Origin of the sequence: Kitasatospora sp. NPDC051164, assembly GCF_044455625.1 — a bacterium.
Classification (GTDB): domain Bacteria; phylum Actinomycetota; class Actinomycetes; order Streptomycetales; family Streptomycetaceae; genus Kitasatospora.
Window position 1 is genome coordinate 27,405 of sequence record NZ_JBITFB010000019.1, and the last position, 57,671, is coordinate 85,075.

The 57,671-nt window shown below is 73.0% G+C and carries 36 protein-coding genes and 2 pseudogenes; 23 read left to right on the forward strand and 15 right to left on the reverse strand.

What is annotated here, in order from left to right:
• Positions 1 to 126: 126 nt before the first annotated feature.
• The 4 genes from ACIBEC_RS27030 to ACIBEC_RS27045 form a co-directional block, all read right to left on the reverse strand.
• Positions 127 to 1,944, reverse strand: coding sequence for a glycoside hydrolase family 6 protein (locus tag ACIBEC_RS27030; RefSeq protein WP_360508129.1), 1,818 nt, complete (start codon positions 1,942 to 1,944; stop codon positions 127 to 129).
• 14 nt (positions 1,945 to 1,958) lie between these two features.
• Positions 1,959 to 3,500 carry a cellulase family glycosylhydrolase gene (locus tag ACIBEC_RS27035; RefSeq protein ID WP_360508132.1) on the reverse strand — a complete coding sequence of 514 codons (1,542 nt, stop codon included), beginning with the start codon at positions 3,498 to 3,500 and terminating at the stop codon, positions 1,959 to 1,961.
• A 358-nt stretch (positions 3,501 to 3,858) separates the two neighbouring features.
• Positions 3,859 to 5,517 carry a phosphoenolpyruvate--protein phosphotransferase gene (gene ptsP, locus ACIBEC_RS27040; protein WP_360508135.1) on the reverse strand — a complete coding sequence of 553 codons (1,659 nt, stop codon included), beginning with the start codon at positions 5,515 to 5,517 and terminating at the stop codon, positions 3,859 to 3,861.
• Positions 5,514 to 5,786: an HPr family phosphocarrier protein gene (locus ACIBEC_RS27045; protein WP_360508138.1), complete on the reverse strand. Its 273-nt coding sequence runs from the start codon at positions 5,784 to 5,786 to the stop codon at positions 5,514 to 5,516. Before ACIBEC_RS27045 ends, ptsP begins: the two co-directional genes overlap by 4 nt.
• Before the next feature lie 338 nt (positions 5,787 to 6,124).
• On the opposite strand from ACIBEC_RS27045, the gene ACIBEC_RS27050 reads away from it, so the two are divergent.
• The 3 genes from ACIBEC_RS27050 to ACIBEC_RS27060 all read left to right on the forward strand — a co-directional run bounded on the left by ACIBEC_RS27050 (position 6,125) and on the right by ACIBEC_RS27060 (position 10,060).
• Positions 6,125 to 6,886, forward strand: coding sequence for a DeoR/GlpR family DNA-binding transcription regulator (locus ACIBEC_RS27050; protein WP_360508141.1), 762 nt, complete (start codon positions 6,125 to 6,127; stop codon positions 6,884 to 6,886).
• Positions 6,883 to 7,842 carry a 1-phosphofructokinase gene (pfkB, locus tag ACIBEC_RS27055; RefSeq protein WP_360508144.1) on the forward strand — a complete coding sequence of 320 codons (960 nt, stop codon included), beginning with the start codon at positions 6,883 to 6,885 and terminating at the stop codon, positions 7,840 to 7,842. The genes ACIBEC_RS27050 and pfkB overlap by 4 nt, the downstream gene beginning before the upstream one ends.
• 211 nt (positions 7,843 to 8,053) lie before the next feature.
• On the forward strand, positions 8,054 to 10,060 hold the full coding sequence (locus ACIBEC_RS27060) for a fructose-specific PTS transporter subunit EIIC (RefSeq protein ID WP_360508147.1): 2,007 nt from the start codon (positions 8,054 to 8,056) through the stop codon (positions 10,058 to 10,060).
• Positions 10,061 to 10,364: 304 nt separating this feature from the next.
• Here ACIBEC_RS27060 and ACIBEC_RS27065 read toward each other — a convergent pair whose 3' ends face one another.
• From ACIBEC_RS27065 to ACIBEC_RS27080, 4 genes are all read right to left on the reverse strand, one after another.
• Positions 10,365 to 11,162, reverse strand: coding sequence for a hypothetical protein (locus ACIBEC_RS27065; protein ID WP_360508150.1), 798 nt, complete (start codon positions 11,160 to 11,162; stop codon positions 10,365 to 10,367).
• The gene (locus tag ACIBEC_RS27070; protein WP_360508153.1) at positions 11,159 to 11,689 is read right to left on the reverse strand and encodes a SigE family RNA polymerase sigma factor; all 531 of its coding nucleotides are present in this window, start codon (positions 11,687 to 11,689) and stop codon (positions 11,159 to 11,161) included. The genes ACIBEC_RS27065 and ACIBEC_RS27070 overlap by 4 nt, the downstream gene beginning before the upstream one ends.
• Positions 11,690 to 11,820: 131 nt before the next feature.
• Positions 11,821 to 12,840 carry an expansin EXLX1 family cellulose-binding protein gene (locus ACIBEC_RS27075; RefSeq protein ID WP_396289053.1) on the reverse strand — a complete coding sequence of 340 codons (1,020 nt, stop codon included), beginning with the start codon at positions 12,838 to 12,840 and terminating at the stop codon, positions 11,821 to 11,823.
• A 134-nt stretch (positions 12,841 to 12,974) separates the two neighbouring features.
• On the reverse strand, positions 12,975 to 15,623 hold the full coding sequence (locus ACIBEC_RS27080) for an RICIN domain-containing protein (RefSeq protein ID WP_360508158.1): 2,649 nt from the start codon (positions 15,621 to 15,623) through the stop codon (positions 12,975 to 12,977).
• Positions 15,624 to 16,133: 510 nt separating this feature from the next.
• Between ACIBEC_RS27080 and ACIBEC_RS27085 the strand changes: the two genes are divergently transcribed.
• The 4 genes from ACIBEC_RS27085 to ACIBEC_RS27100 all read left to right on the forward strand — a co-directional run bounded on the left by ACIBEC_RS27085 (position 16,134) and on the right by ACIBEC_RS27100 (position 21,293).
• Entirely contained in the window at positions 16,134 to 16,736 is a 603-nt protein-coding gene (locus tag ACIBEC_RS27085; protein WP_360508161.1) for a carbonic anhydrase, read from the forward strand.
• 148 nt (positions 16,737 to 16,884) lie between these two features.
• On the forward strand, positions 16,885 to 18,372 hold the full coding sequence (locus ACIBEC_RS27090) for a SulP family inorganic anion transporter (RefSeq protein ID WP_360508164.1): 1,488 nt from the start codon (positions 16,885 to 16,887) through the stop codon (positions 18,370 to 18,372).
• 420 nt (positions 18,373 to 18,792) lie between these two features.
• Positions 18,793 to 19,824, forward strand: coding sequence for a LacI family DNA-binding transcriptional regulator (locus ACIBEC_RS27095; protein WP_360508166.1), 1,032 nt, complete (start codon positions 18,793 to 18,795; stop codon positions 19,822 to 19,824).
• A gap of 380 nt (positions 19,825 to 20,204) precedes the next feature.
• Positions 20,205 to 21,293 carry an aldose epimerase family protein gene (locus ACIBEC_RS27100; protein WP_360508169.1) on the forward strand — a complete coding sequence of 363 codons (1,089 nt, stop codon included), beginning with the start codon at positions 20,205 to 20,207 and terminating at the stop codon, positions 21,291 to 21,293.
• Positions 21,294 to 21,364: 71 nt separating this feature from the next.
• Here ACIBEC_RS27100 and ACIBEC_RS27105 read toward each other — a convergent pair whose 3' ends face one another.
• The 3 genes from ACIBEC_RS27105 to ACIBEC_RS27115 form a co-directional block, all read right to left on the reverse strand.
• Positions 21,365 to 23,482 (reverse strand): beta-galactosidase, encoded by a 2,118-nt coding sequence (locus tag ACIBEC_RS27105; RefSeq protein ID WP_360508171.1) that lies wholly within the window; start codon positions 23,480 to 23,482, stop codon positions 21,365 to 21,367.
• 259 nt (positions 23,483 to 23,741) lie between these two features.
• A complete protein-coding gene (locus ACIBEC_RS27110; protein WP_360508174.1) occupies positions 23,742 to 25,727 on the reverse strand; it encodes a beta-galactosidase in 1,986 nt (661 codons plus the stop codon).
• A gap of 27 nt (positions 25,728 to 25,754) precedes the next feature.
• Positions 25,755 to 26,783 (reverse strand): LacI family DNA-binding transcriptional regulator, encoded by a 1,029-nt coding sequence (locus tag ACIBEC_RS27115; RefSeq protein WP_360508177.1) that lies wholly within the window; start codon positions 26,781 to 26,783, stop codon positions 25,755 to 25,757.
• Positions 26,784 to 27,235: 452 nt separating this feature from the next.
• On the opposite strand from ACIBEC_RS27115, the gene ACIBEC_RS27120 reads away from it, so the two are divergent.
• The 4 genes from ACIBEC_RS27120 (at position 27,236) to yicI (ending at position 34,976) form a co-directional block, all read left to right on the forward strand.
• Positions 27,236 to 30,091 carry a glycoside hydrolase family 3 C-terminal domain-containing protein gene (locus ACIBEC_RS27120; protein WP_396289106.1) on the forward strand — a complete coding sequence of 952 codons (2,856 nt, stop codon included), beginning with the start codon at positions 27,236 to 27,238 and terminating at the stop codon, positions 30,089 to 30,091.
• Between the two features lie 181 nt (positions 30,092 to 30,272).
• A complete protein-coding gene (locus tag ACIBEC_RS27125) occupies positions 30,273 to 31,262 on the forward strand; it encodes an acetylxylan esterase (RefSeq protein ID WP_360508184.1) in 990 nt (329 codons plus the stop codon).
• A 34-nt stretch (positions 31,263 to 31,296) separates the two neighbouring features.
• Entirely contained in the window at positions 31,297 to 32,697 is a 1,401-nt protein-coding gene (locus ACIBEC_RS27130) for a GH1 family beta-glucosidase (protein WP_360508187.1), read from the forward strand.
• Complete coding sequence (gene yicI / locus ACIBEC_RS27135) at positions 32,694 to 34,976, forward strand: alpha-xylosidase (RefSeq protein ID WP_360508190.1); 2,283 nt, start codon at positions 32,694 to 32,696, stop codon at positions 34,974 to 34,976. Before ACIBEC_RS27130 ends, yicI begins: the two co-directional genes overlap by 4 nt.
• 130 nt (positions 34,977 to 35,106) lie before the next feature.
• Here the strand turns inward: yicI and xylA are convergent, their stop codons facing one another.
• Together xylA and ACIBEC_RS27145 are read right to left on the reverse strand one after the other, a co-directional pair.
• Complete coding sequence (gene xylA / locus ACIBEC_RS27140) at positions 35,107 to 36,279, reverse strand: xylose isomerase (RefSeq protein WP_360508193.1); 1,173 nt, start codon at positions 36,277 to 36,279, stop codon at positions 35,107 to 35,109.
• An 86-nt stretch (positions 36,280 to 36,365) separates the two neighbouring features.
• Positions 36,366 to 37,612 (reverse strand): annotated as a pseudogene (locus ACIBEC_RS27145) (transposase).
• A gap of 144 nt (positions 37,613 to 37,756) precedes the next feature.
• Between ACIBEC_RS27145 and xylB the strand changes: the two are divergent.
• Both xylB and ACIBEC_RS27155 read left to right on the forward strand, forming a co-directional pair.
• Entirely contained in the window at positions 37,757 to 39,187 is a 1,431-nt protein-coding gene (xylB, locus tag ACIBEC_RS27150) for a xylulokinase (protein WP_360508196.1), read from the forward strand.
• Between the two features lie 72 nt (positions 39,188 to 39,259).
• On the forward strand, positions 39,260 to 40,480 hold the full coding sequence (locus tag ACIBEC_RS27155) for an ROK family protein (RefSeq protein ID WP_396289060.1): 1,221 nt from the start codon (positions 39,260 to 39,262) through the stop codon (positions 40,478 to 40,480).
• Positions 40,481 to 40,501: 21 nt separating this feature from the next.
• Here the strand turns inward: ACIBEC_RS27155 and ACIBEC_RS27160 are convergent, their stop codons facing one another.
• The gene (locus ACIBEC_RS27160) at positions 40,502 to 42,505 is read right to left on the reverse strand and encodes an alpha-amylase family protein (RefSeq protein WP_360500114.1); all 2,004 of its coding nucleotides are present in this window, start codon (positions 42,503 to 42,505) and stop codon (positions 40,502 to 40,504) included.
• A 239-nt stretch (positions 42,506 to 42,744) separates the two neighbouring features.
• Here ACIBEC_RS27160 and ACIBEC_RS27165 point away from each other — a divergent pair.
• Positions 42,745 to 43,155: pseudogene (locus tag ACIBEC_RS27165) on the forward strand (SDR family oxidoreductase); the annotation flags it as partial.
• On the forward strand, positions 43,152 to 44,150 hold the full coding sequence (locus ACIBEC_RS27170) for an aldo/keto reductase (protein WP_360500116.1): 999 nt from the start codon (positions 43,152 to 43,154) through the stop codon (positions 44,148 to 44,150). The pseudogene ACIBEC_RS27165 and the gene ACIBEC_RS27170, both read left to right, overlap by 4 nt.
• Positions 44,151 to 44,445: 295 nt before the next feature.
• Here ACIBEC_RS27170 and ACIBEC_RS27175 read toward each other — a convergent pair whose 3' ends face one another.
• Entirely contained in the window at positions 44,446 to 46,848 is a 2,403-nt protein-coding gene (locus ACIBEC_RS27175; RefSeq protein WP_360500118.1) for a SpoIIE family protein phosphatase, read from the reverse strand.
• Positions 46,849 to 47,231: 383 nt separating this feature from the next.
• On the opposite strand from ACIBEC_RS27175, the gene ACIBEC_RS27180 reads away from it, so the two are divergent.
• The 8 genes from ACIBEC_RS27180 (at position 47,232) to aspA (ending at position 57,472) form a co-directional block, all read left to right on the forward strand.
• Positions 47,232 to 47,966 (forward strand): FadR/GntR family transcriptional regulator, encoded by a 735-nt coding sequence (locus tag ACIBEC_RS27180; RefSeq protein ID WP_360500121.1) that lies wholly within the window; start codon positions 47,232 to 47,234, stop codon positions 47,964 to 47,966.
• A 35-nt stretch (positions 47,967 to 48,001) separates the two neighbouring features.
• Positions 48,002 to 48,253 (forward strand): hypothetical protein, encoded by a 252-nt coding sequence (locus tag ACIBEC_RS27185; RefSeq protein WP_360500124.1) that lies wholly within the window; start codon positions 48,002 to 48,004, stop codon positions 48,251 to 48,253.
• 62 nt (positions 48,254 to 48,315) lie between these two features.
• Positions 48,316 to 50,733: a glycoside hydrolase family 95 protein gene (locus tag ACIBEC_RS27190; RefSeq protein WP_360500127.1), complete on the forward strand. Its 2,418-nt coding sequence runs from the start codon at positions 48,316 to 48,318 to the stop codon at positions 50,731 to 50,733.
• 458 nt (positions 50,734 to 51,191) lie between these two features.
• A complete protein-coding gene (locus ACIBEC_RS27195) occupies positions 51,192 to 52,451 on the forward strand; it encodes a hypothetical protein (RefSeq protein WP_360500130.1) in 1,260 nt (419 codons plus the stop codon).
• A 278-nt stretch (positions 52,452 to 52,729) separates the two neighbouring features.
• Positions 52,730 to 53,461 carry a FadR/GntR family transcriptional regulator gene (locus ACIBEC_RS27200; protein WP_360500133.1) on the forward strand — a complete coding sequence of 244 codons (732 nt, stop codon included), beginning with the start codon at positions 52,730 to 52,732 and terminating at the stop codon, positions 53,459 to 53,461.
• A complete protein-coding gene (locus ACIBEC_RS27205; RefSeq protein WP_360500136.1) occupies positions 53,458 to 54,897 on the forward strand; it encodes an amino acid permease in 1,440 nt (479 codons plus the stop codon). Before ACIBEC_RS27200 ends, ACIBEC_RS27205 begins: the two co-directional genes overlap by 4 nt.
• A 102-nt stretch (positions 54,898 to 54,999) precedes the next feature.
• Entirely contained in the window at positions 55,000 to 56,016 is a 1,017-nt protein-coding gene (locus ACIBEC_RS27210) for an asparaginase (RefSeq protein ID WP_360500138.1), read from the forward strand.
• 46 nt (positions 56,017 to 56,062) lie between these two features.
• Positions 56,063 to 57,472 carry an aspartate ammonia-lyase gene (aspA, locus tag ACIBEC_RS27215; protein WP_360500140.1) on the forward strand — a complete coding sequence of 470 codons (1,410 nt, stop codon included), beginning with the start codon at positions 56,063 to 56,065 and terminating at the stop codon, positions 57,470 to 57,472.
• Positions 57,473 to 57,671 lie beyond the last annotated feature (199 nt).

Here is a 57,671-nt window from a genome sequence, read left to right on the forward strand (position 1 = left end):
GGCGCCCCCGCCGGGGGGGCGGGGGGGGGGGGGGGGGGGGGGGGGGGGGGGGGGGCCCCCCCCGGCCGGGGGGGGGGGGGGGGCCGCGGGCGCCCCCCCCCCCGCCCGGGGGTGCTCAACGCCGTGTCACAGCGCCGGGTACGCGTTCTTCATCAGCTCCTGGAACTGGGCGGAGAACCACTCGCCGGACAGCGGCGCGTCCGGCAGCGCACCCGACATGTGGTTGTTGTTCCTCGGGTTGCCGGTGTACGTCGGGTCGCACATCCCGTCGAAGCCCTTGCCGTCGTTGTTCGGGATCTGCTTGCTGGCCCCGTCCGACTCGCCCGGAGGCTTCATCCAGACGTACGCGTCGATGCCCGGCGCCGGGGCAGCCTGCGGCCGTTCGCCGAGGCCCGCGCCCGCCTGGTTGCACCAGTTGCCGGTGTTCAGCCGCCGGTCGTAGCGCCCACCGTCGACATAGGCGTCGACGCTGGTGCGTGGCCCGGGACCGGCCGGCCGGGCGGCGCCGCCCCAGCCGTTGCGCGAGGTGTCGATCAGCATGCCGAGGTTGGGGTCGAAGCCCAGCGAGACCAGCTTGGTGCGCAGCCCCTGCGCGTAGGAGAGCTCGTCGACGTACCGGTTCCAGTCCACCCACTTGGACTGGCGGACGGAGGTGCCGTTGACGGTGTCGTCGATGGTGAAGTTGTCCTCCTTGAGCGCGCTGTAGTTCGCGGTGTTGACGATGAAGCCGTGGACGTTGGCGACGGTGGAGCCCTCGGCGGTCGCCGCCTGCTTGAACAGCTCGGCGGACGCGCCGAGGTTGTCGTCCCAGCCGAGCCAGCCGTGGTGGCCGGCGTCGGCGTAGTTGTACACGTTGGGGATGGCGCCGAGCTTCTTGAGGGCGTAGCCGATGCCCTTGATGTAGTTGCCGTTGGCCTTCATCACGTCGCAGGTGGGAGTGGCGGTGGCACGCGGCGTGGTGTTGGTGACCAGGTTCGGCAGCGAGTCGAGCTCGACGGTGGTGACGATCCGCAGGCCGGCGTACTTGGGGTCGGCGAGGATGGCCGCGATCGGGTCGATGAACTCCGTCCTGTACCGGTCGATCTCGGTCGGACCGAGTTCGCCGTTGGAGGAGAGGGCGGCGCAGTCCCGGCCGGGCAGGTCGTAGACCACCAGCTGGACGACGAGCTCGCCGCTGCCCTTCTGGCGCAGCGCCTCGTCGAGGTGGGCGCGCAGCCCCATCCTGCCGTTGGCGCCGGCGATGGCGGCGATCCGGTCCAGCCAGATGCCGGTGGGCTGGCCGGCGACCTTGGCGCCGCCGGGCTCGGCGGCGGCGTGCGCGGACCACTCGGGGTTCACGTAGACCTTCGCGCCGGCGTACGGGTTGTCGACGCGAGTGCCGGGCTGGGTGGTGGGTGTGCCCGTCGGGGTGCCCGTGGGCGTGGCCGTGGGAGTGCTCGTCGGCGTGCCGGTGGGAGTGGGGGTCGGCGTCGTGGTGGCGCCGTTGCAGAGCACGCCGTTGAGCTTGAAGGCGGTGGGCACCGGGTTCGTGCCGCTGTAGGAGCCGTTGAAGCCGAAGGAGGTGGAACCGCCGGTCGCCAGGCTGCCGTTGTACGAGACGTTACGGGCGGTGGCGGCGGCCCCGGACTGGCTGATGGTCGCGTTCCAGCCCTGGGTGACCTGCTGGTTGCCGGCGAAGGTCCACTCCAGCGTCCACGAGCTCAGCGGGTCACCGGTGTTGGTGACGACGACGTTGGCGCCGAAGCCGGTGTCCCACTGGTTGGAGACCTGGTAGTCGACCCGGCAGCCGGCCGCGGCGGCGCCGGCCGAGGTGGACAGCACGGTGGCGGTGGCGCCGGTCGCGGTGAGCAGGCCGAGGGCGGCGAGCAGGGCGGTCCGGCTGCTGCGCAACCGGTTGACGGTGGTGTGCGTGTGTGTGGTGCGGGTGGGGGTGGTGCGGCTCATGGTGGGGGTCCCTTTCAGTGTCCGTCGAGGGCGCGCAGGTGGTCGCGCAGTCCGAGGCCGAAGGCGGTGGGAGTGCCGTCGTAGCGGCTGATCAGGGCGGGGCCCGAGGAGCAGTCCCAGGTGTTCCAGGTCCAGCCCAGGTAGGAGAGCCCGCGGTCGTCGGACCACTTCATGACGCGGTCGACGAACGCGTGTCCGCAGGTGTTCTCGCCGATCTCGCCCGCCACGAGCGGGACCCGGGCGGCGACCGGGGCCAGGGCGGAGGTCCAGCAGGCTTCGTCGGCGCAGGAGTTGAAGTTGTAGATGTGCCAGGCGGCGGCCAGATCGCCGGTCGGGTCAGAGGGGGCGTGGGCGAGCCAGCCGCTCAGGTCGTTCGCGTAGGCGATGCCGGGGACGAGCACGACGTTGCGCGAGCCGGTGGCGCGGACGGCGTCGAGGAGGTCCTGCATGCCGGCCACCTCGTAGCCGATGCCCGGGCAGGTGCCGCCGTCGCGCCAGCAGGCCCAGGCCTGCTCGGTGGTGGCGGTGGCCCGGTCCGGGTAGGGCTCGTTGAACAGGTCGAAGACCACCCGGCGGTCGTCCTTGAAGGTGTTCGCCACCGAGGTCCAGAACGCCGGGGCGTAGCGGGCGTCCGGCATCGGCTTCTGGCAGGAGGCGTGCACGTCCGGGCAGCCCGCCGAGTTGCCGGTGTACTGGCCGTACGTCCAGTGGAGTTCGACCACGGGGGTCATCCCGTGCGCGAGGACGCGGGTCACCAGTTCCTTGACGGCGTCGACGTAGGCGGCGCCCCGGTACTCGGGCCGGATGTTGTCCAGGCCGAGCCAGCACTCCTCGTTGAGCGTGATCCGGACGGTGTTGGCCTTCCAGTCCGCGATGGCCTGGACGGCGGCGTCGTCCACCGGGCCGTCGAAGATGCCGTGGCCCTGGACGCACATGAACTCACCGCCGGAGCGGTTGACGCCGAGCAGGCGGCGGGTGGCGCCGCTCGGGTCGGTCAACCGGTTGCCGCTGACGCTCAGTTCGGGCGCGCCGACGGTCGGGGCGGGGGTGGTGGTCGGGGATCCGGTCGGGGTCGCGGTGCTGGTCGGGGTCGGGGTGCTGGTCGGGGTGTCGGTCGGGCCGGGGGATGATCCCGAACCGGTCGAGCAGGCAAGGCCGTTGAGAGTGAACCCGGTCGGGTCGGGGTTGGCGCCGGACCAGGAGGCGATGATGCCGAGGGTGACGCTCGTGCCGGTCCCGAGCGCGCCGTTCCAGCTCTCGTTCGTGGCCGTGACGTCGGTGCCGGACTGGGACCAGGTGGCGCCCCAGCCCTGGGTGAGGTGCTGGCCACCGGTGAAGTGGAAGCCGAGGCTCCAATCACTGCTCGGTGCACCGTTGTTGGTGATGACAATGGAGGCCTGGAAGCCGCCGGCCCACTGGTTGACCGTGGAGTAGTCCACGGAGCAGCCGAGCGGAGCCGCAGTGCCCGGGCCCGCACCCGCCGCGGCGGACACGGCACTCACCAGGGTGAGGACCGCGCCGCCGAACAGCGCTGTGAGGGGTGGGGGGTGTCGCATGAGCGACTCCTTGCAGCGAGGACGCGCCGCTCCCGGCACGTCGACTGACGGAATCGCTCCCACTGGTGGGCACTGACCGTAGCGCCAACTGCCGCAAAGGAAAAGAGGAGTTGCCGGGATTGGTGAGCGGACGTGTTCGACTCTTCAAGCCTCTTGACCGGCTCACGGGGATCCCGCACAGTGGGAGCGCTCCCACTGGTCAAGCACTGTCGTAAGAACGCCGTGCTGCCGTCCACGGCGCGACCGCATCCGGTCGTGGGCGGGGGCACGGCGCCCGCGGATCCTGTCAACCCCGTGGGAATGTCGGGCCGACCGCGCGAGGGAGGACGAGACGACCGCCCGATGTCCGAGGCGCGGATCAGTGTCCCGTCATGCGCGACCGGACCGTGCTGCGCGCGGTGGCGGCGTCGTCGGCGAGCAGGGCCGTTTCGGCGAGTTCGCGGCACTGCGCGAGGGTGTGGGCGGCCAGCGCCGCCCGCACCTCGGGTAGCGAGGCGGGTGCGGCGGACAGGCTGGTGATCCCGAGGCCGACCAGGACGAGGGCGAGCGCCGGGTCGGCGGCGGCCTCGCCGCAGACGCCGATCGGACGGCCGTGCTCGGCCGCGGCCGCGGCGGCGGTGGCGACCAGTCCGAGCAGGGCGGGCTGCCAGGGATCGAGCAGCTCGGCGAGCGTGCCGAGCGTCCGGTCGGCCGCGAAGGCGTACTGGGCCAGGTCGTTGGTGCCGACGCTGAAGAAATCGCAGAACTCGGCCAGCCGGTCGGTCCGCAGGGCGGCTGCCGGGACCTCGATCATCGCACCGGCCTGCGGCAGTCCGTGTGCGCGGACCAGGGCGGCGAACTCCGCGGCCTCACGCGGGATCGAGACCATCGGGGCCATCACCCAGACCTGCGCGGTGCTGTCCTCGGCGGCCTCGGCGATCGCGGCGAGCTGGGTCTCCAGGAGCTGCGGGTCGCGGACGGCCGTCCGCAGACCGCGGACGCCCAGCGCCGGGTTCTCCTCGTCGGTGGAGCTCGCGAAGGGCAGCGGCTTGTCCGCGCCCGCGTCGAGTGTGCGGACGATGACCCGGCGGCCGGCGAAGGCCGCGAAGACCTTCCGGTAGGCGGCGGCCTGTTCGGCGAGGTCCGGTGCCTCGATGCGGTCCAGGAAGAGGAACTCGGTGCGGAACAGGCCCACGCCCTCGGCATCGGCGGCGGCCGCGCCGGCCAGTTCGTGGGGCGCGCCGAGGTTGACCAGCAGCGTGACCGGGTGGCCGTCCGCGGTCCGGCCCGGTCCCCGGAATCCGGCCAGTCGCTCGCGGCGACGGCGCTCGTGCTCGCCGGCCCGGTCGACCGCCTCCGGACTCGGATCGGGCTCGACCACGCCGTCCGCGCCGTGCACTAGGACCTGCCGGCCGTCCTGGAGCGCCGCGGCGCCGGCGCAGCCGACCACGGCGGGCAGGCCGAGCGCCTTGGCGAGGATGGCGGTGTGGCTGGTCGGCCCGCCGCGGACGGTGACGAGGGCCAGAACCCGTTCGGGGTCGAGCAGGGCGGTGTCGGCGGGTGCCAGGTCGTCGGCGACCAGGACGTAGGGGTGACCGGGGTCGGGCAGGCCGGGCATGGGCAGACCGAGCAGGTGGGCCACGGCGCGGTCGCGCAGGTCGTCCAGGTCGGCGGTGCGTTCCGCGAAGTATCCGCCGGCGGCGGCCAGCGCGGTGCGGAAGCCGTCGAAGGCGGCGGCTAGCGCGTGGGCGCCGTCGGTTCCCTGTTCGGCGAGGGCGGCCGCCCGGTCGGCGAGGGCCGGGTCGGCGGCCATCATGGCCTGGGCGGCGAGCACCTCGGAGCCGGGGCCGCTCGTGCGGGCGGCGCGCTCGTCCAGGTCGGCGACGACCGCGCCGAGGGCGGCGCGGACGGCCTCGGCCTCGGCCGCCGGGTCGGTGACAGGCCTCGGTGCGGGCAGCGTCGGTGCGGATGCCATCCGGGCGACGGGGCCTGCGGCACTGCCGCGGCCGACGCCGATCCCGCGCATCGGGCGGCTCATGCCGTTGCGTCGAGGTCGGAGGCGAGCAGGTCGGCGAGCGCCTTGAGTGCGTCCTGGGCTCCGTCGCCGGAGGCGGTGAGCTCCAGGGTCTCGCCGCGGCCGGCGGCCAGGGCGAGGACGGAGAGCAGGCTGCGGGCGTCGACCGGGGTCTGGCCCGGGCGGCCGACGGTGACCTTGGCCGGCTGCAGGGCGGCAGCCCGGACGAACTGGGACGCCGGGCGGGCGTGCAGGCCGCTCTCGGTGCCGACGGTGACCTGGATCGAGTGCATCGGGATTCCTCGGGGGACGATCGCCGGTCCGGGTGGGAGCCGGATCGGCGGGAAGTTGGGCACGGTGGCCCGCGCGGAGGGTGAAGCGCGGGCCACCGTGTTCGTGCCCGGGTCTTCGCGGTACGGGGGCAGTGGCGGAGACCGGGCAGTTCGTGGTTTCACGCCCGTTGGCGTGTTGTTTCGATTGGTTCTACGCCCGGTTACCGAGGGATGTCAACACATTCGGGCAGTCCGTCGCTGGCGAACCGGAGGCTGAACAAGCTCTTGCTTTTTCGGTCCGAGCGCGTATGGTCGGGCCTCGTCAGGCGTGAACGGACATGAAACGGACGCAAACCCACATGTATGCACCCGAGCGGCAGCAACAGATCCTCCGCCTCGTCCAGGAACTGGGCAGGGTGGACGTGCCGACGCTCGCCGAGGACTTCGGCGTCACGCAGGAGACCATCCGGCGTGACCTGAGCGCTCTGGACCGGGCCGGTCTGCTGCACCGGGTGCACGGCGGCGCGCTGCCCGCCGGCGCCCTGCACCTGGAGCCCGGCCTGGCCGAACGGGACTCCACCGCCGCGGCCGAGAAGGAGCGCATCGCCAAGGCGGCCCTGGCCCTGCTGCCCAGCGAGGGCAGCGTGATCCTGGACGCCGGGACGACCGTCTCCCGGCTGGCCGGCCTGCTGCCCGCCGACTGCGCCCTCACGGTCGTCACCAATGCTCTCCCGGTCGCAGCCCGGCTGGCCGACCATCCGGAGCTCGCCCTCCACCTGGTCGGCGGGCGGCTGCGCCACCGCACGCAGGCCGCCGTCGACGCCTGGGCACTGCGCGACCTGGCCGACATCCACGCCGACGTCGCGGTGGTCGCCACCAACGGCTTCTCCCCGGAGGGGGGCCTCTCGACGCCGGACCTCGCCGAGGCGGCCGTCAAACGGGCCATGCTCGCCGGTGCCCGGCGGGTGGTCCTGGTGGCCGACTCCTCCAAGTACGGCGCCCGCCACTTCGCGCGGTTCGGCTCGCTGGACCAGGTGGACGTACTGGTCACGGACACCGGACTGACCGACGAGCAGGCCGCCGAGATCGAGAACCACGGACCGGAAGTCATCCGCGCATGATCGTCACCATCACCCCGAACCCCAGCCTCGACCGCACCTACGAGCTGGGAACGCTCGCCCTGGGCGAGGTCAACCGAGCCGGGCACGACCGGCTCGACCCGGGCGGCAAGGGCGTCAACGTCTCCCGCGCGCTCACGGCCGCCGGACACCGCACCAGCGCCGTCCTCCCCCTGGGCGGCGCATCCGGGCAGGTGCTCGCCGACCTCCTGCGCCGCCAGGGCATCGACGTCGCGGCGGTCGCGATCTCGGGCGACACCCGGATCAACGTCTCGATCGCCGAGGACGGCGGCAGCCTCACGAAGATCAACGCGGTGGGCCCCGAGCTCAGTGCCGCCGAGTCGGCCGCGCTGCTGGCCCGCGTCCGCGACGCCCAGCACACCGGACAGGGCACCGGGACCGGCGTGGACTGGCTGGCCTGCTGCGGCAGCCTGCCGCGCGGACTGGCGCCCGAGTGGTACGCCGAGCTGGTCGCGCAGGTGCACTCGGGCGGTGCCCGGATCGCGCTGGACACCTCCGGTCCCGCGCTGGTCGCCGCGCTCTCGGCCCGCCCCGACGTGGTCAAGCCCAACCGGGAGGAACTCGCGGAGGCCGTGGGCCGCCGGGTCGCCACCGTCGGCGACGCCGTGGACGCGGCCGGGGAGCTGCGCAGGCGCGGCGCCCAACAGGTCCTCGCCAGCCTCGGCCCGGACGGGATGCTGTTGATCGCCGAGGAGGGCAGCTGGTACGGCAGCGCACCGGTCGCCGCCGTACGCAGCGACGTGGGCGCGGGCGACGCCTCACTCGCGGGCTTCCTCGGAGCCGGTGGCACCGGCCCCGGGGCACTCGCGGCGGCCTTGGCGCACGGCGCCGCCGCCGTACAACTGCCGGGGAGCGTCATGCCGACCCCGGCGGACCTGGACCCGGCCGCCGTGGTCGTGACAGCGGACATTCCGCTCGAACGACCGCTTCGCGGTTGAGAACGGCCCTCCCGGTGGGAGGGCACCGACGGACGGACGTCGAACGCGGCGCCGGCGCGGCCACTGCGACCCGGCAGGCCGAGCGGGCACCGCGCAGGCGAACGTCCGGCGCCTCCTGCCGGAGGCACCACGCCCGACCGTGTGGGACGGAAGGGCGACCATTCCCGGGGGCAAGGGAACACTCTCAGGCACCAGTCGAAGGACCGACACGATGAGCGACACCAGCGGACTGATCACACCCGCACTCGTTGATCTCCACCTCGCCCCCCAGGACAAGAGCGAAGCGCTTCGCGCCCTCGCCCAGCGGCTGGTCGCCGAGGGCCGGGTCACCGACCTCGACGCCTTCCTCGCCGACGTCGCCGCCCGCGAGGACCAGGCCCCGACCGGGATGGGCGACGGCATCGGCATCCCGCACTGCAGATCAGCCCATGTCACGCGACCGAGCCTGGCTTTCGGCCGCAGCGCCAGGGGCGTGGACTTCGACGCCCCGGACGGACGGCCCGCCGACCTGGTCTTCATGATCGCGGCACCGGCCGGCGCGGACGACACCCACCTGCAGATCCTCGCCGCGTTGGCCCGCAGGCTGATGGACCCCGCTTTCACCGGTGCCCTGCGCGACGCCGAGAGCCCGGGCGCGGTCGCGGCCCTGATCAACGGCGAGGAGGCACCGGCGGCTACCCCGCAGCCGGTCACCGCTCAGGAGCCGGTCACCGCTCAGGAGCCGGTCACCGAGGGCGGGCTGCGGCTGGTCGCGGTGACCTCCTGCCCGACCGGCATCGCCCACACCTACATGGCCGCCAAGGCCCTGGAACTGGCTGCCGCCCGGGTCGGCGCGCGGATCCAGGTCGAGACCCAGGGCTCGGCCGGGACGACGCTGCTGGCCCCCGAGGTGATCGCGGCCGCGGACGCGGTGATCTTCGCCCATGACGTCGAGGTCCGGGACCGCGCCCGCTTCGCCGGCAAGCCGACCGTGGACGTGGGCGTGAAGGCTGCCGTCAACCGCGCCGACGACCTCATCGCGCAGGCCGCCGGGCTGGTCGCCGGGGTCGGCAGTGGCGCACGTACCGCCGCAGACCGGGTCGCCGCACCGAAGGCACCGGCGGGCGAGCACTGGGCCCAGCGACTGCGCACCTACCTGATGACGGGCGTCAGTTACATGATTCCCTTCGTCGCGGCCGGTGGACTATTGATCGCCCTCGCCTTCGCGATCGGCGGCTACCAGATCGCCTCCGCGCCGTCCGTGCTGGGCCACTTCGACTGGACCTCCTCGCACAGCTGGGCAGCGATGCTGTTCCAGACCGGCAAGATCTCCTTCGGCTTCCTGGTCCCGATCCTCTCCGGATACATCGCCTGGGCGATCGCGGACCGGGCAGCACTGGCGGCCGGCATCGCCGGCGGTGCCGTCTCGGTGGCAGTCGGCGCGGGCTTCCTCGGCGGCATGGTGTCAGGCCTGGTCGCGGGCTTCCTGGTGCTGTGGATGATCCGCTGGAACGTGCCGCGGGCGGTCAGGGGCATCATGCCGGTCGTGGTGATCCCGCTGTTGTCGGTGGCGGTGGTCGGCTTCCTGATGTTCGTGGTGGTCGGCTCGCCGATCGCCTCGGCGATGAACGGCCTGACCGACTGGCTGAACGGCCTCTCCGGCTCCAACGCGATCCTGCTCGGTCTGCTGCTCGGCGCGATGATGGCCTTCGACATGGGCGGCCCGCTCAACAAGGTCGCCTACACCTTCGCGGCCGGTGCGCTCACCGCCGCGGGTACCACCCCCGACGCCGGCAGCCTCAAGGTGATGGCTGCCGTGATGGCCGCCGGCATGACCCCGCCGCTGGGCATGGCCCTGGCGACCGTCGTCCGGCGCAAGCTGTTCAGCCCCGAGGAGCGGGAGAACGGCAAGGCTGCCTGGGTGCTCGGCGCGTCGTTCATCACCGAGGGTGCGATCCCGTTCGCGGCGGCCGATCCGCTGCGGGTCATCCCGGCGAACATGGTCGGCAGCATGACCGCCGGTGGCCTGGTGATGGCCTTCGGCTCGACCCTGCGTGCACCGCACGGCGGAATCTGGGTGCTTCCGCTGATCGGCAGCCCGTTCCTGTACCTGATCGCGGTCGCTGCGGGCACGGTGGTCACCACCGCGGTGGTCGTCCTGCTCAAGGGGATGCGCAGGCCCGCCACCTCGGCGGCTCCGGACTCCCTGGCCACCGAGAAGGAGCTGGTCGGCGCCTGACCGACGGCCCGCGAGGTGCCTTCGCAAGGTGCCTCCGTGGGGTGCCTTCGTGAGGTGCGTCCGGCAGTGATCCGGCGGGCCGGAGTCCGGGCCGGTTCGGGGCGCCCGCTCAGTCGAGCGGGCGCCCCGTTCGCGTCCGCGAAGGGGAGCACGCACAGCCTCCGGCGGCGATCCTCTTGGATCCGGCGGCAGGAACGCGGAGCCCATGCGCGAACCGGCAGGCTGCCGTGGGAGCGTGCACCCGGGGCGGAAGCGGCCCGTGTGAGCGGGCACACGGGCCGCTTCCGGAGAAACCGTCCAGCCGTCACCGGCCCGGGGGGAAGCCTCCCCAGACGGACGCGGAGCCACCCGCGGACTGGGCGTCGATGCGGTAGCCGTCGTTCGCGGAGGTGCGCATGCCGGTGGCGTGGTTGTACTGGCCGGCGAACTCGTGCTGCCCGGCCGGGACGGAACGGCCCGGCTTGAGCACCCAGCGGTAGACCAGCGCGCCGCCGGTCTCCTGGACGGTGACGGTGAAGTCGTCGTCGGGCAGGGTCCGCCAGTTGCCGGTGTCGCGCACGTCGCCGGTCTGCGCGACGCGCAGTTCGACCGTGAGCGAGGTGAGCGGCTGGGTGGTCCTGAGGGTGAGGTTGCTCTGGGCCCAGTAGACGCTGCTGTGCGGGTCGACCGACCCCTCCGACCACAGCGGGCCGTTCTGGGCCCGGCTGCTCGCCGACGGGGTCGGGCGAGGGCCGACCGGGGTGCCGGTTGGCGGCGTGGTGGTCGCCGGGGCCGGTGCCGGTGCCGGGGCGGCGGTCGGGGGAGCGGACCGCGTCGGCGTCGACGTGATTGTCGGCGAGGGGGCGGCCGGTGCGGTGGTGGCGGTGTCCGACGGCGGCGGGGTCCGGACGATGGCGGCCACGGCGAGTCCGCCGGTGGCCAGGACGCCGGCGGTGGCGAGGCCCGCGAGCGCGACCCTGGGCCATGACCGCAGGCCCGACCGCGCACGGTGACGGACGGCGGGACCGGCCGCGCCGCGCTGCACGCGGGCCAGCATCCGTGCGGGGTCGGGGTGGTGGGCCTCGGCGGCCTCGCGCAGCTGCCGGGCGATGTGCTCGTTCACCGGTTCCTCCTTCCTGTCGTCAGTTCGCCGACCGCTCGTGCGCCGAGTGCTCTCTCCAGCTCGGCCATCCCCTTTGAGGTCTGGCTCTTCACCGTACCGACCGATATGCCCAGCGCCGCGGCGGTGTCCTTCTCCGAGAGGTCGAAGGCGTGCCGCAGCACCACGCACGCCCGCTTGCGGAACGGTAGCCGGGCGAGCGCCGCACGGACGTCCAGCACGGCGGCCACGTCCGGTCCGTCGGTCTTCTCGGGGCTCCGGGTCCAGAACAGCAGGATGCGACGCCGTTCGCGGACCGCGCTGCGGATCCGGGCCCGGGCCATGTTGGCGACCACTCCGCGGGCGTAGGCGAGCGGGTGGTCGGCCGCACGGAGCCGGTCCCAGCGTTGCCACAGGGCGAGCAGGGCGTCCGCGGCGAGATCGTCCGCCGCGTCCGTCTCGCCGGTCAGGAGGTGGGCGAGACGGGCGAGTTCGGCGTAGTGGCGTTCGAAGAAGTCGTGGAATTCCGCGGACGTGTCATCGAGGAGCATTTCCCCCGGTCGCCCTCTCCCTGCAATGTGAACGTTAACAGTCGGCATGAGACTAGCAGTGCCCGTTCCCGGGGCGGGGCGGTCCCCGCCCCGGAGGGTCACGCCCGCAGGCCGACAGGCGGGCGGCGCGGTCAATGCCGGGCGAACTGCACGCGGGTCGGTTGGACGACGTCCGGCTTCACGGCGAGCCCATCGACGGTCTGCTGCTCGCCGTAGATGTCGGTGACCCTGATCGATCCGCCGCATCCGCTGCCGTCGGGGGAGAGGAAGTAGTTGTAGTCGGTGCGGGACAGCTGCCGCCAGCCGCCGCCGGTCCGCACCTCCAGCGTGGCCACCGGGTTCCGGTGGCCGATCACCTGGATCCCGCACCACCACTGGCTGGACCCGGTCTTGTACCGGATCGACATGGTGTCCGGCGCCGTGACGGGGCTCAGCAGCGTCCAGGTGATCGGGAGCCGGCCCACCGACAGCTCCGCGAGCTTGCCGAAGGCCTCGTGGCTCAGGTCGAGCTGCCCGGGCGCGCAGGGCAGCGGGCACTCGTTGACGATCCGCACCGTGATGCTCGCCCCGTTGGCGGCGCGGACGAGCACGTACGCCCCGCAGGCACTGGACGACTCGTAGTCGGTGTGGTTCATCGCCGCGATCATGAGGTCGCCGGACGGGCCGAACGAGCAGGCGCCGTTTCCGTCGGCCGCGTCGTAGGACGTGGCGACGCCCGGGTAGCTCGACCCCGGCTTGATCCGCCCGGCCGGGGACGTCGTGACCGGTGCCGTGCGGGTACCGCCGGCGGCGGCCGAGGGTGACGCCGTGGCCGTGGCCGTGGCGGTCGACGGTCGCGGCGTGGGGGTGGGCGTGGCCGACGGCGACGGGGTGACGGTGGCCGAGGGCGGGGGGCTGGTGGCCGGCGACGGCGACGCCGAGGGCGTGGCTTCGACCGGGACACCGGTACCGGGCGGAGCGCTCGGCTCGGTGACCGCGACGGAGGCGGCCGCCGGTTGCGCGGCGTCGGGGCCGGGACCGCCCCCGTTCCCCGTGAGGAGCGCGAGGGCCAGGCACACCAGCACGCCGACGGCCGCCACTGCCAACGGAATGCCCACGATCAAGCCTTGCCTTCGCCGCGCCCGCGGGTCGGCGTGCTTCGTTGCCCTCATGCCCATCCAATTCCGGTAGATCGAGTCGACGTTGCACCACTCAGTGGCCGCCGAAGGCGGAAAGGTTGCCGGTCCGGTCCGGCACCGATGGCCCGGCTTCTTTCCGTGGCCGGCCCGCGGGCCGGCCGGCGAGGTCAGGACTGGTCGCCGTACACCACGCCGCGGCCGTAGCCGCCGAGGTAGACCCGGCCGTAGACGTCGGGGTCGCCGGTGATGACGTTGATGTTGCTGCCGCCGAACTGGTGCTGGTCGTCGTTGATCCGGACCCAGGTCGAGCCGCCGTCGGTGGAGCGGAACAGTGCGATGACGCCCTTCACCTTCCCGCTGAGGTAGAGGGCCTGGTAGCCGGCGCCCGGCGCGGCCTTGCCGAAACCGATGGCGCTCGCCCCCTCCACGCCGTCGAGCTTGCGGAAGCTCGCCCCGCCGTCGGCGGAGTGCCGCAGGCCGTTGCCCCCGCCGGCGATCCACAGGTCTCCGGCGACGCCCGGGACCGCCTTGAGCTGCCCGTCGCCCAGACCGGTTCCGCGGGCGGTGAAGTGCCTCCCGCCGTCGGTGCTCGCGTACAGGGTGCCGCCGCTGAGGGCGTAGAAGGTGTTCGCCGCCGAGCGGTCGGCCACCACGGTCGCGTCCTTGGGCAGGCCGGAGGCCGCCGCCCAGGACGCGCCACGGTTGGTGGAGACGAACGGGACCTGGCCCGCCGGAGCCCACACCACGGTGGTGCCGTCCGCCGAGACGGCCGTGGACCCGCCGCCCGCGTCGGCCACCGGAGCGCTCGGGAACGGGGCCCAACCCGCGCCGCCGTCGGTCGAGTAGGCGCCGTGCTGCTGGCCGCCGAGGCCGACCCGCACCATGAACTCCGGTTTCGCCTGGGCGAAGTCGATACCGGTGGTGTTGGAGAACAGCGGCCCGCTCAGTGCCTTCGCGGGGACCTTGGTCAGGTCGTCGTGCCGGAATCCGCTGACGTCGCCGAGCGCGCTGATCAGCGGGAGGCCCGGCGGCTTGGCCAGCCCGAGCGTGGCGGTCTCCTCCAGGCCCTTGGCCGGGACGGTCCAGTGCGTCGGGCGTCCGCTGTCCGCCGCCGTCACGTCGTTGCTCCCCCACATGCCCGACCCGGTGCCGTAGAGCACGTGCCCGGAGTCGAAGGGGTCGATGGCCAGCGCGCCCATCCAGTGCCCGATGCCGGTACCCACGTACGGCGCCGCGGAGTTGTCCCGCTCCGAGGTCGCGCCGAGCGCCTTCCAGGTGGCGCCGCCGTCGGTCGAGCGGTAGAGCTCGTCGGAGGGCCACCAGCGGTCCAGCGTGGTGACCATCACCGTCGACGGGTGCTGCGGGTCGACCGCCAGCCCGGCGAAGCCGTAACTGCCGCTGGACGGCGAGACGTTCTTCCAGGCTCCGGTGGACGGCGTGTACTTCCACACCGATCCGGCCGTCACCCCGTTCGGGCCGGGCGCGTTGGTGTACGTCAGGTAGAACGAGCCGTCGCCGGACAGCACGCCGTGCTGCGGCAGCTGCCCCGTGGGCTGGCCGGTGACGGCCTGCCAGGTGGTGCCGCCGTCGGTGGAGCGGTACAGCGAGGTGGACTTGTCGGCCACGCCGACGTAGATCGTCCGGCTGCCGGACGGGCCGAAGGTCACGAAGGACAGGCCGACCCCGCTGCTCGCACCGTCCTTGACGGGGAAGCCGCCGACCTGGCTCCAGGTCGCGCCGTAGTCGGTGCTGCGCCACAGGCCGTTCTTGCGGGTGCCGAGGTAGAGCGTGCCGTGGTTGTCGGGGTCCACCACCAGCCGCTCGCCCATGGACCTGCCGTCCTCGTTGCCGCCGAGCTTGAACGGCAGGTCGGTGCGCTGGAACGTCCGGCCCTGGTCGGTGGAGCGCAGGATCGCGCCGTTGCCCGCCCAGTCGTTGGTGTAGGTGCCGCTCGCGAGGTACAGGCGGTTCGGGTCGACCGGGTCGGTGGCCAGGCTCTCGATCCCCAGCAGGTTCCAGTCCGCCCCGCCGATCCAGTCGGTCAGTGAGGTCCACCGTCCGGCGGCCGCGTCCCAGCGGTACGCGCCGGCGATGTCGGTCCGGGCGTACAGCAGGTCCTTGCGGGCGGGGTTGAAGACCAGCCCGGTGACGAACCCGCCGCCGACGATCTGCGCGTTGTGCCAGGTGTACCCGCCCGTACCGGATACCTTCACCAGCTTCCACTGCTGGTTGGTGGCGCCCCGGTCCGCGTACTGGATGAGCGGGACGCCCTCGTCCCTGCCACCGCCCCACACGTCCAGCACCATGCCACTGGCGCGGGAGACGAACTTCACCGCGCCGTCCCCCGCGTCCGCCATCCGCCACTGCTGCGCGGCGGAGGCGTGGTCGCTCTGCTGCTCCACGGCGGCGGTGGACTGCGCGGAGTCACCGCGCACCCCGAGGACCTTGCGGCTGCTGCGGTTCTCCAGTTCGTAGTAGCCGTCCGCCGCCAGCCGCAGCCGCCACTGCTGGCTCACTGCCCCGGCCACGCGGTTCATCTGCCGGGCCCAGGCGCCGTCGGCCGCGTCCGCACCGGGCACGTCCAGGGCCTTGTCGCTGCGGACGGACACCAGCGTGTAGTAGGCGTCGGGGTCCACCGAGGCGGCCTTCGAGTCGGCCTGCACGAACAGCAGGTACGGGCCGAGCACCCCGGGCACGCCCAGCGCCAGGCCCAGCGTGGTCCAGCGCCGACGGTGGCGCCCACGGGGACGCCGCACGCCACCGGCCGCGCGGGTGCGCCGGCCACGGCCGTCCGCGGTGGGATCCGTCTCGTTCATGGGTGCTACTCCTTGCTTCGGCCCCGCTGACGCACACCCGTCTGGTCGGGGTGCGCGCCGGCGGTCGGCGGTGGGATCGGACGATCCGTGGGTGTGACGCCCTCGGTGTCGCCTGTCAGTTGCCGCCGTCGCGGGGGAGGTTGCCGCCCGTTCGGAAATTTTTCGGCCGAGCCGTGAGCAGGAGGCACGGGAGCACCTCCCGAGGGCGCGCGTCCGGGTGGCGGCTTTCCAGAGCGGAAGGCTCCCTGCCGTTCGAGGCAACAGGATGTTAACGAGATCGGCACAACTTGCGCCCGGAACGCGTCTTTACTCTTCTCATGGCCGTGCTTTACTCGCTCTTGACGCGCCATCAGGCCGCCGGAGCGGCACCGATGGCGACGCGGCCCAGCGGCGTGCCGCGCCCGTCGTGCTGACGCACCCTTCCGCCTGGAACGCACGTTTCCGAGGCACCGCCCCGTCCATCGCTCCTCCGGCCGAAACCGCAGGGGTCACGAAGGAGGCACAAACCCCATGGATCCGCTCATCGACCGGGCCCGGGCCTTCCCGCAGCGCGCCGGCGACACCGGCCGGGAACTCACCGGCCTCGCCGCCGGCCAGGCACCCCAGGCCCTCTTCATCACCTGCTCGGACTCGCGCGTGGTGCCCGCGCTGATCACCAACGCCGACCCCGGCGACCTCTTCGAGCTCCGCACCGCCGGCAACATCGTCCCCGCCTACCGGGACGAGCTCGCCTCGGGCGAGGCCGCCACCATCGAGTACGCCGTCGAGGTGCTCGGCGTCCGCGACATCGTGGTCTGCGGCCACTCGCACTGCGGTGCCGTCGGCGCCGTGGTCCGCGGCGAGGACCTCAGCGTCGTTCCCGCCGTCCGTGCCTGGTTGGGCCAGGCCGACCGGGCCGAACTGGGCGCGGACGGCGCGGACGTGTTCGATCCCACGGTCGCCGGGCCCGTGCAGCGCCACGTCCTCACCCAGCTGGACCGGCTGCGCGGCTACCCGGCCGTCGCGCGGCGGCTGCGCGAGGGCGGGATCCGGCTGCACGGCTGGTTCTACGAGATCCACACCGGGCTGGTGCTCGCCCACCGGCCCGACAGCAACCTCTTCCTGCCGCTGTGAGTTCGCGTGAGTCCGCTGTGAAGCCGCTGCGAATCGGGGTGCCCCGTCGGTGATCCACGGCCCCCAGCCCAGCAAAGCCCGCGCCCCGCGGCGCCACCACCACCCTCCGGACCGACACCGTCCGCACCGCTACTCTCCCGAGGACCCGATGACCCGTCGTCCCGCCCTTCGGCTGAGCACTCTGCGCTCTGACCTCCCCGCTTCCATCGTCGTCTTCCTGGTCGCGCTCCCGCTCTGCGTGGGCGTCGCCGTCGCCTCCGGTGCACCGGCCGAACTCGGCCTGATCACCGGCATCGTGGGTGGCCTGGTGACCGGGCTGATGCCCGGCAGCAGCCTCCAGGTGTCCGGCCCCGCCGCCGGCCTGACCGTGCTGGTCTTCGCCGCCGTCCAGGAACACGGCCTCGCCACCCTCGGCGTCATCACCGCCGTGGCCGGCCTGCTCCAACTCGCCATGGGCGCGGCCCGACTCGGCCGACTGTTCCGGGCGATATCCGTCTCCGTCGTCCACGGCATGCTCGCCGGGATCGGTCTCGTCCTGATCGCCGGTCAGCTCTACGCCTTGGCCGACGCCAAGGGACCGGCCGACGGCCTCGCCAAACTGGCCGGCCTCCCGGGCCTGGCCGCCGATGTCGCCAGGAGCCCGCAGGCCCTCGCCGCCGCCGCGATCGGCGCCGCGACGGTGGCGGTCCTGCTGCTCTGGACGCGTCTGCCCGCCCGGGTCCGGAGGGTGCCCGCACCGCTCGCCGCCGTCGCCGCCGCGACGGCCGTCACCGCGCTGTTCGACCTGCCCGTCGCCCGGGTCCGGGTGGCCGGTCTCGCGGGGGTGGTCCACCTGCCCGGCGGCTCCGAACTCGCGGCGCTCGGCAGCCTCGGCGTCCTCGGCACGGCGCTCGCGTTCGCACTGATCGCCTCGGCCGAGAGCCTGTTCAGCGCCGCGGCCGTCGACCGGCTGCACGACGGCCCGCGCACGGACTACGACCGCGAGCTGCTCGCGCAGGGCGTCGGCAACACCGTCTGCGGAATCCTCGGCGCGCTCCCGATGACCGCCGTGATCGTCCGCAGCGCTGCCAACGTGCAGGCCGGCGCCCGCACCAAGGCCTCTCGGGTCCTGCACGGACTGTGGCTGCTGCTCTTCGCCGCGCTGTTCCCGGCCGCGCTCTCCGTCATCCCGCTCGCCGCCCTGGCCGGCGTCCTGGTGCACGCCGGCGCCAAGCTGGTCCCGGTCCGTACGCTGCGCCCGCTCTGGCGGGCCGATCGCGGCGAAGCGGCGATCCTGACGGTCACCGCCCTGACCATCGTGGTGACCAACCTGCTCGAAGGCGTGCTGCTCGGCCTGCTCCTCGCGGTGCTCAAGAGTGCCTGGGACACCTCGCACCTCCACATCGCGGTCGTCGATCCGGCCGACGGTGCCGTGCGCGTGACCCTGCACGGCAACGCCACCTTCCTTCGGCTGCCCCGGCTGCTGGAGACCCTGGAGTCCCTGGAGGAACTGCCCGCCGACCGGCCCGTCCGGCTCGACCTCTCCGGCGTGCGCCACCTCGACCACGCCTGCCGCACCGCCCTGGAGCAGTGGCAGGAGCGCCACAACCGCAGCGGCTCAGCCGAGTTGGTCGGGCTCCCGGTAGCGGTGGCCTGACCGGAGGACGACTCCGGCGCCCGGGCGGTCGGCAGGTTTCCGCGCTCGGGGATCACCCCGGCCCCGTCGGTTCCCGCCTTCCGCACCGGACTCCGGAACCTCTCTTGCGCGCAGAGGACCGCATGGAGAGTGGTCTGCGCGGAGAGGCGGGCGGAGGGGAGACCGCTCACCGATCCGATCCTGATCCGAACGCGCTGAGTGCCGAACCCCTCACCGCTCGCTGTCGCCGTGCGGGCAGCGAGACGGTGATCTCGGCAATCACCTCCGTGGCGCGGATGTGAGCGTTAACTTGGCAATGTAGACAGATGTGAGCACCCTGCGTGGCTGGTATGAAGGGAGCCGCCCTTTGAACCGAGGGTGACGAATTGGCCTGGACCTGGTCGCGTACTGTGGTCGACAGTGCCGAGGAGGGGACTGCGAGTGGGAACCGAGAGTGCCGGGACGGAACAGCGCCAGCCCGTGATGTCGGACGTGGCGAAGCTGGCGGGGGTGTCCCATCAGACGGTGTCCCGGGTGCTCAACGGTGCCCCGCACGTGCGGCCCGGCACCCGGGACCGGGTGCTGGCGGCCATACGGGAGCTGGACTACCGGCCCAACTCCGCCGCCCGCGCGCTGGTCACCCGTCGCTCGCAGACTCTCGGCGTGGTGAGCTTCGACTCGACGCTCTATGGCCCGGCCTCGATGCTGGACGGCATCGAGCGGGCCGCGCGCAGCGCCGGCTACTTCGTGAGCGTGGCCAGTCTGCGTTCCCTGGACGGCCGGTCGGTCCAGGAGGCCGTGGACCGGCTGCGCGACCAGGGTGTGGAGGGCGTCGTCGTGATCGCGCCGCAGACCTCCGCCGTCAGTGCGGTGGCTCGGCTCTCCAGCTCGGTGCCGATCGTGGCGGTCGGGTCGGGCAACCAGACCCGGGTGCCCATGGTGTCGGTGGGCAACCGCTTCGGTGCCGGGGAGGCCACCGGGCACCTGCTCGACCTGGGGCACCGTACCGTGCACCACCTGGCGGGGCCGGCCAACTGGGTGGAGAGCCAGGACCGCGAGGAGGGCTGGCGCCTCACGCTGCAGGCGGCCGGAGCCCCCGTGCCGGACGTGGAGCGCGGCGACTGGAGCGCCCGCTCGGGCTACCAGGCGGGACTGCGGATCGCGCAACTCCCCGACGTCACCGCCGTCTTCTGCGCCAACGACCACATGGCCCTCGGCCTGCTGCGCGCCCTGCACGAGGCCGGCCGGTCCGTCCCCGACGAGATCAGCGTGGTCGGCTTCGACGACATCCCCGAGGCCGCCTACTTCATCCCGCCGCTGAGCACCGTGCGCCAGGACTTCGGCGAACTCGGCCGCCGCGCCCTGGAACTGCTCGTCGGGGAGTTGGGGAGCACCGCCCCCTCGCCGACCCATGCGCAGATCACCCCGGAGCTGGTGCTGCGCCGCAGCGTGGGCCCGGCCCTCCGACGGTGAACCGGTAGCCGATCCGCAGCGGCCCCGATCACCCGGATCGCGGGCTCCGGTCGCGGACCTGCCTTGACAGCATCTTTGTTAGCGCTAACAATCATCGTGAGCGTTGACGACAACGCCCTTCCCACTCCGTCGGCCAGGCCACCGCATCCCGCTTCCGTTTGCCTGGCCGACGGCCACTCGTTCCGCTCTTCAGAGGGAGAGGTAGCGGAACGGAGCCTGTCGCCGGTGTGCTCTGCCCTGCCCCGGCCGATGACCGCACCGGCGACAGGCCACCCTGCAGACTCCCCACCAAGGACGAGGAAGTGATCGACGACCTCGCCTCATCCTGAACCCCTCAGCCCGAACTCCTTTCCCGCACCCCGTTGAACGGAGAGCAGCCCGTGCCCAGAGACGTACTCGTCTCCCCCGGCGACCTGATGGTGGCCCAGGAGGTCGCCGGGGTCATGCCGGACGGCCGGCGCATCACCCGCTGGACGTTCGGCTCCCGGGCCGGGGTGACGGCGGAGGTGCTCAGCCTGGGCGCCCGCCTCCAAGCCCTGAACGCGCCGGACCGGGCCGGGCGGACGGCCAATGTGGTCCTCGGCGGCGGAAGCATCGAGGACCTGCTCGGCCAAGCGTCGTACCTCGGCGCGACCGTCGGCCGCTATGCCAACCGGATCGCGCGCGGTGTGCTGCCCCTCGACGGCGCGACGTACCGGCTGGCCACCCAGCTCACCGGGCACACCCTGCACGGTGGTCCGGACGGCTTCGCCACCCGCCTCTGGGACGGCGTTCCGGTCCGGGCGGACCGGCATGTCGGCGTCCGTTTCCGCCTGCGCAGCCCCGCCGGGGACCAGGGGTTCCCGGGGGCCGTCACCGCCGAGGTGACGTACCTGCTCGATTCCGGCGGCGAGCTCTCGATCACCTACCAGGCGGCCACGGACGCGCCGACGGTCGTCAACCTCACCAACCACGCGTACTTCAACCTGGCCGGCGAGGGCCGTGGAACGGTGCTCGACCACCTGCTCCGCGTCGAGGCCGCCGGGTACCTCCCGGTGGACGGCGACCTGATCCCGCTCGGCCCGGTCGAGCCGGTCGCCGGCACTCCGTTCGACCTGCGCCGCGCCCGGCGGATAGGTACCTGCATCACCGCGGAGAACCCCCAACTCCTGGCGGCTGGCGGCGGGTTCGACCACAACTGGGTGCTCGGCGGCACCGGGTTCCGCCGGGCCGCCCTGCTGAGCCACCCGGTGAGCGGCCGGCACGTCGAGTGCCTGACCACGGAGCCGGGGCTCCAGGTCTACACCGGGAACCACTTCGACGGCTCGCTGACCGGTCGATCAGGCCGCCGGTACGCCGCGCACGCGGGCATCGCGTTGGAGACCCAGCACTTCCCGGACTCGCCCAACCGGCCCGACTACCCCTCCACCCTGCTGCGCCCGGGGGAGAAGTACCGGTCGAAGACGGTGTACCGCTTCTCGACCCAGTAGCGGCGCGGCCGCCGAGCGGTGGAGGGGCGGTGGGCCCGGCGGGGCCCATCGCCCCTCCACCTTTTCCGTCCTCAGTCCGCGACGAAGACCCGCACGTCCCAGGCACCGAGGGAGACCGACCCGCCGGCGGGCACCGAGGCGCCGCCCAGGACGTTGGTGAGGTTCACCGGGGCCTGGGCGCGGGTGGGCTGCCAACTCCAGTTGTGCACCACGTGGACGCGGCGCCCGTCCGGGGCCGTCCCGGTGGTCGCGGTGACGGACGCGGGCAGGTCACGCCAGCCACTGGCGGCGGCGGGGGCCAGCCAGGCGGCCAGCGTCCGGGCCAGGTCGCGTCCGGGCACCGTGCCCACGCAGGTCACCCGGCCGGCACCGTGGGCGCGGGTGGTGACGGCGGACCAGCGGCCGAAGTGCGGGTGGTCGTACCCGGCCAGCACGGTGGCATCGGTGGCGGTGAGGCCCTCCACCCAGCGGGTCGCGGTCGTGCCCGACGGGAGCGCCAGCGCACTGCCGGGTACGGCGCGCAGCGGGAGGTCCGCGGGCAGGTTGCTGAACTCGTCGTACCAGGCGCCCGCGGCTGCCGTCAGGCGTGGCGGGGCGGTCTCGTGGCGGGCCCGGGCCTCGTGGTCGGCGTAGCCGGTGCGGGGGCCGAGCACGAGGTGGCCGCCGGCCTCGGCGTAGGCCGCGAACCAGTCCAGCAGCGAGTCCTCGGCGAGGTACAGCCCGGGGACGATCAGGACGGGGTGGCGCCGGGCAGCCACGTCGGGTGCCACGCCGTGGCGCTCCCCCCGGGCGTCGTGCAGTTGGCGGGCGTGCAGGATTCGCACCTGGCGGCCGGCCTCGAAGGCGCCGCGGTAGAACGGGTCGAAGACGCGGTGGTAGGAGGCCGGGTCGGGGCTGCCGTCCGGCTTCGCGAGCGGCGGGTACTTCTGCATCAGCCACTTGCTGGGCATCGAGTAGACCATGGTGATGTCGGCGTCCGGGTCGAGTCCGGCGACCAGCGCCCCCGCCGTCTCGAACTCGGCCCCCAGACGGGCGAGTTCGGCGTACACCCGGCCGGGCCTGCCGCTGTGCGGCAGAATTCCGCCCCAGTACGTCTCGGCGCCGAAGTGCAGGGTGTGCCAGTGCCAGTACTCGATCATCCGCGCGCCGCGCGAGACCAGGGCCCAGGCGGCCTGCCGCCACTGGCCGTCGAAGGCCGGCCGGTTCTCCGAAGTGCCGCTGATGGCCTGGGCGTTGGTCTCGGTGACCAGGAACGGCTCCTGGCGGGAGGAGAAGATCCGGTCGGCGCTCTGGTACAGCGCCCACACGCCGGCGGTCTTCCACCACTGCTCGTGGTCCTCGGGCGTGGGGTCGGGCAGTGCGAGGGCGTCCTGCATGTCGTAGTACGGGTTGCCCGCGGTGACGTCCAGGGCGTCGGTGATCTCGTCGTCCTCCAGCGCCGGGTGGTTGTAGGCGAGGCAGGTGGTGACGAACTGGTCGGGCCGGGCGTACTCCCGGGTGATGTCGGCCTGCCAGGCGACGAACTCGGTGGTCTGGCGGGCCTGGAACGCCCGCCAGGCGACGTCGTACTGCGGCTGCTGGTTGTCGTCGGGCCGCCACAGGTCGGCCCAGGTGGAGAGCCGGTGCGACCAGTAGACCAGGCCCCACTCCCGGTTGAGGGTCTCCACGTCGCCGTAGGTGTGCCGCAGGTGGTCGACGAAGCGCTGGAACACGCCGTGGTTGTGCGGCAGGCGCAGACCGGGCTCGTTGTCCACCTGGAAGCCGATGACGGCGGGGTGGGAGGCGTGGCGGGCGAGGATCGCCCGGGTGACGCGTTCGGCGTGGTGGCGGAAGGCGGGGTGGGAGAAGTCGGCCTCCTGGCGGGCTCCCCAGCCCATCGGCCGGCCGGTCGCCTGCTCGGTGACGATCTCCGGGTACTGCCGGGCCAGCCACGGCGGCACGGCGTACGTGGGGGTGCCGAGGACGACGGAGATACCGCGCTCGTGGGCGCCGTCGAGCACCGGCGTCAGCCAGTCCAGCTCGAACCGGCCGTTCTCGGGCTCCCAGGTCGACCAGACGGACTCGCCGACCCGGATGACGGTGAACTTCGCCTCCGTCATCAGGTCGAGGTCTTCCTTGAGCCGCTCGTACGGCTGGTACTCGTGGTAATAGGCCGCGCCGAACAGGACGCGCGGGGGCAGCGGGACCATGGGTTCACCTCGGGACGTGAGGAACTCCGGCCGCCGACGGGCCGACGGCCGGGGTGGGCAGGACGGTTGATCAGGCGGTGGTGCCGGTCACCGTGTGCGTTGGCGTCGTACATGGGAACGAAGGCATGGCCGAACCGAGTTCGGCTCGCGGTCGCCCAGGCCGGTCTCCGGCTCCAGGGCGTCGTGGCCCCGGCGGATCGTCTCGCGTGGGTCGCTCAGGGACGCTTCCTCGGTGGGGCGGGGGAGACGCGGGGCGCGTTCAGCGCGCGCGCAGGACCGCGCAGCCGCCGGGGGCCAGTTCGTCGACGGTGCCGTCGGTGAGCAGGTCGTGGCCCGGCCGGGGCAGCGGCACGGCGTCGGAGCGGTGGTTGAGCAGCAGGTGCCAGCCCCGGCCGTCCGGGGCGTGCCGGGTGACGGCTTCGACGCCGGCCGGCAGGCCGGGCAGCTCCGGGACGACCCCGGCCTCCGCCAGCAGACGGCCGATCAGGGCGGCGTACCCGGGGTCGTCCAGGCGGGTGGAGAGGTACCAGCCCCGGCCGGAACCGAACCGGTGGCGGGTCAGGGCCGGGCTTCCGGCGAGCATGCCCTCGGTGTAGGCGGCGAGCGCCTCGGCGCCCTCGGTGCGCAGGGACTCGCTCCAGGAGGTGGCCGTCGAGCCGTCGGACAGCGCGATCTGCTCGCCCTTCCGCAGCGGACGGTGCTCCTCGACCCGGATGCCGAGCGCCTCGCGCAGCGGTGCGGCCGGGTAGCCGCCGAGCCGGGCGTGGAGGCGTTCGTCGACGATGCCGCCGAAGTGCTGGACGAGCAGGGTGCCGCCGGCGGCGACGTAGCGGCGCAGGTTCCCGGCGCCCGCGTCGGTGAGCAGGAACAGCGCCGGGGCGAGGACGACCCGGTAGCGGCTCAGGTCGTGTTCGGGGTGGGCGACGTCGACCGTCCGGCCGGCGTCCCACAGTGCCCGGTGGGCGCGGCGCAGTGCGGCGAGGTAGTCGAGTTCGCAGGACGGGAGCCCGTCGACGTTCATCGCCCACCAGGCGTCGGAGTCGTGCAGGACGGCGACCTCGGCCCGGACGGTGGAGCCGGCGAGTTCGCCGAGCCGGGCGATGGCCTCCCCGGTCGCCGTGACCTCGCGGAAGGTGCGGCTGTCCGGCCCGGCGTGCGGGACCATCGACGAGTGCCACTGCTCGGCGCCGGCCCGGGACTGGCGCCACTGGAAGAACAGGGCGCCCTCCGCGCCGCGGGCGATGTGGGCGAGCGAGTGGCGCAGGATCTCACCCGGTTCCTTGGCGAGCACGCGGCCGCCGGCGTAGACGGTGTTGGTGCCCTGTTCCATCAGCAGCCAGGGGGCGCCGCCGGCGAAGGAGCGGGCCCGGTCGGCGTCGAAGGCGGCCTGGGCGGCGGCGTCGATGCCGGGGGCGGTGGGGTAGTGGTTGACGGAGACCAGGTCGACCTCGCGGCCGAAGGCCCACAGGTCCAGGTTCTGGTAGCCGGGCAGCATGAGGTTGGTCGTCACCGGGCGGTCGCTGTGGGCGCGGATCGCGTCGCGCTGCTCGCGGTAGGCGGCGAGGGTCTCGTCGGACCAGAAGCGGCTGTAGTCCAGCGCCTGGCCGGGGTTCTTGTGCCACTGGGTGGCCCGCGGCGGCAGGATCTGCTCCCAGGAGCTGTAGCCCTGGCTCCAGAAGGCCGTCCCCCAGGCCTCGTTGAGGGCGTGGAGGGAGCCGTGGCGGGCGCGCAGCCAGACCCGGAAGGCGGCCGCGGCGTGGTCGCAGTAGCAGAGGGTCGCGTACTCGTTGTGCACGTGCCACAGGGCGAGCGCCGGGTGGTCGCCGTAGCGTTCGGCGAGGGCGCCGGCGATGCGGCGGGCGGCCCGGCGGTAGGCGGGCGCGGCGAGGCAGTAGGTGTCCCGGCTGCCGTGGGTCAGGCGGGCGCCGTCGGGGCGGACCGTCAGGGCGTCCGGGTGGGCCAGGCTGAACCAGGGCGGCGGGGAGGCGGTGGGGGTGGCCAGGTCGACGGCGACGCCGGCCGCGTGCAGCCGGTCGAGGTGGGCGTCGAGCCAGTCGAAGTCGTAGCGGCCCTCCTCGGGCTCCGTCAGGGCCCAGGAGAAGACGCCGACGGTGGCGAGGTTGACCCGCGCCCGGCGCATCAGCTCGTCGTCCTGCTTCCACACCTCTGCGTCCCACTGCTCGGGGCTGTAGTCCCCGCCGTAGGCGAGGCCGCCGAGGCGGTCGGTGAGCCGGCGGATGTCCATCTGGGAACCGTCCTTCTCGTCGTGGTGTCAACTTCGGTGCGACGCCGGGGCGGTGCTTTCGCGGACCATCAGCTCCGGCGGCATCAGGACGAGCCGGTCCTCCGGATCGTCGCCCGCGGCGCGCGCGGCGATCCTGGCCATGACCTGCTCGACGGCCACCTGCCCGAGGTCCTTCCGGGGGCTGGTCACGGAGGTGAGCCGGGGGGAGTGCTGCTCGGCCAGTGGGTCGGGGCAGATGGCGATGACGGAGGCGTCCTCCGGCACGGTCCGCCCGCCGGCGCGCAGCAGGCTCAGCAGCGGGCCGATCGCGGCCTCGTTCTGCACGACGAAGCCGGTGGTGTCCGGCCGGTCCGCGAGGATCCGGGCCAGGGTGCCGGCGGTGCTCTCGTAGGTGCCCTCGCACGGGCGGTGGAGGAAGCGCAGGCCGCGTCGTTCCGCGCGGGCGCGGAAGCCGGTCAGGGTGCGCTCGGCGTAGCCGGCATGCCGTCGGTAGACGCCGCTGCTGTAACCGATGAAGGCGATGTCGCGGTGGCCGAGGTCGGCCAGGTGGTCGGCGCACAGGGCGCCGGCGGTGGCGAAGTCGTGGTCGACGCAGGAGAGTCCGGCGGGGTCGTCGGGCAGGCCGATGAGGGCGGCCGGGATGTCCTCGGCCCGCAGGACCGGGACGCGGTCGTCGTCCAGCCGCACGTCCATCAGGATGACGCCGTCGGCGAGTCCGGTGGCGGCGACCCGGCGGACGCCTTCGGGCCCTTCGTCGTTGGTGAGCAGCAGGACGTCGTAGCCGTGTTCGCGGGCCGCCACGGTGACCGCGATGGCGATCTCCATCATCGTGGGCACGTGCACCTCGGGGTGGAGCGGCACCACCAGGGCGATGATGTGCGAACGCTTGCCGGCCAGGGCCCGGGCACCCGCGTTGGGGTGGTAGCCGAGGTCCGTGATGGCCTGTTCGACGCGGATCCTGGTCTCGTCGGAGATCGGGCGCTTGCCGCTGAGGGCGTAGCTGACCGTGCTGGACGAGACGCCGGCGTGCCTGGCCACATCGGCGAGTGTCACCATCGCTCTGGTTCCTTCGTGTCGGTTCCGGTGGGGAGCGGTCCCGGCCGTGCGCCGGGGAGGTCCGCGCGGGACCGCTCCGGGTCCGTGGGGCCCGGCTGGCCCGGGCGGACGGCTCAGCCCTTGATCGCGCCGATGAGGACACCGGTACGCAGGTGCTTCTGCACGAACGGGTTCACGATCACCAGTGGTACCAGGGTGAGGACCACGACCGCCATCTGCAGCGACAGCTCATGGTGGCGTGGCCCCTCTCCGTCGCAGCGTCGGAAGCGTCGAAGCGCTTGGAGGTTTCGCCGAGACTAACGATGCGTTATCAGTTGAGCAAGAGGCTGAACAAATACAAAATCGGTTGCGCTCGGGGGAGTTGACAGTCACTTCGGAGCCTGTCAACGTCGAAGCGCTTCGATGAACGATGCCGAGTCCAGCCCGCCCGAGGGGTATTCCACGTGAGTTCCGTGCCCGCGTCCGCAGCCGGCCTGCCCGGTTTCCGCAATCCCACGCTTCCCCTGCGCAAGCGTGTCGACGACCTGCTCCACCGGCTCACGCTCGACGAACGGCTCGCGATGCTGCACCAGTACGCGCCCGCCGTGCCGCGCCTGGGCGTCGCCCCCTTCCGCACCGGAAGTGAGGGCCTGCACGGCGTCTCCTGGCTCGGGGTGGCAACGGTCTTCCCGCAGGCCGTCGGCCTCGGCGCCAGCTGGGACGAGGACCTGGTGCGCGAGGTCGCCGAGGCGGTCTCGACCGAACTGCGCGCCTTTCACTACCACCGCCCGCCGGCGATCGGCACCACCGAACGCGGGGCGAACTCCCTGCAGGCCTGGGCCCCCGTGCTCAACCTGCTGCGCGACCCGCGCTGGGGGCGCAACGAGGAGGGCTACTCCGAGGACCCGGTGCACACCGCCCGGGTCGGCGAGGCGTTCTGCCGGGGCCTCGCCGGCGACCACCCGACCTACCTGCGCACCGCCCCCGTGCTCAAGCACTTCCTCGCCTACAACAACGAGGACGACCGCTGCACCACCTCCTCCTCGCTACGCCCCCGCGTGCTCCACGAGTACGACCTCGCCGCCTTCCGCCCGGTCGTCGCCTCCGGCGCCGCGACCGGCGCGATGGCCGCCTACAACCTGGTCAACGGCCGCCCCTGCCACGTCAGTCCGCTGATCGAGGCGGAGCTGCGCCGCTGGGCCGAGCCCACCGGCCACGAGCTGTTCGTGGTCAGCGACGCCGAGGCCCCCTCCAACCTGGTCGACCCGGAGCACTACTTCGACGACCACGCCGAGTCCCACGCGGCCGCGCTGAAGGCAGGCATCGACAGCTTCACCGACCATGGCGAGGACAGCGCGACTCCGGTCGGCCGGCTGCGCGAAGCGCTGGAACGCGGACTGATCGACGAGGCCGACGTGGACCGCGCGGTCCGGCGGCAGCTCGAACTGCGCTTCCGCCTCGGCGAGTTCGACCCCGAGCTGGACCCCTACGCCGACACCGGACCCGAGGTGATCGACTGCCCCGAGCACCGCGACCTGGCCCGGCAGGCCGCGACCGAGTCGACGGTGCTGCTCAAGAACGACGGCCTGCTGCCGCTCGACCCGGCCCGCACGCCGCGGATCGCTGTCATCGGCCCGCTTTCCGACACGCTCTTCGAGGACTGGTACAGCGGCACCATGCCGTACCAGGTGGGCATCGCCACCGGACTGGCCGAGGCCGTCGGCGCACACGGCGCCGAAGTGGTCCGGGTGGCAGGCGCCGACCGGATCACCCTGCGCTCGCGCACCACGGGAGACCTGCTCGGCAAGTCCGCCTACGACGTGACCGACTGGGGCGGCGGCGCCTTCACCCTGTGCGCCGCCGACACCGGCCGCTACCTGAGCCTTCAGGACGACGACGCCCTGGCCGCCGACCGGGAAGTGATCAGGAGCTGGTTCGTCAAGGAGACCTTCCGGCTCGAACCGGCCGGCGCCGACACCGTGCTGCTCCGCTCCGTGTTCACCGGGCGCTACGCCGCCGTGGACCCGACCGACGGCCGGGTGACCGTCAGCGCCGAGAGCGCGGACGATGCCGAGCGCTGGCAGCGCGAGCTGGTGCGCGACGGCATCGCCGAGGCGCGGGCGGCCGCCGAGACGGCGGACGTCGCGGTCGTCGTCCTCGGCAACCACCCGATGGTCAACGGCCGCGAGACCGAGGACCGCGCGGACATCGACCTGCCCGAGGGCCAGGAGGAACTGCTGCACGCGGTCGCCGCCGTCCGCCCGGAGACGGCCCTGGTCGTGATGAGCAGCTACCCCTACGCCCTCGACTGGGCCGACGAGCACCTGCCCGCCGTGGTGTGGACCTCCCACGGCGGGCAGGAGACGGGGCATGCCCTGGCCGCCGTGCTGCTCGGCGGGGCCGAGCCCGCCGGCCGCCTGCCGCAGACCTGGTACCGGGGCGACGACCCGCTGCCCGCCCCGCTCGACTACGACATCATCAAGGCGGGCTGGACCTACCAGTACCACCGGGCCACCCCGCTCTACCCCTTCGGGCACGGGCTGTCCTACACCGACTTCGCCTACCGCGACCTGCGCCTGTCGCAGCCGTCGATCGACCAGGACGGGTCGGTCGACGTCACCGTCACACTGGCCAACAGCGGACGGCGGCCCGGCAGCGAGGTCGTCCAGCTCTACGTCCGGGCCCTGGACGCCCGCTACGAGGCACCCCGGCTGCGCCTCGCCGACTTCCGCAAGGTCCACCTGGAGCCCGGCGAGGAGCGGGAGTTGACGTTCCGACTGTCAGCCGACCGGCTCGCCCACTGGGACGTCGCCACCGGGGCCTTCACCGTCGACCCCGGCGGCTACGAGGTGGTCGTCGCCCGCAGCTCCGACCACCCGGTCCTCACGGCGCCGCTCACCGCGCTCGGGGCGGTGGCCACGCCCCGCGTGGTCCTCGAACGCCGCACCCCGGCCGTCGACTTCGACGACTACACGGACATCACCATCGTCGACGCCGACCGCACCGACGGCGACGCGGTCACGCCCACCGATCCCGCGCAGCCCGCGACGCTCCTCTTCCGGGACGTCGACCTCTCCGGAGCCGTCCGGATCACGGTGGAGACCGCCCGCGAGGACGCCGGACCGGGCAGGGCCGGGCTCGAAGTCCACGCCGGCAACCGCCTGTTGGCCGAACTCGACGTGCCCGTCACCGGCGACCGCTACGCCTGGACGGTCACCACCGCCGAACTCGCCGCCCCGCTCGACGGTACGCACGACCTGAGCCTGACCCTGCACGGCGACGTCCGCCTCGCCGCCTTCCGCTTCGGCGGGGCCGGCCAGGCCGACTGAGGACCGTCGCCCCACGGACCGGCGGCCCGCCCATGGGGTGGGCGGGCCGCCACCCTCACCTGTCCGGCGCTGCGCGCCGCACCCGTTCGCTTCCGTCACCCCGCCGCCCGGAGGCGTCCCCATGCCGCTGCTCACACCCCACCACACCGGCTCGTCATCGCTCCATCCGGAGGAATCCCCCATGCCGCTCACAGACTTCGGACTCGACGAACTCGTCCGCTACCGGCCGGAGCCGTCCGCCCCGCAGGACTTCGACGACTTCTGGCAACGGACCCTCGCCGACGCCCGCTCGCACGGCGGGGCGGTCAAGGTCGAACGCGTCACCGCGCAGTACGGACTGCGCACCGTCGAGGTGGACGACGTGCGGTTCCCCGGCTGGAACGGCGAGCCGGTGGCCGCCTGGCTGCTGCGCCCGCGCGGCATGGCGGGGCCGCTTCCGGTCGTCGTCACCTACATCGGCTACTCCGGCGGCCGCGGGCTGCCCACCGAGCACCTGTTCTGGTCCGCCGCCGGGTACGCCCAACTCGTCGTCGACAGCCGGGGCCAGGGCCGGGACACTCCCGACCGGGGCGAGGGCGACGGCACCCAGTGGGCCGAGGGCTTCATGACCCGCGGCATCGACTTCCCCGAGAACCACTACTACCGGCGGCTGATCACCGACTGCGCGCGCGCCGTGGACGCCGTCACCCGACTGCCCGGCCTCGACGGCAACCGGATCCTGCTGGCCGGCGGCAGCCAGGGCGGCGGCCTGGCCATCGCCGTCGCCGGGCTCACCGGGGACCGCGTCGCGGCGGTGATGCCGGACGTGCCGTTCCTGTGCCACTTCCGCCAGGCGACGCAGATCGCCGGGGAGGGGCCGTACCAGGAGATCGTCAAGTACCTGCGCTGGCACAGCCCGAACCGCGTCCAGCAGACCCTTGACACCCTTGACTACTTCGACGGAGTCAACTTCGCCCAGCGGGCCACCGCGCCGGCCCTGTTCAGCGTCGGCCTGATGGACCCGGTCTGCCCGCCCTCCACGGTCTACGCCGCCTTCAACCACTATGCCGGTGAGGACCGCACCATGACGGTCTGGCCCTTCGCCGACCACGGCGGCGGCTGCGGCGCCAACCCGCCCGCCCAGCTCGCCTGGCTGCGGGAGCGCGGACTCACGCCGAAGCCCGCCGCGTGAGCGAACGAAGCGAGCGAGTCATCAGGAGGTGCGCATGAGCACCCCGGCCTTCCCGGAACTGCCCGCCGGCTTCCGCTTCGGCGCCGCCACCGCCGCCTACCAGATCGAGGGCGCCCACGACGAGGACGGCCGCGGCCCGTCCATCTGGGACACCTTCAGCCACACCCCCGGCCGCACCCTCGGCGGCGCCACCGGCGACACCGCCTGCGACCACTACCACCGCTACCCCGAGGACGTCGCCCTGCTGCGCGGGCTCGGCGTCGACAGCTACCGCTTCTCGATCGCCTGGCCCCGCCTGCTGCCCCGGGGCACCGGGTCCGTCAACCGGAAGGGCCTGGACTTCTACGACCGGCTGATCGACGAACTGTTGGACGCCGGGATCGCGCCCGCAGCCACCCTCTACCACTGGGACCTGCCGCAGGCCCTGGAGGACCGGGGCGGCTGGCGCGTCCGGGAGACCGCCGAATCGTTCGCGGAGTACGCCGCCCTCGTGGCCGAGCGCTACGGGGACCGGGTCGATCGCTGGATCACCCTCAACGAACCGTTCTGCTCCGCGTTCGTCGGCTACGCCGAGGGCCGGCACGCGCCCGGCGCCCAGGAGGGGCGCGGCGCCCTCGCCGCCGCGCACCACCTGCTGGTCGCCCACGGCCTCGCCGTCCGGGAGCTGCGCGCCGGGGGCGCCGGGGAGGTCGGGATCACGCTCAACCTCGACCGCCTGCACGCCGCCTCCTCCCTCCCGGAGGACCGGGCCGCCCGGCGCCGGGCCGAGGTCCTGCACAACGAGGTGTGGACGGCGCCGCTGTTCGCCGGGCGCTACCCCGCGCACGAGGCCGACACCTGGTGCGGTCTCGCGGACGGCCCCTGGCGGCGGCCGGGCGACCTGGACCTGATCGGCGCGCCGCTGGACTTCCTCGGCGTCAACTTCTACCGACCGATCACCGTGGCCGCCGCGTACCACCGCACGGACGACGTCGACCGGCGCACCGCCGTGGACATCGGAGTCACGGAGCTGGACCCGTACGGCACCCGGCACACCACCATGGGCTGGCCCGTCGTGCCGACCGCGCTCACCGAACTGCTCCGCGGCCTCCACGCCCGCTACCCGCAGCTCCCGCCGGTCTGGATCACCGAGAACGGCTCCGCCGAGGCCGACAGCCTCACCCCCGACGGCCGCGTCCACGACGCGGAGCGGATCGACTACCTGGCCGGCCACCTCGCCGCCGTCGCCGACGCCATCGCGGCCGGGGTCGACGTGCGCGGCTACTACGTCTGGTCCCTGCTGGACAACTTCGAGTGGGGGCGCGGCTACGAGCAGCGCTTCGGCCTGGTCCACGTCGACTACGACACCCTGACCCGAACGCCCAAGGACAGCTACCACTGGTACCGGGGCCTGATCACCGCGCACCGCGCGCGGACGGAGGAACCTGCCCGATGAAGTTCACCGACGGCTACTGGCTGATGCGACCGGGCGTCACGGCGCGCTACGCCACCGAGGTCGCCGATGTCCGGACCGACGATGACCGGATGACCCTCTACGCGCCCGTGAAGCACGTGCGCGGCCGCGGTGACACGCTCAACAGCCCACTGCTGACCGTCGAGTGCTGGTCCCCGGCCGAGGGCGTGATCGGGGTGCGCACCACCCACCACGCCGGATCGGTGCGGCGCGGACCGGAGTTCGCGCTGCCCGGCGCCGAGCAGGGCAGCGGGAAGGTGCGCCGGGACGGCGACGTGGTGGAGCTCTGCGCCGGCGAACTGACCCTGCGGGTGGACACCTCGAAGCCGTGGCAGCTGGAGTTCACCGCCGGCGGCCGGGTCCTGACCACGGTGGGCGAGCGCGGCACCGGCTTCGTCACCGACGCGGGCGGCCGCCACCACATGCTCGGACAGCTCGCCCTGGGCGTCGGCGAACTGGTTTACGGCCTGGGGGAGCGGTTCACCCCGTTCGTCCGCAACGGCCAGGTGGTGGACATCTGGCAGGCGGACGGCGGCACCAGCAGCGAACAGGCGTACAAGAACGTCCCGTTCCACCTGACCAACCGGGGCTACGGCGTCCTCGTCAACCACCCCGGCCGGGTCAGCTACGAGATCGGCTCCGAGGCGGTCGGCCAGGTGCAGTTCAGCGTCGAGGACCAGTCGCTGGAGTACTTCGTCGTCCACGGCCCGACCCCCAAGCTGATCCTGGAGCGCTACACCGCCCTCACCGGCCGCCCCGCGCTGCCCCCGGCCTGGGCACTGGGCCTGTGGCTGACCACCTCCTTCACCACCGACTACGACGAGGCCACCGTCAACCGCTTCGTCGGCGGCATGGCCGAACGCGGCATCCCGCTGAGCGTGTTCCACCTCGACTGCTTCTGGATGCGCGAGTACCAGTGGAGCGACTTCGCGTGGGACCCGGACACGTTCCCGGACCCGGCCGGCATGCTGGCCCGGCTCAAGCAGCAGGGGCTGCGCATCTCCGCCTGGATCAACCCCTACATCGCCCAGAAGTCGGAGCTGTTCGCCGAGGGCATGCGCGAGGGCTACCTGGTGCGCCGCCCGGACGGCAGCGTCTGGCAGTGGGACCTCTGGCAACCGGGCATGGCCCTGGTGGACTTCACCAACGCCGCCGCCCGTGACTGGTACACCGGCAAGCTGCGCACCCTGCTGGCGGTCGGGGTGGACTGTTTCAAGACCGACTTCGGCGAGCGCATCCCCACCGACGTCCTCTGGCACGACGGCTCCGACCCGGAACGGATGCACAACTACTACACCCAGCTGTACAACCGGGCCGTGTTCGAGCTGCTCCGGGAGGAGCGCGGGGAGGGCGAGGCGCTGCTGTTCGCCCGTTCCGCGACCGTGGGCGGCCAGCAGTACCCGGTGCACTGGGGCGGCGACTGCGAATCGCACTTCAACGCCATGGCCGAGTCGCTGCGCGGCGGACTCTCCCTCGGGCTGTCCGGGTTCGGGTTCTGGAGCCACGACATCGGCGGCTTCGAGGGCACACCGACCCCCGCCGTCTTCAAGCGCTGGACACAGTTCGGCCTGCTCTCCTCGCACAGCCGGCTGCACGGCAGCAAGTCCTACCGCGTGCCGTGGGACTTCGGCGAGGAGGCCGTCGAGGTCACCCGCGAGTTCACGCTGCTCAAGCACCGCTTGGCGCCCTACCTCCAGCACGCGGCCCAACAGGCGCACGCCACCGGCCTCCCGGTGATGCGCGCCATGGTGCTGGAGTTCCCGGACGACCCGGCCGCCGCCGCGCTCGACCGGCAGTACCTGCTCGGCGACGACCTGCTCGTCGCCCCGGTCTTCACCGAGGACGGCACGGTCGAGTACTACGTGCCCGAGGGGACGTGGACCAACATCCTGACCGGCGACCAGGTCACCGGCCCGCGCTGGGTGCGCGAACGGCACGGCTTCCACACCCTGCCGCTGCTCGCCCGCCCGGACTCCGTCATCGCGTTCGGGGCGGACGACCAGCGCCCGGTCTCCGCCTGGGCCGAGGGCGTCGAGCTGCGGGTGCACGCTTTCGCCGACGGCGCCGAGCGCAGCGTCGTGATCCCGCGCACCGAAGGCACCGGCGAGAGCGCCCGCTTCCGGCTGCGCCGCACCGGCGACCGGCTGAGGGTGACCACCGACAGCCCGCACCCGTGGCAGCTGAGGCTCGGGGGCCCGGACGGCGCCCTGCACGTCAGCCCGGCCGGCACCCACGAGGCCGAGCTGACCTACCCGGCCTGAGGCCGGCCCCGGACGTGAGGTCCCGCGTGCCCCCGCATGGGCGCGCGGGACCTCGCTCCTTGTCGTCCGTACTCGCCGGGTCGCGCGGGCCGGGTCGGACGGATCCGTACGACCCGGCTGACGGACGCGGTCAGCGGGCGCCGAGGAGGTGTTCGAGGGCCAGCTGGTCCAGCTGCTCGAAGGCCATGCCGCGCCGGGCGGCGGCGTCGACGTCGAACTCCTCGAATGCGGAGCGGTCCGCCAGCAGCCCGCTCAGGCCGTCCTCCGCCGTGGGGAGGGCGAGTTCGGGCAGCCGGGAGGCGGCGAGCGCGGCCCGCACCTCCGGGTCGGCCCGGAAGGCGCGGGAGCGCTCGGCCAGCAGCAGGTAGTTGCGCATGCAGCCGGCCGCGGACGCCCAGACGCCGTCGAAGTCCTCGGTGCGCGGCGGCTTGAAGTCGAAGTGCCGCGGGCCGTCGTAGCCGGCCGATTCCAGCAGGTCGACCAGCCAGAAGGCCTGCCGCAGGTCGCCGGCGCCGAAGCGCAGGTCCTGGTCGTACTTGATGCCGGACTGGCCGTTGAGGTCGATGTGGAACAGCTTGCCGTGCCACAGGGCCTGGGCGATGCCGTGCGGGAAGTTGAGCCCGGCCATCTGCTCGTGGCCGACCTCGGGGTTGAGACCGACCCGATCGGGCCGCTCCAGCGCGTTGATGAACGCCAGGGCGTGGCCGACGGTGGGCAGCAGGATGTCGCCGCGCGGCTCGTTGGGCTTGGGCTCGATCGCGAAGCGCAGGTCGTAGCCCTGCTGCTCGACGTACTCGCCCAGCAGGTCGAAGGCCTCCTTCAGCCGGTCGAGCGCGGTGCGCACGTCCTTGGCCGCGCCGGACTCGGCGCCCTCGCGCCCGCCCCAGGCGACGTAGACCGAGGCGCCGAGCTCGGCCGCCAGGTCGATGTTGCGGATCGTCTTGCGCAGCGCGTAGCGCCGGACGTCGCGGTCGTTGGCGGTGAAGGCGCCGTCCTTGAAGACCGGGTGGGTGAACAGGTTGGTGGTCGCCATCGGGACCGTCAGCCCGGCGTCCTCCAGTGCGGCCCGGAAGCGCTTGACGCTCTGCTCGCGGGTGGCCTCGCCCGCCCCGAAGGGGATCAGGTCGTCGTCGTGGAAGGTGACGCCGTAGGCGCCGAGGTCGGCCAGTCGCTGCACGGTCTCGACCGGGTCGAGGGCGGGGCGGGTGGCGTCGCCGAAGGGGTCGCGACCCTGCCAGCCGACGGTCCACAGACCGAAGGTGAACTTGTGCGCGCGGGTGGGGGTGAGGGCGTCGCTGGACATGGAGCAGCTCCGGATTCAGTGCCGAGAGGGGTGTTTGTCAGGGCTCTCAACAAATTAGTATGCCGGAACGTCAGAAGGAACCGTTTCTAAAGACTGAGCGGGAGTGAGTCCTGTTGCCAGAACCTGTGCTCAGCCGAACGGTCTTGGGCGTTCTGGTCTACCGCGTTTCTTCCGCGTTCAGCGCCGACGGATCTTGTCCGTGGTCCGGGTACGCGGGGGCGGTTTCCCTCACGCCCCCGAACATCGGGTCGGGCCTGGGTGGTCCGATGCCCTGCAGCATCGCTCTGGTGCTGCGGGGGCGGTGCCGTCCGTCGCCTGATCCGGTGTCCGAGGGCGCGTCGTGCGATCGCCACGCCGGCCGCCTGGTGGCGGGTGACGGGGCTGGTTGGTGTGCTGAGGGGCTTCTGCCAGTGCTGGGCCCCCCACATCGAGGTGTAGGCCGGGTCCACGGCGATGATGCTGACCCGGTCTCGGCGGTCATCGCCAGGAGCCGGGCGCGCAGCTTCGCCGTGGGGATGCCGTTGACGAGCTGCCGGAACCGCTTGCGGCGGCCATGCTTCTCACGGGTCCTGGAGTCGGTGAAGTCCAGGTCCTCGACGGCGATCGCCTGGCAGCCGCTCGCCTGGGCCCAGTGCAGCAGCCGGGTGAGGGCGTGGCGGATCTGGGCGTCCCGGATCGTCTCGTTGCCGTACCGCTTGCCGCACTCCCCGTCGGCCGTGAGGAACCACCGGGTGGCCTCCCACCGCTGCCGCCACCCGTCCTCGGTCAGGTTCGCCGCCGCGAGGTTGTGCCGGGTCTTGAGCAACCGCCCACCGCCCCGGACGACCGAGACCTTCCCGGCTTCACGCTCGGCCCTGACGTGCTCGTACTCGGCCTCCAGGTGGGCCAGGCGCCGGGACTTGACGAACCACTCCCGTTCGGACCGGTATCCGCCCGGCTGCCGCTTCGTCCCGCGTTCGCCGACCGGCAGCGACAGGCGATGGCGCAGGGTGCGGATACCGGCATCGAGGCCCTTGAGGTGCTGCCACTGCGCCCGGCGGGACAGACCCCACTGGTCGTGCGTGGCCTTGGTGATCGAACCGGCCCAGCGCGAGGACGAGTCGGTGGTGAGGTCCCGCTTGCGCATCGCCCAGGTGTCGGCGCAATGCTCCAGCCCGTCGCGTACGCGCCGGGCCAGGTCACGAGAGGCGAGGCGCCCCAGGTGTTCACCGACCACGCGCAGGATCTGCTCGTCCCTGGCCGTCAGGTCCCTGAGCCGGTCGCGGATGCACACACCCGAAGCGGGACCGGCGACGAACGGTCGCGCGATAGCCCGCAGTTCTCGTTCAGCCACGCCCGGTCACCGCCCCTGATCCATACCGGCAACCAGATCATAAGGACGACCACTGACAAACGGCACGACCACGCACTCACGTGCACTTATCGGCACTGGATGTCACTCAAACCGGAACAGTTCACCACCCCACCGGAGGAACGCATGGCTGAGCAGCGCGTCGTGATCGGCTTCGACAGCTCCACCCAGTCCACCAAGGCGCTCGCCGTCGACCTCGACACCGGCACCGTCCTGGGCCGGGGCCGCGCCCCGCACACCGTCAGCACGGGCGCCGGTCGCGAGAGCGATCCCGAGCAGTGGTGGGACGCGCTCGGGCAGGCCGCGGCGGGAACCGGCTGGGCGGACCGCGCGGCCGCCGTCTCGATCGCCGGCCAGCAGCACGGTCTGGTCACCCTGGACGCGGCCGGAGTGCCGGTCCGCCCGGCGCTGCTCTGGAACGACGTCCGGTCCGCGCCCCAGGCCGCCGAGTTGAAGGCCGCGATCGGCGCCGCGGAACTCGCCCGCCGCACCGGCAGCGTGCCCACCGCCGCCTTCACCGCCCCCACGTGGGCCTGGCTGCGCGCCCACGAACCCGCCGCCGCCGACCGGGTCGCGGCCGTCCGCCTGCCCCACGACTTCCTGACCGAGCGGCTGACCGGGGAGGCGGTCACCGACCGGGGCGACGCCTCGGGAACCGGCTGGTGGGGTCCGGACGGCTACGACCGGGACGTCCTCACCCGGATCGGTCTCGACCCGGGCCTGCTGCCGGAGGTCCTGCCCCCCGGCGCCCGGGCCGGTGCCGTCCGCCCCGGGACGCCGCTGCGCGAAGGCACGCCGGTGGCCACCGGTACCGGCGACAACATGGCCGCCGCCCTCGGGCTCGGCCTGCTCCCCGGGCAGCCGGTGCTCAGCCTCGGCACCTCCGGCACCGTCTACGCCGTCGGCCGGCGCAGGCCCGCCGACCCCGGCGGCACCGTCGCCGGCTTCGCCGACGCCCTCGGCGGCTGGCTGCCACTGGCCTGCACGCTCAACTGCACCCTCGCCGTCGACCGCTTCGCCGCCCTGCTCGGCCGCGGCCGCGACGAGGTCGAGGACGGCGGCACCGCGGTCGTCCTGCCCTACCTGGACGGCGAGCGGACACCGGACCTCCCGGGTGCCTCCGGCCTGGTCCACGGGTTGCGGCACGACACCACCCGGGGACAACTGCTGCAGGCCGCCTACGACGGCGCCGCCCACGCCCTGCTCGCCGCCCTGGACGGCGTGCTGCGCGCGGGCGGCGCGGACCCGGCGGGCGACGAGCCGCTGCTACTGATCGGCGGCGGCGCCCGCGGGCAGGCCTGGCAGCGGACCGTCCTGCGGCTCTCGGGCCGCGCGGTCCAGGTGCCCGACGCGCAGGAACTGGTCGCGCTCGGCGCCGCCGCCCAAGCCGCCGCGCTGCTCACCGGCGAGCCCGCCGACGCCGTCGCCCGCCGCTGGAAGACGGCGCGGGGCCCGGTGCTGGAGCCGGTGAAGCGGGACGAGGACGCGCTGCTGCGGATCGGGGATACCCTGCGTCGGGCCGGGGCCTTGCAGGGAGCTCCGGCTGAGGACCGGTAGGAGGGGCGGCGCGTGACAGTGGTCGGCAAGGCGAAGATCAGCCCGGGGAGTGGGCCCGCGTCGCAACAGGACATGCGACGGCGGAACCTCTCGGTCGTCCTCGGCGCGGTCGCCGCGCACCGCTCGCTGCCCCGCCCGCTGTCCCGTGCGGACGTCGCCGGACGCGTCGGCCTGACCAGGGCGGCCGTCTCGTCGCTGGTCGACGAACTGATCGGGCGGGGTGCGCTGACCGAGGCGGAGACCCCGCCCGACGGGCGGGTCGGTCGCCCGGGACGCGCGTTGTCGGTGACCGACGAGGGCCCCGCCGGTCTCGGCCTGGAGATCGGCGTCACCCACCTCGGCGCGTGCGTGGTGGACCTGCGCGGCGAGCCGCGGTTGTGGCGCCGGGTGGAACGGGCCAACGCGGGCCGGCCGGCCGGGCGGGTCCTGGCAGAGGCCGCCGCGCTGGCCGCCGAGACGGAGGCCGAGGCCGCCGCCCTCGGACTGCGGGTCGAGGGCCGCGTCCTGGCCGTGCCCGGGGTGGTGCCGAACGGGCCCGGCGCACTGGTCGAGCGCGCGCCCAACCTCGGCTGGCACGGCGTCCGGCTCGCCGACCACTGGCCCGACCCGGACACCGTGCCCGAACCGGAGAACGAGGCCAACCTCGGGGCGCTGGCGGAGTACTGGAGCGCCGAGCCAGCCGTGGAGACCTTCGTCCACGTCTCCGCCGACACCGGGATCGGCGCCGCCCTGGTCATCGACGGGCAGTTGTTCCGGGGCGCCCGCGGCTTCGCCGGCGAACTCGGCCACATCCCCATCCGGCCGGACGGCGTCGAGTGCGCCTGCGGTGCCCGCGGCTGCCTGGAGCAGTACGCGGGCGAGGCGGCCGTGGGGGCGGCGGGCGCGCGGGCGCCCCCCCCCCCCCCCCCCGCCGGGCCCCGCGGCGGTGCCGCCGGGGCCGGACCGGCCCCGGCGGGGGACCCGGTCGCCCTGCTGGCCGAGCGGGCGGCCGCCGGGCACGCGCCCACCCTGGCGGCGCTGGACCGCGCCGGACAAGCGCTGGGCCTCGCCCTCGCCTCGGCCGTGGAACTCATCGACCCGGACGGTCTGGTCCTCGGCGGCGCCTACGCCGAACTCGCCGACTGGCTGCTCCCGTCCGTGCGCGCCGAGTTGGCCGCCCGGGTCACCGTGCGGCCGTGGGCCCCGGAGGCGCTGCGCCCGTCCGCGCTGGGGCGGCGCGGGCCGCTGCTGGGCGCGGCGCTGACGACGGTCCGCCGGATCATGGCGGACCCGACCCTGCTGCCCGTCGGCTGACCCGGGGCGCGTACCGCGTGGTCAGTCGTGCTCGACCACGACCATCGCGTGCCCGTCCACCGTGGTGACCCGTACGTGGACGTACTCGCCGTCGTGCTGCCAGGCGAGCTCCTGCCCGGCGGGCTGCAGCCGCACCGAGCGCGGCGCGGCGGCGAGCCGGACGGCGACGGGCACGTCGACCAACGGGAACGGGTCGTGTACCAGGTCCAGTTCCGGGGTCTCCCGGGAGGGGACGAAGCTGACCAGGTGCACCACGGTGCCCGTGGCGGTCCGGACGACCGTGGTCTCCAGGTGGACCGGCCCGTCGGCGCGCAGGAGCGGGTCCGGCAGGAGCCGGTCCAGGGCCGCGCCGAGCAGCCGGCGGTACGCTTCCAGGCCGTGCTCGTGGAAGGCGTCCAGCAGCGGCACGGTCACCACGGCCACCCCGTCGCCGACGACGACGGCCACCTCGTCGGTCGGGTCGGCCGGGGGAGTGTAGGAGTGGCCGCAGAAGCGGTCCCAGGAGCGCGGGAAGTACGGTGCCACGACCCGGGCCAGGACGTCGGCGCCGGGCAGCGCCCGGGCGGTCAGCCGGGGTCCGTGGCTGATGACCGGGAAGTCCTCCGGGACGCCGGGGACGTCCTGGCAGGCGAGGAAGACCTCGCCGGCCGGAGCCGGGGCCAGGTCCTCGACCGGGAGGGCGGGCAGGGCCGGCTCCGTACCGTTCCTGAGCAGCGCGGGCCCGACCAGCAGCACGGCGCCACCGGCCCGCCGGTACCCCTGCAGGCGCTCGGCGAGGGCGTCGTCGACCGTCGTGGTCTCCGGCACCACGACGGCCCGGTACCCGCCGAGGTCGGCGGTCGGCGGGACCACGTCGAACTGCGCGCGGAGTTGCTGCAGCGCCCGTACGGCGCCGATGTTGCTCGCGCCGGGGTTGTCGCCGAGGCCCGGGTCGACGATCACGGCGAGCTCGCTGACGACCCGGCCGCCGTCGAGGAAGGGCTCGCACTCCTCGATGTGCCGGTAGACCGAGCCGATGAGCTCGTACACCGCGGGGGCGGGCCCGCCCCGCGGATGCAGCACGTCGCCGACGCCGCTGGTCAGACCGTGGCTCAGCATCTGGCTGCTCTCGTACAGCAGCGCCGCCCGGGGCTTGAGGGCGGCGTTGTCGCCCCAGCTCTCGTGGAACCGCCCGGTGTGGCTGAGGGTCGGAAGCCCCAGCGGACGGACGAAGCGGGCCACGTACGGAAGGAAGGCGTAGCCCCAGCCGCCGGTGGGCAGCCCCTCGATCTCGACGTGCCGGACGAACTGCCGCTCGTCGGGCAGTCCGGTCTTCGGGCGGCCGTTGAACCAGACGCCCTGGGCGGCGTCCGGGGGCAGGGCCTTCTCCACCATCGCCGAGTAGCGGGCCATGTAGCGCCGGGCCACCAGGTCCGCGTAGCGGGCCCGGTGGTCGGCGTCGGCCGGGTCCAGTCCCTCGCGGCGCATCCCGTCGACCGCCCAGCGGCTGACGCTCGGCTGGTTCCAGCACATGTCGATGAAGATCCCGTCGACCGGGGCGAAGCGCCGCAGCACCTCGTCCAACTGGTCGGCGAAGTAGTCGGCGTAGGGGCTGGACAGGTCGAGGACGTTCCAGCCCGCCTCGAACGCCGAGGTGGTCCAGCGGCTGATCTTCAGGTTCTCGTCGTGCGCGACCCACTCGGGGTGCTCCCGGGCGGCGTACTCGTCGACCTGGAGGGAGAGGTAGATCGGCGCGCGGATACCCACGGAGTGCAGGGCTTCCACCTGCTCGGTGAGCAGGTCCAGGTCGGGGGCGAGGCCGGGGTGGCGCTCGGGCCGGTCGGTCCCGTAGTAGAGGTGGCCGTGGTGGCACTTGGCGAAGACGGTGACGCTGTCGACGTGGGCGTCCCGGAAGGTCTGCGCGAAGGTCACCGGGTCGAAGTCCCGGCCCACGTCGGGGATGTCGGGGCTGGTGTGGAAGTCCAGGTGCACGGTGCGGCGGGGGAAGTGACCGGGGCTGTGAGCGTTCACAATACCATGAGTCATGGGATGGATTTATAGGAGGTGCACGCTGAGGTGTCCAGAGGTTCGAGGCAGGAGCTGTGAAACTGCCATCCGGTGAGCAATCATCAGAGGGATCATTGCGACGCCCACCGCCGCCTCGTATGGTCAGGCATCACGGATTCATCCGATGTCTTGATGGGAGCCCCCATATGAGGCTGCTGCGAATCGGCGCCCCCGGAGCGGAGACGCCGATCGTCCGCGATGGGGGCGGAGCGACCTTCGCCCTACCCCACCTCCAGCGCTCCGCCGCCGCTTCGGTGGTCAACACCTGCTCCATCGCCGCCACCGCCGGCCTGCCGCGGCGGGCGCTCTACTCGGCCTCCAAGGGCGCGGTCCTGTCGCTCACCCTGGCCATGGCCGCCGACCACGTCCGCGAGGGCATCCGGGTCAACTGCGTCAACCCCCGCACCGTGGACACCCCGTGGGTCGGCCGGCTGCTGGACACCACGGACGACCCGGCCGCCGAGCGTGCGGCGCTGAGCGGCCGCCAGCCGCACGGACGCCTGGTCACCGCCGAGGAGGTGGCCGCCGCCGTCACCTACCCGGCCTCCCCCTCGGCCGGCAGCACCACCGGTACAGCGCTGCAGGTCGACGGTGGGATGGCGGGGCTGCGGCCGGAGCCCTGGCCGTGATCGCGCGCCAACGGCCCCTCGGGCCCAGCGGGGTCACGGTCGGCGAACTCGCCTTCGGCGCGGCAGGCATCGGCAACCTGTTCACGCCGGTGACCGATGCCGACGCGGAGGAGGCCGTCACCGCCGCCTGGAAGTCCGGCGTACGGTACTTCGACACCGCCCCGCACTACGGCCTGGGCCTGTCCGAGCGGCGGCTCGGCCGGGCCCTGCGCGGCCGCCCCAGGGACGAGTACGTTCTGTCCACCAAGGTCGGCCGGCTGCTGCGCCCGGCACCGGAGCCGGGTGGCGACGACCTCGCCCACGGTTTCGCCGTCCCCGCCACCCAGCACCGGGTCTGGGACTTCAGCGCCGTGGGCGTCCGCCGCTCGATCGAGGACAGCCTGGAGCGGCTCGGCCTGGACCGGATCGACGTCGTCTACCTGCACGACCCGGACGACCACGCGGAGCAGGCACTCGCCGAGGCGTACCCGGAACTGGCCCGGCTGCGCGCCGAAGGCATGGTCGGCGCGATCGGCGTCGGGATGAACCAGGCCGGACTCCTCGCCCGGTTCATCCGCGAGGCCGACCTGGACGCCGTCCTCCTGGCCGGCCGCTACAGCCTGCTCGACCAGCGCGGACTCACCGAGCTGCTGCCGCTGGCCGCCGCACGCGGCGTCGGCGTCGTCATCGGCGGCGTCTTCAACTCCGGCCTGCTCGCCGACCCGCGGCCCGGCGCCACCTTCGACTACACCGCCGCGCCCGAGGAGTTGCTCACCCGCGCCCTGCACCTCAGGACCGTCTGCGAGAAGCACGGCGTGCCGCTGCGTGCCGCGGCGCTGCGCTTCCCGTTCGGGCACCCCGCCGTGGTGAGCGTGCTGGTCGGCACCCGCAACGCCGCCGAGGTCCGGGACGCGGCCGCCATGCTCCGGCACCGTGTCCCGGACGAACTGTGGGCGGAACTGAAGGACCGCGACCTGCTCCCACCGGGCGTCCCGACCCCGCAGGAGGCGCACTGATGCGTCGCGCTGTTCATCACCTGCTTCGACGACACCCTGCCCCCCTCGGCCGGGTTCCCCGTGGTGTGGGAACCGGGGCCATGACGGCCGCCCGGTCCGGCCCCGGTGCCCGGAACCCCCGCGGCCCGGCCGGGCAGAACCCCTGTGCTGCGAAGATCAGATGACCAGCGCCCCGGCCGCTCTGCGACCGCCGCCCCACCGGTGGGGCGAAGACCTTGTCACTCCACAGGCGCGGACGTCTTCCGTTCCCGTCGTGTCCGGGCTCCACCGCCGCGGGCCGGGACCGCGGGCGGGCTCACATCGAGCCGAGGGTCTGGGCGCACCAGATCGTCTTGCCGTTGGCGGAGTGCCGGGTGCCCCAGCCCTGGGTGAGCTGGGCCACGAGCATCAGGCCCCGGCCGCCCTCGTCGAAGGCGCGGGCCCGGCGCAGGTGCGGGCTCGTGGAGCTGGCGTCGGAGACCTCGCAGATCAGCGCGGTGTCGCGGATCAGCCGCAGCCTGATCGGCGGTGCGCCGTACTTGATGGCATTGGTGACCAGTTCGCTGACGACCAGCTCGGTGACGAACGCCTCCTCCTCCAGGCCCCAGGCGGCCAGTTGGTCGGCGGTCAGCCGCCTGGCGTGCGCCACCTGGGAGACGTCGGGCTCGACGCCCCAGTCGGCGACGTGCCCGGGATCCAGCGCATGGGTGCGGGCGAGCAGCAGGGCCGCGTCGTCGGTGCGGTGGTCGGGGAGGAGGGCCTTCATCGCCGTGTCGCAGAGCGCCTCCAGCGAGGCGGCCGGTTCGCTCAGGATCCGCAGCAGGTCGATGACCCCCTGCTCGGCGTCGCGCTCACGGTTCTCCACCAGCCCGTCGGTGTAGAGGGCGAGCAGGCTGCCTTCGGGCAGCTCGATCTCGGTCGCTTCGAACGGCAGCCCGCCGACGCCGAGTGGGGGCCCCGATTGCGCGAGGACCGAGGTACTGGTGCCGTCCGGCGCGATGACCAGCGGCAGCGGATGACCCGCACTCGCCATGGCGCAGCGGCGGGAGACCGGGTCGTAGACGGCGTACAGACAGGTGGCACCGATTTCGCCGGTCGACTCGAAACCGCCTTCGGGCCGGGCCTCGTCGGGCAGGTGGAGCACCAGGTCGTCCAGGTGGGTGAGCAGTTCGTCGGGCGGCAGGTCGACGTCGGCCAGGGTGCGGACGGCGGTGCGCAGCCGGCCCATGCTGGCCGAGGCGTGCACGCCGTGGCCGACGACGTCGCCGACGACCAGCGCGACCCGCGCGCCGGACAGTGCGATGACGTCGAACCAGTCTCCGCCCACGCCCACGCCGGCCCCGGCGGGCAGGTACCCGGAGGCCATGTCGACCGCCCCGTGACCCGGCAACCGCTGTGGCAGCAGACTGCGTTGCAGGGTCAGCGCGGTGGTGTGCTCGCGGGTGTAGCGGCGGGCGTTGTCGATGGCGACGGCGGCCTTGGCGGCCAGTTCCTCGGCGAGGATCAGGTCGTCGGCGGTGAAGGCCTCGGGCCGGTCGCTACGGGCGAAGGCGACGACGCCGAGCAGTGCGCCGCGCGCCAGCAGCGGCACGGTGATCCGGCCGGTCAGCCCCTGCGCGGCGATGGTCCGGTCGATCGCCGGGTTGCCCGGCGGCCAGTGGGCCGGGTCGGCCGCGAGCCCGGGACCGAAGGCCCATTCGCCGCCCTGGTCGGGTTCGGCGGCGAGCTGGACCATGGACCTGCCGGTGGCCATGCAGCGGGCCGGGACGGAACCGAGGGCGTAGACGACGGGCGTCCCGGATCCGGAAGGCCAGCCGGGGTGGTCCCGCGCGGTGTGCCGGGCGGCCCGGTTGAGCGTGATGGATCCGCCGGTGGTGATCGTGGCGGGCGAGGGCGGTTCCTCCCCGCGCAGCACCCCGTCAAAGAGGTCGACGGTGACGAGGTCGACGAAGCCGGGGACCGAGGTGCGGGCCAGTTCCTCCGCGGTGCTGATCACGTCGAGGGTCCGGCCGATGCCGCTGCTGGCCTCGTTGAGGATGAGCAGGCGTTGGCGGGCCCAGTACTCGGCGCTCATGTCGAAGCCCCAGTTGGCGACCGCGCGGACCCTGCCCTCGGCGTCCCGGACGGGCCACATACTGGTGGCCCAGGCGTTGGCGTAGGCGCTGCCGAGCGGGCGGAAGACCGTGATGAGACGCGCGGCCTGCCCCGTCCTCGCCACCTCGGAGAGCCGGTGGGTGTACGCGGCGTCGTCCAGCTCGGGGAACAGCTCGCGGTACTTCTCGCCGAGCACCTGTTCCTCCGAGTGCGCTATCACCCGGCACGCGGCGCCATTGATCCACAGGAACCGCAGCTCGGGGTCGTAGATCCCCAGGGCGAAGGGGCACTGCTCGAAGGCCCGGTCGGCGATCACCGGGCGGCGCCCCCAGCGCTGGACGGTCATCACGCGGCCCGTTGCCAGGCCGTCCGCATCGCGCAGCGGGTGGGTCGTCACCACGGCCTCCACCGTGGAACCGTCCCGGTGGCGCAGGGTGACCAGAGGGTCCGGTTCGGAGTCGCCGCCCCCGGGGAATCCCGGCGGGGGATCGACCAGCAGGTCGGTCACGGGACGGCCGACGACCTCCCGCGCCGTCCAGCCCAGCAGGAGCAGACCGCCCTCGCTCCAGGCGCTCACCAGGCCGTCCGGAGCCACCACGACAACAGCCGTAGGCGCGTCCCGCATGCCAGCCGAATCCACGTGCCAGACCTCCGCCCGGGCAGCCGCGCACGCCGGAACCGGATTCCGGCGCCTGCGTTCCAGCCTAGGTCGGGCCCCCGCCGCTCGCGCTCCCAGTCACAACGGGCAGGGGAAGGGCCGTGATCGAGTACGGCGGGAGCGGCTGGGCACCCGCCGTGCCCCGCGCCGCCGTGGTGAGTCCGGTGCCGCCCTTGCCGTACGAGGCGGTGGTGGCCGTCAAGACATGGGATGGATCGGCGGGAGATCCAGCCTTGGATGTCCACTGGAACGGCCGGTAAGTGGGAACGTGCCTGCTCGCATATGGGACGCACAAAGGAGTGGGCGTCGGATGCCTTTCATGACATGGGATGACCTGCTACGTTGACGTCGTGTCCCTGACTGACAAAGCCATCGCCCGCATCCGTCAGCTGATCCGGGAGGGCGAGCTGCCGCCCGGCTCGAAGCTGCCCCCCGAGCAGCAGCTCGCGGCCGAGCTGGGCCTGTCCCGGAACCTGATGCGCGAGGCGGTCAAGGCACTCGTCGTCGCGCGGGTCCTGGAGATCCGGCGGGGGGACGGCACCTATGTGACCAGCCTCGCGCCCGGTCTGCTGCTGGAGGGGCTCGGCGGCGCGGTCGAACTGCTGCAGGGGGACACCGTCCTCGAACTGACCGAGGTGCGCAGGCTCTTCGAGCCGGTCGCCACCGCGCTGGCCGCCACCCGCGGCACCGACGAGGACTTCGCGGAGGTGGAACGCCATCTGGCGGCCATGCGGGACGCGCGGGACGACGTCGAGCTGCTGATCCGGCACGACGCGGCCTTCCACCGGGCCGTGGTCCGTGCCACCCGCAACGAGACCCTGGCCACGCTGCTGGAGCACATCTCCGGGCGCACGCTGCGGGCCCGGGTCTGGCGGGGCCGGGCGGACGCCGACGCGGCCGGCAGGACCATCGCCGAGCACCAGGCGATCCTCGAGGCCCTCACCGCCCGCGACCCCGACCTCGCCCAGGCCGCGGCCCTGATGCACGTCCACACCACCGAACGCTGGCTGCGCGACCACCTGGCCGAGGGCGACGAGATCCCCGACTCGCCGTCCGGACCGCAGCAGGACCGGGCCCGTACCTGATCATCCGTCAACCATCGATCGAGGAGCGACCGCGGGTGAGAGTCGACGCGCACCACTACGTGTGGGACCTGACCCGGCGCCCGCACTCCTGGCTCGACGCAGCGGAGCCGGCAGCCGTCCGGCGTGACTTCGGGCCGTCCGACCTGGCCCGCCGGGCCCGAGCAGCGGGCATCGACCGCACCGTGCTGGTGCAGGTCCTGCCGGATGCCGCCGAGACCGAGGAGTTCCTCGCCCCGGCCGCCCTTGCGGACACCGGCCGCCGCGGCACCGTCGGTACCGCCCCCTGACCTCCGTCTTCCGGCCCGTCCACCCGGACGCCGGACCCCGCCGCCACGATCGGAATGACAACGTGCCCACGGACACCCAGCAGCCCGCCACGGCTCCGCTCTGGTACCGGCGCGCCGCCGCCGACTTCCTGGAAGCGCTTCCCCTTGGCAATGGCCGGCTCGGCGCCATCACGTACGGAGGCGTGCACATCGAGCGGATCGAGCTCAACGCGGACACCCTGTGGTCGGGCGGTCCCGGTCCCCGGGACCGGGCAGGCGCCGCCGACCACCTGTCCGCCCTGCGGGACGCGGTGCTGCGCGACCGCGACCACGCCGGCGCCCACGCGATCGCCACGGCCCACTTCCAGGGCCCCGACACCGAGGCGTACCAGCCGCTCGCCACCCTCCTGCTGACCTTCCCGTCCTGCGGCGAGGACGACGCCGCCGACTACCGGCGCGAGCTGGACCTCGACGAGGCCGTGCACACTGTGTCCTTCACGTCAGGAGGAGTCCGGTACCGGCGGGAGAGCTTCGTGTCCGCGCCCGCGGGCGTGCTGGCCGTCCGCCTCGGCACGGATGCCCCCGGCGCCCTCGCCTTCCGGGTGAGCCTCACGACGCCCCATCCGGCCGCGGCCCCGGCAGTCGACCCCGGATCCGGGGTGCTGTCGGTCCACGGGCGTGCCGCGGGACGCGTGTCGCCCCGGCACGGCGTGGCCCCCGTTCCCCGGGACGACGAGGGCACGGGTTTCGCCGCCGCGATACGCGTGCGGACGGTGAACGGAAGCACCCACGCCGTGGACGGGGGGATCGAGGTCACCGGCGCCGACGAGGCGGTGCTCCTGGTCGCCGTCGGCACCGGGTACCGGCACTGGCGGCAGCGGCCCGACGGCCCCGAGGCGGCGCTCGCCGAGGCCCGCCGGTGGCTGGACGAGACCGGCGGGCAGGACTACGACGAGCTGCGGGCCGCGCACGTGGCCGACCACCGGCGGCTCTTCGGTGCGGCCGAACTCCGCCTCCACGGCCCGGCGGAGGCGGCGCAGCGGCCGACCGACGAGCGCCTCGTCGCCGCGAACGCGGGCGCCGAGGACCCGGGGCTCACCGCCCAGCTGTTCGCCTACGGCCGCTACCTGTTGATCGCCTCCTCCCGGCCGGGCACCCAGCCCGCCAACCTCCAGGGGATCTGGAACGACGACGTCACCCCGCCGTGGAACTCCGACTGGACGTCGAACATCAATGTCCAGATGAACTACTGGCCGGCCGAGACCACGGGCCTCGCCGAGTGCCACGAGCCGCTGTTCGACCTCGTCGCCGACCTCGCCGAGTCCGGGCGCTCCACCGCACGGGCCTACTACGACGCGCCGGGCTGGTGCTGCCACCACAACGTCGACCTCTGGCGCGCCACCAACCCCGTGTCGGGTGACCCGGTCTGGGCGCACTGGCCCATGGCCGGGCCGTGGCTCGCCGCCCACCTGTGGGACCACCACCTCTTCCATGGGGACCGCGACTTCCTGGCCGAGCGCGCCTACCCGGTCATGCGCGAGGCCGCCCGCTTCCTCACCCACCTCCTGGTCGAGGACGCCGACGGCGAGCTGCTGACCTGCCCGTCCACCTCGCCCGAGCACCACTTCAGGCTCGCCGACGGCTCCCTGGCCGCCGTCGACGCCGGCTCCACCATGGACTACTGGCTGGCCGCCGAACTCCTCGACAACACCGTCGCCGCCGCCCGCGAGCTCGGTGTCGACCACGAGCCGGCAGACGAACTGAGCCGCGTCCGCGCCCGGCTGCGTCCACCGGCGCTCGGAGCCGACGGCCGTCTGCTGGAATGGCGGGACGACCTCCCCGAGGAGGACCCCGGCCACCGCCACCTCTCCCACCTCTACGGCCTCTACCCGGGCAGCGCCGTCGACCCGCTCGGCGACACCACCCTGCTGGACGCGGCCCGCCGCGCCCTGGACCGCCGGTTGGAACACGGCGGCGGCGGCACCGGCTGGAGCCTCGCCTGGGTCGCCGCACTCGCGGCCCGCCTGGGCGACGGCGCGCTCACCGGGCACGCCGTGGAGCGCCTGCTCGCCACCTCGATCGCGCCCAACCTCTTCGACCTGCACCCGCCCCGGCTCTTCCAGATCGACGGTAACTTCGGCATCACCGCCGCCATCGCCGAGGCATTGCTGCAGAGCCACAACGGCATCCTGCGGCTGCTGCCCGCACTGCCCCCGTCCTGGCCTTCCGGCGACGTCCGCGGTCTGCGCGCGAGGGGCGGGTTCACGATCGGCCTGAGCTGGCGTCAGGGCGTGCTGACCGGAGCCGAACTGCGGGCCGCCCGTGACACGACGGTCGACCTGTACCTGCCCGAGCGCGCGGGCCATCCCGTCATGACCGACGATCGGGGCGACCTGGTCGCGGTCGCCGCGGTGCCCGGCGACGCGCGCCGCCTGCGGGTCCACCTTCCGGCCGGTGGTTGCCGCCGGCTCTCCTACCCGGTGCCGGACATCGGCCACTGACTCTCCGACCTCATCCTGCAACCGGAATACGACAGCCGGCCGTCGAGCGGCCCGGACGCGGTGAGCCTCGTGAAGCGCCCCCACTGAGCCGGCGCTCCGCGAACTGCCGTCACCTGCGCCCCAGCCGATCAGGTCGGAACTGACTGTCAGTCAATCGACGTTGCCACACGGGCCTTCGCCTGTCTCGGCCTGTCTCGCTGCCTGGCGGGTTTCACGAGCCGATCCTGTGGTTCGCGGTGACGTGATGTCAAGTCGCTGTTCACCGCTCGTTCACCATGGAGGATCATCCGGATCCTGCGATCGTTGCCGAGCGGCGGCCATGTCGCATCCGCTCGTAGACGGACGCATATCGTGCTCAAAGACTGCAAGTGATCGGATTTGATCGGACACGCTCCTGCAAGGCAGGCTCAGTGCCGCACAGTGGCGGATCAGCCACGGTCCGGCACGGAGGGAGCCGCATGTCCGGGACCGAGCACACCGAACCGACCGCGCACGTTGTCGTCGGGTACACCCCGCAGGAAGGTTTCGTCGCCGTCCAACTCAGCCCGCCTCCGGCGGAGTACGTGTGGCACGACCGGCAGGCCGAGCATCACGAGCAGCGCTTCGGCCCGGGCAACGGCTACCAGCAGTGGCTGGCCGTCGACGTCGACACGGGTGCCGTGTGGTTCGGGGACACCGACTGGCGCACGCAGGGCGGGGATGCCGGCCCCTGGCTGCCGGGCCGCCGCCGGGCCGAGGTCGGGGACGGCGCCCTGCCGTCCCCGACCGTGTTGGTGCACCCGTTCGACCATCGCGTCATCGACGGCCAGGGCGCCGATACCTGGCGGTTCTTCGGCGTTGACGAACTCCACGCACTGGCCCGGCGGGTGCTGCCCCTGGTCCAGCGGATGATCGGGTCCCTTCATCGTGTGGGCCGGTCCGAGGATCCGGAGTGGTCCGCCGAGGCCGCCACGGCCTGGACCGATCTCGAACAGGCCTGCCGCTTCACGCTCGACGCGGCGGGAACGGTGACCTGGGCGGGAGCCCGCGCGAGCCGGGTTCCCGGATGGCGCATCGAGGTGGCGGACTTCCTCGCGCGGAACCCGGAGCTGTGCGACCCGGCCTGGGCGACGGCTACCGACGCCGAACTGGACGCCTACGCCGCCTACGAACCCGATTCCGGCTACGGAGGCGTGCCGGGACGGATGTGTGCTCCCGTGGACGTCCGTATCGAGGAGGGCTATACCTTCTACGGCCACCGCGCGGCCCTGTACGCCTACCGGGCGGCCGCGTGCGGCGACCGCACACCGGTCGAGGCCGGGCTCTGGCTCCGGGGCAGCGAGGCCGGGCGGAGCAGCTGGAAGGCCGCGAAGGTCGTGGGTGCGAGTCTCGCCGACGCCACCGACTGCGTGTTGAGCCACCTCGCCGACACGTTCCGCAGCGCCGCGCTCGACGAAGGCGTGGTCCTCACCGGCCTGATGGCCTACCTCCGGGAACAGCGGGCCGAGGAGCGAGGGGCGGTCGACGAGACGCTCGTTGCCACCGGCCTGGAGCTGAAGCGCCTCGACGAGGTGCTCAAGGAGATCCGACTCGTCCGGAACACGATCCTGGCCCGGGTCCTCAGCTGGAGCGACGGGCGGGACGACGAAGCGATCGCCCGGCTGGCGGCGATGTCTCCCGCCGCCGTGGCCGAGTGGCGGGATCGCCTCACCGCAGACGAGGGCCTCTCGCCGGAGTAGCGGGAGGCCACCGCGGGACTCGGCCCGCGGTGCGGGTGCCGTCCACCTCAGGCAACGCAGCCGGCGCCTGCGCCGCGAGCGTCTCCGCCTGCGCCGCGAGCGTCTCCGCCAGAGCCGCCAGAGCCGCCAGAGCCGCCAGAGCCGCCAGAGCCGCCAGAGCCGGCAGGGCCCGCGGCCGCGAAGCCGAGCGCGGTGTTGAAGTCGTCGCCCCCGTACTCCAGGCGGCCCGGCAGCCGGGCGTCTTGACACCGTGGCGCCCGTGCCCCGAGGATCACCGAGTGAACCTGTCAGACAGCCAGACAGCCAGCTCGATCCCGCGGCGCATCAGCGCCACCGAAGCAGTGTTCGGCCACCTGCGCAGCGCCATCGAGCGCGGTGACTACGCGGTGGGCGACAAGCTCCCGTCCGAAGCGGAGCTGTGCCGGACCCTGGAGGTCAGCCGGCCGGTGCTGCGGGAGGCACTGCGGGCCCTCCAGGCCATGGGCCTGACCGTTTCCAAGACCGGAAAGGGCACCTTCGTCGTGGCGAACACGGTCGAGGACCCCACCTTCGGCGACTATGCGGCCAGTGACCTGCTGGAAGTGCGCCGGCACGTCGAGATCCCGGTCGCCGGGTACGCGGCGCTGCGCCGCACCCCGGGGGACCTGGACCACCTGGCCCACCTGCTCGACCGGATGGAGCGGGAGACCGACACCACCGCATGGGTCGCACTGGACACCGTGTTCCACCTGGCGGTGGCCGAGGCCGCCCAGAACCCGGTGTTCCGCCGGGTCATCGAGGAGATCCGTGACGCACTGGCGCGTCAGTCGACCTTCCTCAACGAGCTGGGCGGTCGGCGCGAGCAGTCCAACTGCGAGCACCGGGCGATCGTCGAAGCGCTGGTGGACGGTTCGGAACACGACGCCGTCGAGGCCATGTCGCACCACCTCCACCGGGTCGAGACGACCCTCACCGACATCGTGCGCCCCAAGCGGGCGGACACCCCCACGGAAGGCAGATCCGAGGCGTGAGCGAGCAGTTCCTCAAAGACGAGAACCGTCCCACGACCCGTCACGTCGATGCCGGGGACACCGGCTACAGCAAGTCCCTGAAACCCCGTCATGTCAACATGATCGCCATCGGTGGCGCGATCGGCACCGGCCTCTTCCTCGGCGCCGGCGGGCGTCTCGCCGATGCCGGCCCCTCGTTGTTCGTCGCCTACGCCGTCTGCGGCCTCTTCGCGTTCCTCGTCGTGCGGGCGCTCGGCGAGCTCGTCCTGTACCGCCCGTCCTCCGGGGCCTTCGTGTCGTACGCCCGGGAGTTCCTCGGGGAGAAGGGCGCGTACACCGCGGGCTGGATGTACTTCCTCAACTGGGCGACCACCGGCATCGCCGACATCACGGCGGTGGCGACGTACACCCACTACTGGCATCTGTTCTCCAGCGTCCCGCAGTGGGTCATCGCACTCATAGCCCTGGCCGTGGTGCTCACCGTGAACCTGATCTCGGTGCGGATCTTCGGCGAGTTGGAGTTCTGGTTCGCCATCGTCAAGGTCAGCGCGCTGGTGGTCTTCATGGGTATCGGGATCTTCCTGCTGGTCACCCGGCACCCGGTCGACGGCACCGTACCCGGTCCGTCGCTGATCACCGACAACGGCGGCATCTTCCCCCACGGCCTGATGCCGATGCTGCTGATCATCCAGGGCGTCGTGTTCGCCTACGCCTCCGTCGAACTGGTCGGTGTCACGGCCGGGGAGACCGAGAATCCTGAGAAGATCATGCCGAAGGCGATCAACTCGATCATGTGGCGCGTGGGCCTCTTCTACGTCGGCTCGGTCGTCCTGCTGTCGATGCTGATGCCCTGGAACAGGTACACCTCCGGCCAGAGCCCCTTCGTGACCGTGCTGTCCCACATCGGTGTCCCGGCGGCCGGCAGCGTGATGAACCTCGTCGTTCTCACCGCGGCCATGTCCTCGCTCAACTCCGGCCTGTACTCCACCGGCCGCATCCTGCGCTCGATGGCCGTCAACGGGTCCGCCCCGCGCTTCACCGCCCGGATGAGCCGCACCCAGGTGCCGTACGGCGGCATCCTGCTGACCAGCGGCATGTGCGTCCTGGGTGTCGGTCTCAACTTCGTGGTGCCCGCCGACGCGTTCGAGATCGTGCTCAACCTCGCGGCGATCGGCATCATCGCCACCTGGGGCATGATCATGGTCTGCCACCTCTTCTTCTGGCGGAAGACCCGGGCCGGCGAACTGACCCGCCCCGCGTACCGCCTGCCCGGCTCCCCCTGGACCGAAATCGTGACGCTGGCCTTCCTCGCCTCCGTCCTGGTCCTGATGTACGCCGACGGCGGCGCCGGACGCACCACCGTGCTGTGCGTGCCGCTGATCGCCGCCGCACTCGTCGCCGGCTGGTACGCCGTCCGCAGGCGCCCCGCGCGCGAAGCCGCCAGGGCCGACGGCTGAACCGAGCGGCGGCCCACGACGACGCGCGGACCGCTCCCGCCGTCGCCGAGGGCCGCCGCCGGCCGACCGACCGGAAGCGCCCCACCACCGATCGAGGCAGTGATGCACAGAAGTTCCCCTGCGGACGCTCCCGCGATCCGCGAACCCCACCACGTCCCCGTCGCCCACGTCACCCGCGGCGGCATGATCGAGGGGGTCCACTACGGCTCCGTCGTCGTCCTCGCCGCGGACGGCGAAGTCCGGTTCCGGCTCGGTGACATCGAGGCCGCCTGTTACCCGCGGTCGGCCCTCAAGCCGGTCCAGGCCGTCGCCATGGTGCGGGCCGGGCTGCCGCTGGACGGCGAGCTGCTCTCCCTCGCGATGGGCAGCCACTCCGGGGAGGAACGCCACCTCGCCGGCACCCGGCGGATCCTCGAACTGGCCGGCCTCGCCGAGGAGGACCTGCGCAACGTACCGGACCACCCGTACGACCCGGCCGTCCGGGACACCTGGGTGCGAGGTGACCGGCCGCCGTCCCGGCTCGCGCAGAACTGCTCCGGCAAGCACGCCGCGATGCTCTACCTCTGCAAGCTCAACGGCTGGCCCCTGAAGACCTACCTCGACCCCGTCCATCCGCTCCAGCGGGAGATCGCCGACGTCGTCGAGGAGCTGACCGGCCAGCGCACCGCGCACACCAGCGTGGACGGCTGCGGCACCCCGCTGTTCGCGGTCTCCCTGCACGGCCTCGCCCGCGCCGCCGCCCGCATCGCCACCGCGGCGCCGGGGACCCCCGGGTTCCGGGTCGCGGACGCGCTGCGCGGTCACCCCGAGATGGCCTCGGGCACCGGACGGGACACGGCCGCGTTGATGCGCGCGGTGCCCGGACTGCTCGCCAAGGACGGCTTCGAGGGCGTCCAGATCGCCGCGTTGCCGGACGGCCGCGCCGTCGCCGTGAAGATCGCCGACGGGGCGAACCGGGCGCGCGTCCCGGTGGCGGCCGCCGCGCTGGCGCTGGCAGGAGTCGATCCCCGGCTGCTGGTGGACTGCGCCGGCGAAGCGACGGCCGGCGGCGGCCACCGCGTCGGCGAGGTGCGCCCGGTGCCGGCACTGGCGCCGCAAACCTGCGCTGCTCCAGCGTGACCGATCCACGACCCCGCACCCGCCTCAGGAAGAGGACCCGCACACCATGATTGCCGCCACCCGCAGCGAGCACGACCTGCTCGGAGACCGCGACATCCCCGCTGACGCCTACTGGGGCGTCCATACCTTGCGCGCCACCGAGAACTTCCCCATCACGGGCACGCCCATCTCCGCCTACCCGCACCTGATCGACGCCCTGGCCGCCGTGAAGGAGGCCGCCGCCCTCGCCAACGAGGAACTCGGCCTGCTGGAGCCGCGGAAGGCCGCCGCGATCGTCGCCGCCTGCCGCGAGATCCGCGGCGGGAAGCTGCACGACCAGTTCGTCGTCGACGTCATCCAGGGCGGCGCCGGCACCTCGACCAACATGAACGCCAACGAGGTCGTCGCCAACCGGGCGCTGGAACTGCTCGGTCACGCCAAGGGCGAGTACCGGCACCTCCACCCCAACGAGGACGTCAACCTCGGCCAGTCCACCAACGACGTCTACCCGACCGCCGTCCGGATCGCGACCGTCGCCGCAGTGCGCGGCCTGCTCGACGCGATGGCCGTCCTCCAGGACGCCTTCGCCCGCAAGTCCGTCGAGTTCGGCGACGTGCTCAAGATGGGCCGCACCCAGCTGCAGGACGCCGTACCGATGACACTCGGGCAGGAGTTCTCCGCCTTCGCCGTCATGCTCGACGAGGACCGCAGCCGACTCGCCGAGGCCGTCGAGCTCATCCACGAGATCAACCTCGGCGCGACCGCGATCGGCACCGGCCTCAACGCCCCCGCCGGATACGCCGAAGCCTCCCGACGCCACCTCGCGGACCTCACCGGGCTGCCCCTCGTCACCGCGGCCAACCTGGTCGAAGCCACCCAGGACTGCGGCGCGTTCGTCCAGATGTCCGGTGTGCTCAAGCGCGTCGCCGTCAAGCTGTCCAAGACCTGCAACGACCTGCGACTGCTGTCCTCCGGGCCGCGCGCGGGCCTCGGCGAGATCAACCTGCCGCCGGTGCAGGCAGGTTCGAGCATCATGCCCGGCAAGGTCAACCCGGTGATCCCCGAAGTCGTCAACCAGGTCGCCTTCGAGGTGATCGGCAACGACGTTGCCGTCACCATGGCGGCCGAGGCCGGGCAGCTCCAGCTCAACGCCTTCGAGCCGATCATCCTGCACTCGCTCTCGGAGTCGATCACCCACCTGCGGGCCGCCTGCCTCACCCTCGCCGAGCGCTGCGTGGTCGGCATCACCGCCAACACCGAGGTGCTGCGCGCGACCGTCGAGAACTCCATCGGCCTGGTGACCGCCCTGAACCCGCACATCGGGTACACGGCCGCCACCGACATCGCCAAGGAGGCCCTCGCCAGTGGTCGGGGCGTGGCCGAACTCGTCCTGGAGAAGGGCCTGTTGCCGGCCGAGAGGCTCGCCGCCCTGCTGCGGCCCGAGGTCATCGCCGGTACCGGCGCGCCCGTCGCCTGAGAGCAGGAACGGTTCGGGAGCGAACGATGCGCCGCCGCACCGGTCCCGGTGTGGCGGCGCATCGCGTTCATCCGGATCAGGCCGGACCACGCCGCGCGGCGAGTATCGGCAGCCACACGCTCCGCGCGGCTGCGCCGTCCGGCGGGCTGGTGCCGCCGAGTCACCCGCCCCGGGCCGGACCCGGGCGCTGGACGCAGGC

What these genes read in the sequence shown, in the direction of transcription:
- ACIBEC_RS27030 (WP_360508129.1), bottom strand. Translation starts at nt 1,944, where the DNA reads ATGAGCCGCACCACCCCCACCCGCACCACACACACGCACACCACCGTC.
- ACIBEC_RS27035 (WP_360508132.1), bottom strand. Translation starts at nt 3,500, where the DNA reads ATGCGACACCCCCCACCCCTCACAGCGCTGTTCGGCGGCGCGGTCCTC.
- ptsP (WP_360508135.1), bottom strand. Translation starts at nt 5,517, where the DNA reads ATGAGCCGCCCGATGCGCGGGATCGGCGTCGGCCGCGGCAGTGCCGCA.
- ACIBEC_RS27045 (WP_360508138.1), bottom strand. Translation starts at nt 5,786, where the DNA reads ATGCACTCGATCCAGGTCACCGTCGGCACCGAGAGCGGCCTGCACGCC.
- ACIBEC_RS27050 (WP_360508141.1), top strand. Translation starts at nt 6,125, where the DNA reads ATGTATGCACCCGAGCGGCAGCAACAGATCCTCCGCCTCGTCCAGGAA.
- pfkB (WP_360508144.1), top strand. Translation starts at nt 6,883, where the DNA reads ATGATCGTCACCATCACCCCGAACCCCAGCCTCGACCGCACCTACGAG.
- ACIBEC_RS27060 (WP_360508147.1), top strand. Translation starts at nt 8,054, where the DNA reads ATGAGCGACACCAGCGGACTGATCACACCCGCACTCGTTGATCTCCAC.
- ACIBEC_RS27070 (WP_360508153.1), bottom strand. Translation starts at nt 11,689, where the DNA reads ATGCTCCTCGATGACACGTCCGCGGAATTCCACGACTTCTTCGAACGC.
- ACIBEC_RS27075 (WP_396289053.1), bottom strand. Translation starts at nt 12,840, where the DNA reads ATGAGGGCAACGAAGCACGCCGACCCGCGGGCGCGGCGAAGGCAAGGC.
- ACIBEC_RS27080 (WP_360508158.1), bottom strand. Translation starts at nt 15,623, where the DNA reads ATGAACGAGACGGATCCCACCGCGGACGGCCGTGGCCGGCGCACCCGC.
- ACIBEC_RS27085 (WP_360508161.1), top strand. Translation starts at nt 16,134, where the DNA reads ATGGATCCGCTCATCGACCGGGCCCGGGCCTTCCCGCAGCGCGCCGGC.
- ACIBEC_RS27090 (WP_360508164.1), top strand. Translation starts at nt 16,885, where the DNA reads ATGACCCGTCGTCCCGCCCTTCGGCTGAGCACTCTGCGCTCTGACCTC.
- ACIBEC_RS27105 (WP_360508171.1), bottom strand. Translation starts at nt 23,482, where the DNA reads ATGGTCCCGCTGCCCCCGCGCGTCCTGTTCGGCGCGGCCTATTACCAC.
- ACIBEC_RS27110 (WP_360508174.1), bottom strand. Translation starts at nt 25,727, where the DNA reads ATGGACATCCGCCGGCTCACCGACCGCCTCGGCGGCCTCGCCTACGGC.
- ACIBEC_RS27115 (WP_360508177.1), bottom strand. Translation starts at nt 26,783, where the DNA reads ATGGTGACACTCGCCGATGTGGCCAGGCACGCCGGCGTCTCGTCCAGC.
- ACIBEC_RS27125 (WP_360508184.1), top strand. Translation starts at nt 30,273, where the DNA reads ATGCCGCTCACAGACTTCGGACTCGACGAACTCGTCCGCTACCGGCCG.
- ACIBEC_RS27130 (WP_360508187.1), top strand. Translation starts at nt 31,297, where the DNA reads ATGAGCACCCCGGCCTTCCCGGAACTGCCCGCCGGCTTCCGCTTCGGC.
- yicI (WP_360508190.1), top strand. Translation starts at nt 32,694, where the DNA reads ATGAAGTTCACCGACGGCTACTGGCTGATGCGACCGGGCGTCACGGCG.
- xylA (WP_360508193.1), bottom strand. Translation starts at nt 36,279, where the DNA reads ATGTCCAGCGACGCCCTCACCCCCACCCGCGCGCACAAGTTCACCTTC.
- xylB (WP_360508196.1), top strand. Translation starts at nt 37,757, where the DNA reads ATGGCTGAGCAGCGCGTCGTGATCGGCTTCGACAGCTCCACCCAGTCC.
- ACIBEC_RS27155 (WP_396289060.1), top strand. Translation starts at nt 39,260, where the DNA reads ATGCGACGGCGGAACCTCTCGGTCGTCCTCGGCGCGGTCGCCGCGCAC.
- ACIBEC_RS27160 (WP_360500114.1), bottom strand. Translation starts at nt 42,505, where the DNA reads ATGACTCATGGTATTGTGAACGCTCACAGCCCCGGTCACTTCCCCCGC.
- ACIBEC_RS27175 (WP_360500118.1), bottom strand. Translation starts at nt 46,848, where the DNA reads ATGCGGGACGCGCCTACGGCTGTTGTCGTGGTGGCTCCGGACGGCCTG.
- ACIBEC_RS27195 (WP_360500130.1), top strand. Translation starts at nt 51,192, where the DNA reads ATGTCCGGGACCGAGCACACCGAACCGACCGCGCACGTTGTCGTCGGG.
- ACIBEC_RS27210 (WP_360500138.1), top strand. Translation starts at nt 55,000, where the DNA reads ATGCACAGAAGTTCCCCTGCGGACGCTCCCGCGATCCGCGAACCCCAC.
- aspA (WP_360500140.1), top strand. Translation starts at nt 56,063, where the DNA reads ATGATTGCCGCCACCCGCAGCGAGCACGACCTGCTCGGAGACCGCGAC.